This is a genomic window from Pseudarthrobacter sp. TE9888 (genome assembly GCF_056279345.1).
Genome location: NZ_JBWBRD010000002.1, coordinates 56,458 through 112,711, shown reverse-complemented (window position 1 = coordinate 112,711; position 56,254 = coordinate 56,458). Strand labels below are relative to the sequence as shown.

At 66.6% G+C, this 56,254-nt stretch carries 52 protein-coding genes and 1 tRNA gene (2 of these 53 running past the window's edge); 34 read left to right on the top strand and 19 right to left on the bottom strand.

Annotated elements, in window-relative coordinates:
• The 3 genes from ACZ9J7_RS01000 to groL all read left to right on the top strand — a co-directional run.
• Positions 1-49, top strand: the 3' portion of a protein-coding gene (locus tag ACZ9J7_RS01000; protein WP_476206310.1) for a hypothetical protein. It extends 332 nt beyond the left edge of the window; only the last 49 of its 381 coding nucleotides appear in the window; its start codon lies beyond the left edge, outside the window; the stop codon is at positions 47-49.
• Positions 50-304: 255 nt separating this feature from the next.
• A complete protein-coding gene (gene groES / locus ACZ9J7_RS00995) occupies positions 305-598 on the top strand; it encodes a co-chaperone GroES (protein ID WP_003805290.1) in 294 nt (97 codons plus the stop codon).
• A gap of 79 nt (positions 599-677) precedes the next feature.
• Complete coding sequence (gene groL / locus ACZ9J7_RS00990) at positions 678-2,288, top strand: chaperonin GroEL (RefSeq protein ID WP_159631423.1); 1,611 nt, start codon at positions 678-680, stop codon at positions 2,286-2,288.
• 144 nt (positions 2,289-2,432) lie between these two features.
• Here the strand turns inward: groL and ACZ9J7_RS00985 are convergent, their stop codons facing one another.
• Positions 2,433-3,035, bottom strand: a complete 603-nt coding sequence (locus tag ACZ9J7_RS00985; RefSeq protein WP_476211786.1) for a dihydrofolate reductase family protein — start codon at positions 3,033-3,035, stop codon at positions 2,433-2,435.
• Between the two features lie 70 nt (positions 3,036-3,105).
• Between ACZ9J7_RS00985 and ACZ9J7_RS00980 the strand changes: the two genes are divergently transcribed.
• Positions 3,106-4,629, top strand: a complete 1,524-nt coding sequence (locus tag ACZ9J7_RS00980; protein WP_476206305.1) for an ATP-dependent DNA ligase — start codon at positions 3,106-3,108, stop codon at positions 4,627-4,629.
• Between the two features lie 15 nt (positions 4,630-4,644).
• On the opposite strand, the gene ACZ9J7_RS00975 is transcribed toward ACZ9J7_RS00980, so the two are convergent.
• Entirely contained in the window at positions 4,645-5,619 is a 975-nt protein-coding gene (locus tag ACZ9J7_RS00975) for a DUF389 domain-containing protein (protein WP_476206304.1), read from the bottom strand.
• Positions 5,620-5,677: 58 nt separating this feature from the next.
• Here ACZ9J7_RS00975 and ACZ9J7_RS00970 point away from each other — a divergent pair, with 58 nt between their 5' ends.
• The 4 genes from ACZ9J7_RS00970 (at position 5,678) to ACZ9J7_RS00955 (ending at position 13,113) form a co-directional block, all read left to right on the top strand.
• On the top strand, positions 5,678-7,810 hold the full coding sequence (locus ACZ9J7_RS00970; protein WP_476211785.1) for an acyltransferase family protein: 2,133 nt from the start codon (positions 5,678-5,680) through the stop codon (positions 7,808-7,810).
• 214 nt (positions 7,811-8,024) lie between these two features.
• The gene (gene guaB / locus ACZ9J7_RS00965) at positions 8,025-9,536 is read left to right on the top strand and encodes an IMP dehydrogenase (RefSeq protein ID WP_141159834.1); all 1,512 of its coding nucleotides are present in this window, start codon (positions 8,025-8,027) and stop codon (positions 9,534-9,536) included.
• Between the two features lie 145 nt (positions 9,537-9,681).
• Positions 9,682-11,223 carry an HNH endonuclease signature motif containing protein gene (locus tag ACZ9J7_RS00960; protein WP_476206303.1) on the top strand — a complete coding sequence of 514 codons (1,542 nt, stop codon included), beginning with the start codon at positions 9,682-9,684 and terminating at the stop codon, positions 11,221-11,223.
• 30 nt (positions 11,224-11,253) lie between these two features.
• A complete protein-coding gene (locus ACZ9J7_RS00955) occupies positions 11,254-13,113 on the top strand; it encodes an ABC transporter ATP-binding protein (RefSeq protein ID WP_476206301.1) in 1,860 nt (619 codons plus the stop codon).
• A 12-nt stretch (positions 13,114-13,125) separates the two neighbouring features.
• Here the strand turns inward: ACZ9J7_RS00955 and ACZ9J7_RS00950 are convergent, their stop codons facing one another.
• Both ACZ9J7_RS00950 and ACZ9J7_RS00945 read right to left on the bottom strand, forming a co-directional pair.
• A complete protein-coding gene (locus tag ACZ9J7_RS00950; protein WP_476206299.1) occupies positions 13,126-13,731 on the bottom strand; it encodes a hypothetical protein in 606 nt (201 codons plus the stop codon).
• Between the two features lie 28 nt (positions 13,732-13,759).
• The gene (locus ACZ9J7_RS00945; protein ID WP_476206297.1) at positions 13,760-14,407 is read right to left on the bottom strand and encodes a hypothetical protein; all 648 of its coding nucleotides are present in this window, start codon (positions 14,405-14,407) and stop codon (positions 13,760-13,762) included.
• 157 nt (positions 14,408-14,564) lie between these two features.
• Between ACZ9J7_RS00945 and ACZ9J7_RS00940 the strand changes: the two genes are divergently transcribed.
• From ACZ9J7_RS00940 to ACZ9J7_RS00910, 7 genes are all read left to right on the top strand, one after another.
• On the top strand, positions 14,565-15,701 hold the full coding sequence (locus tag ACZ9J7_RS00940) for a GuaB3 family IMP dehydrogenase-related protein (RefSeq protein ID WP_476206296.1): 1,137 nt from the start codon (positions 14,565-14,567) through the stop codon (positions 15,699-15,701).
• Between the two features lie 100 nt (positions 15,702-15,801).
• On the top strand, positions 15,802-17,541 hold the full coding sequence (locus ACZ9J7_RS00935; protein WP_476206295.1) for a glycerol-3-phosphate dehydrogenase/oxidase: 1,740 nt from the start codon (positions 15,802-15,804) through the stop codon (positions 17,539-17,541).
• Between the two features lie 38 nt (positions 17,542-17,579).
• Positions 17,580-18,068 (top strand): PTS sugar transporter subunit IIA, encoded by a 489-nt coding sequence (locus tag ACZ9J7_RS00930; RefSeq protein ID WP_387557341.1) that lies wholly within the window; start codon positions 17,580-17,582, stop codon positions 18,066-18,068.
• An 80-nt stretch (positions 18,069-18,148) separates the two neighbouring features.
• Positions 18,149-19,030, top strand: coding sequence for an SURF1 family protein (locus tag ACZ9J7_RS00925; protein WP_476206293.1), 882 nt, complete (start codon positions 18,149-18,151; stop codon positions 19,028-19,030).
• Positions 19,027-19,533 (top strand): DUF3817 domain-containing protein, encoded by a 507-nt coding sequence (locus ACZ9J7_RS00920; protein WP_476206292.1) that lies wholly within the window; start codon positions 19,027-19,029, stop codon positions 19,531-19,533. Before ACZ9J7_RS00925 ends, ACZ9J7_RS00920 begins: the two co-directional genes overlap by 4 nt.
• Positions 19,534-19,637: 104 nt before the next feature.
• Entirely contained in the window at positions 19,638-21,227 is a 1,590-nt protein-coding gene (gene guaA, locus ACZ9J7_RS00915) for a glutamine-hydrolyzing GMP synthase (RefSeq protein WP_476206291.1), read from the top strand.
• A 129-nt stretch (positions 21,228-21,356) separates the two neighbouring features.
• Entirely contained in the window at positions 21,357-25,556 is a 4,200-nt protein-coding gene (locus ACZ9J7_RS00910; RefSeq protein ID WP_476206289.1) for an AAA family ATPase, read from the top strand.
• An 11-nt stretch (positions 25,557-25,567) separates the two neighbouring features.
• Here ACZ9J7_RS00910 and ACZ9J7_RS00905 read toward each other — a convergent pair whose 3' ends face one another.
• The 3 genes from ACZ9J7_RS00905 to ACZ9J7_RS00895 all read right to left on the bottom strand — a co-directional run bounded on the left by ACZ9J7_RS00905 (position 25,568) and on the right by ACZ9J7_RS00895 (position 27,405).
• Complete coding sequence (locus ACZ9J7_RS00905) at positions 25,568-26,290, bottom strand: RcpC/CpaB family pilus assembly protein (RefSeq protein ID WP_476206287.1); 723 nt, start codon at positions 26,288-26,290, stop codon at positions 25,568-25,570.
• Between the two features lie 111 nt (positions 26,291-26,401).
• Complete coding sequence (locus ACZ9J7_RS00900) at positions 26,402-26,674, bottom strand: FmdB family zinc ribbon protein (RefSeq protein WP_476206285.1); 273 nt, start codon at positions 26,672-26,674, stop codon at positions 26,402-26,404.
• A 110-nt stretch (positions 26,675-26,784) separates the two neighbouring features.
• Positions 26,785-27,405 (bottom strand): 5-formyltetrahydrofolate cyclo-ligase, encoded by a 621-nt coding sequence (locus ACZ9J7_RS00895; protein WP_476206283.1) that lies wholly within the window; start codon positions 27,403-27,405, stop codon positions 26,785-26,787.
• Positions 27,406-27,538: 133 nt separating this feature from the next.
• Here ACZ9J7_RS00895 and galU point away from each other — a divergent pair, with 133 nt between their 5' ends.
• The 4 genes from galU to ACZ9J7_RS00875 all read left to right on the top strand — a co-directional run bounded on the left by galU (position 27,539) and on the right by ACZ9J7_RS00875 (position 30,286).
• Positions 27,539-28,444: a UTP--glucose-1-phosphate uridylyltransferase GalU gene (gene galU / locus ACZ9J7_RS00890; RefSeq protein ID WP_476206281.1), complete on the top strand. Its 906-nt coding sequence runs from the start codon at positions 27,539-27,541 to the stop codon at positions 28,442-28,444.
• A gap of 4 nt (positions 28,445-28,448) precedes the next feature.
• Positions 28,449-29,069 carry a GNAT family N-acetyltransferase gene (locus ACZ9J7_RS00885; protein WP_476206279.1) on the top strand — a complete coding sequence of 207 codons (621 nt, stop codon included), beginning with the start codon at positions 28,449-28,451 and terminating at the stop codon, positions 29,067-29,069.
• Between the two features lie 81 nt (positions 29,070-29,150).
• Complete coding sequence (locus ACZ9J7_RS00880) at positions 29,151-30,092, top strand: hypothetical protein (protein WP_476206278.1); 942 nt, start codon at positions 29,151-29,153, stop codon at positions 30,090-30,092.
• A 121-nt stretch (positions 30,093-30,213) separates the two neighbouring features.
• A tRNA-Ala gene (locus tag ACZ9J7_RS00875) sits at positions 30,214-30,286 on the top strand.
• 80 nt (positions 30,287-30,366) lie between these two features.
• On the opposite strand, the gene ACZ9J7_RS00870 is transcribed toward ACZ9J7_RS00875, so the two are convergent.
• Positions 30,367-30,759, bottom strand: coding sequence for a nuclear transport factor 2 family protein (locus tag ACZ9J7_RS00870; RefSeq protein ID WP_476206276.1), 393 nt, complete (start codon positions 30,757-30,759; stop codon positions 30,367-30,369).
• A 162-nt stretch (positions 30,760-30,921) separates the two neighbouring features.
• Here ACZ9J7_RS00870 and ACZ9J7_RS00865 point away from each other — a divergent pair, with 162 nt between their 5' ends.
• On the top strand, positions 30,922-31,074 hold the full coding sequence (locus tag ACZ9J7_RS00865) for an LPXTG cell wall anchor domain-containing protein (RefSeq protein WP_141159851.1): 153 nt from the start codon (positions 30,922-30,924) through the stop codon (positions 31,072-31,074).
• Positions 31,075-31,209: 135 nt separating this feature from the next.
• A complete protein-coding gene (locus tag ACZ9J7_RS00860) occupies positions 31,210-31,941 on the top strand; it encodes a Pr6Pr family membrane protein (RefSeq protein ID WP_476206274.1) in 732 nt (243 codons plus the stop codon).
• A gap of 50 nt (positions 31,942-31,991) precedes the next feature.
• Here the strand turns inward: ACZ9J7_RS00860 and corA are convergent, their stop codons facing one another.
• Positions 31,992-32,987, bottom strand: a complete 996-nt coding sequence (gene corA / locus ACZ9J7_RS00855; protein WP_476206272.1) for a magnesium/cobalt transporter CorA — start codon at positions 32,985-32,987, stop codon at positions 31,992-31,994.
• A complete protein-coding gene (locus tag ACZ9J7_RS00850; protein ID WP_476211784.1) occupies positions 32,988-33,479 on the bottom strand; it encodes an Lrp/AsnC family transcriptional regulator in 492 nt (163 codons plus the stop codon).
• 171 nt (positions 33,480-33,650) lie between these two features.
• Here ACZ9J7_RS00850 and ACZ9J7_RS00845 point away from each other — a divergent pair, with 171 nt between their 5' ends.
• Complete coding sequence (locus ACZ9J7_RS00845; RefSeq protein ID WP_476206270.1) at positions 33,651-34,895, top strand: MFS transporter; 1,245 nt, start codon at positions 33,651-33,653, stop codon at positions 34,893-34,895.
• 23 nt (positions 34,896-34,918) lie between these two features.
• On the opposite strand, the gene ACZ9J7_RS00840 is transcribed toward ACZ9J7_RS00845, so the two are convergent.
• On the bottom strand, positions 34,919-35,422 hold the full coding sequence (locus ACZ9J7_RS00840) for an Lrp/AsnC family transcriptional regulator (protein WP_476206268.1): 504 nt from the start codon (positions 35,420-35,422) through the stop codon (positions 34,919-34,921).
• A 139-nt stretch (positions 35,423-35,561) separates the two neighbouring features.
• A complete protein-coding gene (locus tag ACZ9J7_RS00835) occupies positions 35,562-36,797 on the bottom strand; it encodes an MFS transporter (RefSeq protein ID WP_476206266.1) in 1,236 nt (411 codons plus the stop codon).
• A gap of 97 nt (positions 36,798-36,894) precedes the next feature.
• On the opposite strand from ACZ9J7_RS00835, the gene ACZ9J7_RS00830 reads away from it, so the two are divergent.
• Positions 36,895-37,869, top strand: coding sequence for a LysR family transcriptional regulator (locus ACZ9J7_RS00830; protein WP_476206265.1), 975 nt, complete (start codon positions 36,895-36,897; stop codon positions 37,867-37,869).
• Positions 37,870-37,955: 86 nt separating this feature from the next.
• The gene (locus ACZ9J7_RS00825) at positions 37,956-38,906 is read left to right on the top strand and encodes an N-acetylglucosamine kinase (protein WP_476206263.1); all 951 of its coding nucleotides are present in this window, start codon (positions 37,956-37,958) and stop codon (positions 38,904-38,906) included.
• On the opposite strand, the gene ACZ9J7_RS00820 is transcribed toward ACZ9J7_RS00825, so the two are convergent.
• Complete coding sequence (locus ACZ9J7_RS00820; protein ID WP_476206261.1) at positions 38,903-39,922, bottom strand: pirin family protein; 1,020 nt, start codon at positions 39,920-39,922, stop codon at positions 38,903-38,905. The genes ACZ9J7_RS00825 and ACZ9J7_RS00820 overlap by 4 nt on opposite strands.
• Positions 39,923-40,161: 239 nt before the next feature.
• Between ACZ9J7_RS00820 and ACZ9J7_RS00815 the strand changes: the two genes are divergently transcribed.
• The 6 genes from ACZ9J7_RS00815 (at position 40,162) to ACZ9J7_RS00790 (ending at position 45,953) form a co-directional block, all read left to right on the top strand.
• Positions 40,162-41,262: an ABC transporter ATP-binding protein gene (locus tag ACZ9J7_RS00815; RefSeq protein WP_476206259.1), complete on the top strand. Its 1,101-nt coding sequence runs from the start codon at positions 40,162-40,164 to the stop codon at positions 41,260-41,262.
• A complete protein-coding gene (locus tag ACZ9J7_RS00810; RefSeq protein ID WP_476206258.1) occupies positions 41,262-41,981 on the top strand; it encodes an ABC transporter permease in 720 nt (239 codons plus the stop codon). The genes ACZ9J7_RS00815 and ACZ9J7_RS00810 overlap by 1 nt, the downstream gene beginning before the upstream one ends.
• Entirely contained in the window at positions 41,978-42,724 is a 747-nt protein-coding gene (locus ACZ9J7_RS00805; RefSeq protein ID WP_476206257.1) for an ABC transporter permease, read from the top strand. Before ACZ9J7_RS00810 ends, ACZ9J7_RS00805 begins: the two co-directional genes overlap by 4 nt.
• Complete coding sequence (locus tag ACZ9J7_RS00800) at positions 42,721-43,683, top strand: ABC transporter substrate-binding protein (protein ID WP_476206255.1); 963 nt, start codon at positions 42,721-42,723, stop codon at positions 43,681-43,683. The genes ACZ9J7_RS00805 and ACZ9J7_RS00800 overlap by 4 nt, the downstream gene beginning before the upstream one ends.
• Positions 43,684-43,826: 143 nt before the next feature.
• Entirely contained in the window at positions 43,827-45,047 is a 1,221-nt protein-coding gene (locus ACZ9J7_RS00795) for a pyridoxal phosphate-dependent aminotransferase (protein ID WP_476206254.1), read from the top strand.
• 51 nt (positions 45,048-45,098) lie between these two features.
• Positions 45,099-45,953, top strand: coding sequence for a PPK2 family polyphosphate kinase (locus ACZ9J7_RS00790; RefSeq protein ID WP_476206252.1), 855 nt, complete (start codon positions 45,099-45,101; stop codon positions 45,951-45,953).
• Positions 45,954-45,999: 46 nt separating this feature from the next.
• On the opposite strand, the gene ACZ9J7_RS00785 is transcribed toward ACZ9J7_RS00790, so the two are convergent.
• Positions 46,000-46,218 (bottom strand): exodeoxyribonuclease VII small subunit, encoded by a 219-nt coding sequence (locus tag ACZ9J7_RS00785; protein WP_476206251.1) that lies wholly within the window; start codon positions 46,216-46,218, stop codon positions 46,000-46,002.
• Positions 46,215-47,567, bottom strand: coding sequence for an exodeoxyribonuclease VII large subunit (xseA, locus tag ACZ9J7_RS00780; RefSeq protein WP_476206249.1), 1,353 nt, complete (start codon positions 47,565-47,567; stop codon positions 46,215-46,217). Before xseA ends, ACZ9J7_RS00785 begins: the two co-directional genes overlap by 4 nt.
• Before the next feature lie 162 nt (positions 47,568-47,729).
• Here xseA and ACZ9J7_RS00775 point away from each other — a divergent pair, with 162 nt between their 5' ends.
• Positions 47,730-48,590 carry a hypothetical protein gene (locus tag ACZ9J7_RS00775; protein WP_476206248.1) on the top strand — a complete coding sequence of 287 codons (861 nt, stop codon included), beginning with the start codon at positions 47,730-47,732 and terminating at the stop codon, positions 48,588-48,590.
• A complete protein-coding gene (locus ACZ9J7_RS00770) occupies positions 48,587-49,666 on the top strand; it encodes a 4-hydroxy-3-methylbut-2-enyl diphosphate reductase (RefSeq protein WP_476206247.1) in 1,080 nt (359 codons plus the stop codon). The genes ACZ9J7_RS00775 and ACZ9J7_RS00770 overlap by 4 nt, the downstream gene beginning before the upstream one ends.
• A gap of 78 nt (positions 49,667-49,744) precedes the next feature.
• Here the strand turns inward: ACZ9J7_RS00770 and ACZ9J7_RS00765 are convergent, their stop codons facing one another.
• Positions 49,745-50,971, bottom strand: a complete 1,227-nt coding sequence (locus ACZ9J7_RS00765; protein ID WP_476206246.1) for a DNA recombination protein RmuC — start codon at positions 50,969-50,971, stop codon at positions 49,745-49,747.
• Positions 50,972-51,061: 90 nt separating this feature from the next.
• Between ACZ9J7_RS00765 and ychF the strand changes: the two genes are divergently transcribed.
• Positions 51,062-52,147, top strand: coding sequence for a redox-regulated ATPase YchF (gene ychF, locus ACZ9J7_RS00760; RefSeq protein WP_476206244.1), 1,086 nt, complete (start codon positions 51,062-51,064; stop codon positions 52,145-52,147).
• A 94-nt stretch (positions 52,148-52,241) separates the two neighbouring features.
• Here the strand turns inward: ychF and ACZ9J7_RS00755 are convergent, their stop codons facing one another.
• From ACZ9J7_RS00755 to ACZ9J7_RS00745, 3 genes are all read right to left on the bottom strand, one after another.
• Positions 52,242-52,832: a TetR/AcrR family transcriptional regulator gene (locus tag ACZ9J7_RS00755; RefSeq protein ID WP_476206243.1), complete on the bottom strand. Its 591-nt coding sequence runs from the start codon at positions 52,830-52,832 to the stop codon at positions 52,242-52,244.
• 100 nt (positions 52,833-52,932) lie between these two features.
• Positions 52,933-53,664 (bottom strand): ABC transporter ATP-binding protein, encoded by a 732-nt coding sequence (locus ACZ9J7_RS00750; protein ID WP_476206242.1) that lies wholly within the window; start codon positions 53,662-53,664, stop codon positions 52,933-52,935.
• Entirely contained in the window at positions 53,661-54,803 is a 1,143-nt protein-coding gene (locus ACZ9J7_RS00745; protein WP_476206240.1) for an ABC transporter permease, read from the bottom strand. Before ACZ9J7_RS00745 ends, ACZ9J7_RS00750 begins: the two co-directional genes overlap by 4 nt.
• 137 nt (positions 54,804-54,940) lie before the next feature.
• Between ACZ9J7_RS00745 and ACZ9J7_RS00740 the strand changes: the two genes are divergently transcribed.
• Positions 54,941-56,254, top strand: partial view of a cryptochrome/photolyase family protein gene (locus ACZ9J7_RS00740; RefSeq protein ID WP_476206238.1) — the 5' portion only. 345 nt of this gene lie beyond the right edge of the window; 1,314 of the gene's 1,659 nt are visible here — the first part of the coding sequence; it begins with the start codon at positions 54,941-54,943; its stop codon lies beyond the right edge, outside the window.

Here is a 56,254-nt window from a genome sequence, read left to right as displayed (position 1 = left end):
CGACACGGACGGCGGCGAGGACGTGGACTTCGACGACCTGGGCCGCTAGGTACAGGGCGCCATTTCGCGTCCCCGGCCACCCGCCGTCGTCCGCCCCGGGCTGTACGCCCACGACGAAACGTTGGCACTCACCTTGACCGAGTGCTAACTCATACATAGAGTCTTCATTAGCACTCTCCCTAGGAGGGTGCTAACACATGAAGAGCTGCCAGCCAGGCTGCTGCCGGCACCGCGACGACGGTTTGCCAGCTACGGCGGAAAGCTTTCCAGTCCACGAATTTGCTGACGAAAAGGAGAGGTCCGAGTGTCGGTCTCTATTAAGCCTCTTGAGGATCGTATTGTTGTCCGCCCGCTCGAAGCCGAGCAGACCACGGCTTCCGGCCTGGTCATCCCGGACTCCGCACAGGAGAAGCCGCAGGAAGGCGAAGTTGTCGCAGTAGGCCCCGGCCGCTTCGAAGATGGCAACCGCGTTCCCGTTGACGTAGCCGTTGGCGACGTCGTCATCTACTCCAAGTACGGCGGAACCGAAGTCAAGACCGGCGGCACCGAGTACCTCGTGCTGTCCGCCCGCGACGTCCTGGCAATCGTCGTCAAGTAACTCTTCCGGATCCCCGTGCTGCCGGCCATGCTCACGCTGGCCGGCGGTGCGGGGTTTCTGTCTTTGAAAGGACAAAACCATGGCAAAGCAGCTTGCGTTTAACGACGCTGCCCGCCGGTCCCTTGAGGCCGGCATCGACAAGCTCGCGAACACCGTCAAGGTGACGCTCGGCCCCCGCGGCCGCAACGTCGTCCTGGACAAGAAGTGGGGTGCCCCCACCATCACGAACGACGGCGTCACCATCGCCCGTGAAGTCGAGCTGGACGACCCCTACGAGAACCTTGGCGCACAGCTGGCCAAGGAAGTAGCCACCAAGACCAACGATGTTGCCGGCGACGGCACCACCACCGCCACGGTCCTGGCACAGGCACTGGTCAAGGAAGGCCTGCGCAACGTTGCAGCCGGCGCTGCCCCCGGCCAGATCAAGCGCGGCATCGAGGTTGCGGTTGAGGCCGTGGCTGCCCGCCTGCTGGAAAACGCCCGCCCGGTCGAAGGCACCCAGGTGGCCAACGTTGCCGCCATCTCGGCGCAGAGCGACGAAATCGGCGAGCTCCTCGCCGAGGCGTTCGGCAAGGTGGGCAAGGATGGCGTCATCACCATCGAAGAGTCCTCCACCACCCAGACCGAACTGGTCCTCACCGAGGGCATGCAGTTCGACAAGGGCTACCTGTCCCCGTACTTCGTCACCGACGCGGAGCGCCAGGAAGCAGTCCTCGAGGACGCACTCATCCTGATCAACCAGGGCAAAATCTCCTCGATCCAGGAATTCCTGCCCCTGCTGGAAAAGGCGCTGCAGAGCTCCAAGCCGCTGTTCATCATCGCCGAGGACGTTGAGGGCGAGGCCCTGTCCACGCTGATCGTCAACCGCATCCGCGGCACCCTGAACGTCGTGGCCGTCAAGGCTCCCGGCTTCGGCGACCGCCGCAAGGCCATGCTGCAGGACATCGCCACCCTCACCGGTGCGCAGGTTGTCTCCCCGGAACTGGGCCTCAGCCTGGACTCCGTGGGCCTGGAGGTGCTGGGTACCGCCCGCCGCATCACCGTCACCAAGGACAACACCACCATCGTGGACGGCGCCGGTTCGGCCGAGGACGTAGCTGCACGCGTAGCCCAGCTGCGCGCCGAGCTGACCCGCACCGATTCCGACTGGGACCGCGAGAAGCTCCAGGAACGCCTGGCCAAGCTGGCCGGCGGTATCGGCGTCATCAAGGTCGGCGCTGCCACCGAGGTTGAGCTGAAGGAAAAGAAGCACCGCATCGAGGACGCCGTGTCCTCCACCCGCGCTGCCCTCGAAGAAGGCATCGTTGCCGGCGGCGGCTCCGCCCTGATCCACGCCCTCAAGGCACTGGATGAGGACGCTTCCGTCAAGGCCCTCGAAGGCGACGCCGCCGCAGCCGTGGGCATCGTCCGCCGCGCACTGGTGCAGCCGCTGCGCTGGATTGCCCAGAACGCCGGCTTCGATGGCTACGTTGTCACCTCCAAGGTTGCCGACCTTGAGACCAACAACGGCTTCAACGCCAAGTCCGGCGAGTACGAGGACCTGATCGCCGCGGGCGTCATCGACCCGGTCAAGGTCACCCGTGCAGCCCTCCGCAACGCGGCCTCCATCGCCGCCCTGGTTCTCACCACCGAGACCCTGGTCGTGGAGAAGCCTGCCGAAGAGGACGAGCACGCAGGCCACAGCCACTAACGCTGCGCCCTGGCGGCTTACCGCTGAAAAGGCTGGTCCGGCATCTGCCGGGCCAGCCTTTTGCGTTGTTGTCCTGGACGGTGGCTGGGCCCACGCCGCCAAGGTTCCCTGGCCGAGCGAAGCGAGGTTAGGGGGCGGTGGGGACTAGCCGGCGTCCATCTCCCGCGTCTCAACTTCTCCGGCACGCTCGTACACCAGAGACACCGCACCCTTGGGGAAGCTGCGGGCCTGCTCGCCCAGCGTGAAAGTGGAGGGAACCGTTTCGGCGTCGAAAAGGCGCTTTCCCTGGCCCAGGACCACGGGGTACAGCCAGAGGTGCAGGCGGTCCAGCACATTGGCAGCCAGGAGGGACCGGATCAGGACGCCGCTGCCGAACATATGGGTTTCCCGGTGCTCCTCCCGGAGCCGGGCCGCCGCCGCGGCATCCGGCAGGACAGTGGTGCCGGCCCAGTCCGGGTCCGCCAGCGTGGCGGAGACAACGTACTTGGGCACGCGGTTCAGGGCATCGGCGATGTCACCGGACTGGTGCGGCCAGTAGGACGCAAAGATTTCATAGGTCCTCCGGCCGAGCAGCAGGGCATCAATCCGGCCGATCTCGGCTGCTATCGAGGCACCGGATTCGTCGTCGGACACAGGTGCCTGCCAGCCGCCGAAGGAGAATTCGCCTTCGGGGTCTTCTTCACGGCCGCCGGGCGCCTGGTAGACGCCGTCGAGGGTGATGAACAGGTTCGCCACGATGATCCCCACGCGCACATTGTGGACCCGCGCCCGCACGCTGTCCAGTGTCCCGGTCCAGTGCCCGTGGCAGGATGGTGCCATGCTGCTCCTCGAGCTTGTGGACACCACTAAGGCCGTCGCATCAACCCGTTCCCGGCTGGCAAAGGTGGATGCCCTGGCCCACCTGCTGCGCCGGCTGGAACCGGCGGAGGTCCCGACGGCGGTGGGCTTGCTCAGTGCCAAGCCCCGCCAGGGCCGGGTGGGGGTGGGTTGGAGCGCGGTGGCGGCGGCCAAGGAAGAACCGGCAGCGGAGCCACGCCTCACCGTGTCGGACTTCGATGCCGCCCTGGACCGGCTCCTGGCTACAGCGGGCAGCGGGTCGGGTGCGGAACGGGCGGCCATCCTCGGGACGCTCATGGCGGCCGCCACCGAACCGGAACAGTCGTTCATCGCCGGCGTCCTGCTTGGGGAATTGCGCACCGGTGCCCTGGAAGGAGTGCTGACGGACGCCGTCGCCCGCGCCTCCGACCGGCCCCTCGACGCCGTGCGGCGTGCGGCCATGCTGTCCGGCGACCTCGGCGGGACGGCGCTCCTTGCGCTGACCGGCACCCCGGCCGAGCTTGACGCCGTCGGCCTGGTGGTGGGCCGCCCGGTGCAGCCCATGCTCGCGGCCACCGCCGGCAGCGCGGCTGCCGCCCTGGAAGCGACGGGGGAGGCCTCGGTGGAATTCAAGCTCGACGGCGCCCGCATCCAGGTGCACCGGTCCGGCAGCGAGGTACGGATCTTCACCCGCAACCTTGCGGAGGTCACGCACCGCCTGCCCGAGGTGGTGGACCTGGTCCGCGGGCTGCCGGTGCAGGACGTGATCCTCGATGGCGAAACCCTCGCCCTGGATGAGGAGGGTGCGCCGCGGCCCTTCCAGGAAACCATGTCCCGCTTTGGTGCCGACGCAGTCAGGGAAACCTTGCTGCACCCCTGGTTCTTCGACGTGCTGCACATCGACGGCCGTGACCTGCTGGACGAACCTCTGGCCACCCGCATCGACATCCTGGAGCGGGTGGCCCCCGCACACCGGATCCCGGGGGAGGTCACCGCCGACCCCGAGGTCGCTGAGCGGGTTTCGCAGGATGCCCTGGCCGCGGGCCACGAGGGCGTGGTGGTGAAAGCCATCGGCTCGGCTTATGCTGCCGGCCGGCGCGGATCCAACTGGGTGAAGGTGAAACCGGTCCACACCTATGACCTGGTGGTGCTTGCCTGCGAATGGGGCTCTGGACGCCGGACAGGGATGCTGTCCAACCTGCACCTTGGTGCCCTTGACCCTGCCGGGGAGTTCGGCGAACCGGGCGGCTACGTGATGGTGGGCAAGACGTTCAAAGGCCTCACCGATGAACTGCTGCGCTGGCAGACCGGACGGTTCCAGGAGCTTGAGGTGCGGCGCACCGCCGGCACCGTATGGGTTGAGCCGGTCACCGTCGTCGAAATAGCCATCGACGGGGTGCAGCAGTCACCGCGCTACCCCGGCGGGATCGCCCTGAGGTTTGCCCGGGTCAAGCGCTACCGGGAGGACAAGGCCCCGGCTGAAGCGGACACCATCCAGACACTGCGGGCTTTGCTGCGGCCATAGCGAAAGACTCGCGGATCAGGCCCGGCGCCGGGACCCGTTGCGCTGGCGTTTCAGGCTGCGTGCCACGCCGTCCGGCAGCCGCCGGGTGATTCTCCGGTAGAAGAGGAGGACCGCGACGGCGGCCACAACGATGCCCACGAGGTTGAGCAGCAGTTGCAGCGCGGAGCCTGCGGCCTTCTGGTATTCACCCAGCACCAGGGCCACCGCCACGTAGCCGGCAGCCGGCACAGTGGTCACGGAGATGAAGACGCCGATCAGTGCGGCCGAGCGGCGTCCGATGATGGACAGCATGCCGGCGATCCCCGCCAGCACGGCCACGATCAATGAATACGGCCCGGGGTGGTAGATGAACTCCACTGCCGAGCCTTTGTCCAGGGCGTCGCGCGGGAAGAGACCGAGGGGAACCGAAAGCCATGCCGTGAGTGCCGCCAGCAGCATGGCCACGGGGAAACCGACAGCAAGGGCGACGGCGGCGCGGCGCCCCAGTTTCCACTGCCTGGTGGCCAGCGAGACGGCAAGGGCGGCCAGTGGTCCGAACTCGGGCCCCACCGCCATGGCACCGACAATGGCTATGGGGGAGTCCGTCACGATGCCGATGCCGGCCAGTTGGGTTGCCAGCACCAGGAAGGCAAGGAAGTTCCAGGTCAGGCGTGAATCTTCACCGGTTTGCCGGGTGACGTCATCCCAAATCACTGCGTCTGCGCCGTCCCCGGGAGCGGCGCGCTCAGCCCGGTCAGCGCTTTTGGACAGCACGAGTTCAGGGGTGGCCATGGAAATCGAACCCACGTCCTGGATCTTCAGGACTTCGAGCTTTTCGAGCAGTTCCTCCACGGACTCCCGGGCAACCAGCACCTCGATGACATCGCCATCCGGTACTACGGCCGCACCCTGGAGCAGCGCTACTTCCGCCGTTCCCCGGTGGTCGCGGCAGGTCTGCACGGTGACGGCGGACAGCTCCCCGGGCACGCAGATCCGCAGCTGGACAACCACACCTGCTCCCTTCGCCGTTTGGGGCCAGCTTAGCCGGAACACCAGCGTTGATTCGCCGATGTGGGCGCCGTTGGCTAGGCTTGATGCTTTGGCTGGCGGGTGTTGTGAGGGGTTTCTAGTGTCGGTATCGGAAGCCCCGAAGGCACCTGAATCCGGCCCGGCTGTCCGCCGACGGAAGCCCACCTTCCGGCCCGAAGTCCAGGGGCTCCGGGCGCTGGCTGTCCTAATGGTCGTGGCCTACCACGTCTGGCTGGGCCGTGTGTCCGGCGGCGTAGACATCTTCCTGCTCATCTCGGCCTTCCTGCTCACGTTGTCGTTCGTCCGGAAAGCCGAGTCAGGCAAACCCTTCCAGCTGCTGGCGCACTGGCTGCACCTGTTCAAGCGGCTGCTGCCCGCCGCCACCGTGGTGATCCTCGGGGTGCTGGCCGGCACCTGGCTGATCCTGCCGCAGGGCCGTTGGCCGCAGGTACTGGACCAGGCCTGGGCGTCCCTGCTGTACAACCAGAACTGGCTCCTTGCGGAGTTGTCGGTGGACTATTACGCGCAGGACCATGCCGGTGCCAGCCCGCTGCAGCACTTCTGGTCCCTGTCTATCCAGGGGCAGGTCTTCATCCTGTGGCCGCTGGTCTTTGCCGCCGCCGCTTCCGTGCTGGCAGGGCTCCGCCGCGTTCCCCGCCTGAACTGGGTGACGTACCGCGGCCTGCTGGCAGTAGTTTTCGGGGCCGTGTTCGCGGTGTCACTGGCCTACTCGGTTGACCAGACAGCCACCAACCAGGCCTACGCCTATTTCGACACCCGAGCCCGGCTCTGGGAATTTGCGCTGGGCTCCCTGCTTGCGCTGGCGCTGCCGTACCTGCGGCCCGGACGCGTGGTGCGCATTGCCCTGGGCTGGGCGGGACTGGCCGCGATGATTTCCTGCGGGCTGGTCCTGACCGTTGACCGGTCCTTCCCTGGGTACGTGGCACTGTGGCCCACGCTGGCTGCCGCCGCGATCATCGTTGCTGGGCAGACCGGCAGCCGGTTCGGCGTTGACCGACTCCTCAGCAGCAGGGCCGCCGTGGCCCTGGGCGACAACTCCTACGCCCTGTATCTGTGGCACTGGCCCGTCCTGGTGCTGACGCTCGCGGCCACCGGCGTTGAAGCGCCGAACCTCACGCAGGGCCTCGGCATCGTCGGAGCCGCCATCGTGCTCGCCGTCCTGACCACGCGCTTCGTGGAAAAGCCGCTGCGGGACTGGCACTGGCCCAAGCTCCGGACGTGGCGGACCGCCGTCGTGGTTGTTGCCTGCGGCGCTCTCCTGGCCGGGCCCGTTGCAGTCTGGCAGACCTCACTCACCGCTGAGGAAAGCGCGACGGCGGCACAGCCGAGGGAGCTCACGCCCGGGGCGTTGGCGCTCACCCCGGAGAACGAGAACTCGCCTGCCCCGAAGGCCCGGACCATCCCCGGGCCCACCGCCCTTGACAACGACTGGGCCGGCATCGACTCGCCCTGCACCGGTGCCAACGCCACGGACGACCCCATCCTGGAGGGCTGCAGGCAGGAGCTGCCGGAGGAGCCCGCCACCAAACGCATCGTGGTGCTGGGCGACTCCCACGCCCAGCAGTACCTTGCCGCCCTGGCGCCGGTGGCGGCCGCCCGAGGCTGGGAGATCGTCACGCTGCTGATGCCTGCCTGCCGCTTCGGTGCCGAATCGGAAACCCGGAACGCTGAATGCAACGCCTACAACCGTGCCAGCTCCGCCTACGTCCTGGAACACCTGCCGGATGCCGTGTTCACCGTGGCGTCGCTGACCCACGAGGACGCCCCGTTCGAAACCGAGGTTCCGGGATACATCGATGGCGTGAAGCCGTTCGCGGACCTGGGGATCGAGATTGTGGGCATCAGGGACAATCCGCGGTTCACTTTCAATATGCCGCAGTGCGCCCAGCGGAACGGGGCCGGCGCTCCGGCGTGCAACCCGCCGCTGGCTGAGTCCCTGGTGGAGCCGTCGCCGCTGGAAAACTACCGAGGCAAGCTTCCGGGGCTCCACCTGATGGACATGAGCGACTTCATCTGTGCACGCGGCGTCTGCCCGGCCGTGGTGGGGAATGTGTACGTCTACAAGGACGACAACCACCTCACCAGGACCTACGTCGAGTCCATGATTCCCATGTTCGAGCAGCGGCTGCTGGCCGCCACCGGCTGGAGCTGAGCTCTCCCGGCCGTGGGGTTGCTCACATTGGCGGCGTGGAATAGGGGGATCGGCGCCGAGGTTCTAATATTTACTCAATACTTTCTGCCCCCGGAACGCCGTCCTGCGCGGTGCTCCCGCAGGATCGTCTGCACAGGCCAGTTCCGTAATCACGGGCTGGTCATCGGCTGCAACCCCTACCCGTGACCCAGCAACCAAGGTAAGAGGCGCACTCATGACCGAGCCCGAACACAACCCCTTTGGCTTTATTGGCCTGACCTACGACGACGTCCTGCTCCTGCCGGGGCACACCGACGTCATCCCGTCCGAGGCCGACACATCCTCGCGGATCTCCAAGCGGATCACGGTCCAGACGCCGCTGCTCTCCGCCGCCATGGACACCGTCACCGAATCCCGGATGGCCATCGCCATGGCCCGCCAGGGCGGCCTGGGCGTGGTGCACCGCAACTTGTCCATCGCCGACCAGGCGGACCAGGTGGACCGGGTCAAGCGGAGCGAGTCCGGGATGATCACCAACCCGCTGACCATCCGCCCCGAGGCGACCCTGCGCGAGCTCGATGATCTCTGCGCCCACTACCGTGTGTCGGGCCTGCCTGTGGTGGATGAGGACAACCGCCTGCTGGGCATCGTCACCAACCGCGACACCCGTTTTGTGCCGGAGTCTGATTTCCCGCTGCGGCTGGTCAGCGACGTCATGACCAAGATGCCCCTGGTCACCGGACACGTAGGCATCAGCCGCGAGGAAGCCTCCCACAAGCTGGCTACCAACAAGATCGAAAAGCTGCCGCTCGTGGACGAGCAGGGTCGGCTCAAGGGCCTGATCACCACGAAGGACTTCACCAAGGCCGAGCAGTACCCCCTCGCCACCAAGGACGATGAGGGCCGCCTCCGCGTGGGTGCCGCCATCGGCTTCTTCGGTGACGGCTGGGAGCGGGCCATGACCCTCGTGGACGCCGGCGTGGACGCCCTGTTCGTGGACACCGCCAACGGCCACTCCCAGGGTGTCCTGGACATGATCCGCAGGCTGAAGTCCGATCCCGTCGCCGCGCACGTGGACATCATCGGCGGCCAGGCCGCGACCCGCGAAGGCGCCCAGGCCCTGATCGACGCCGGTGCCGACGGCATCAAGGTAGGCGTTGGTCCCGGGTCCATCTGCACCACCCGCGTGGTGGCCGGCGTCGGCGTCCCGCAGATCACGGCCATCTACGAATCCGCCAAGGCCGCCATTCCGGCCGGCGTTCCGCTGATCGCCGACGGCGGCCTGCAGTACTCCGGCGACATCGGCAAAGCCCTGGTGGCCGGTGCGGACACCGTGATGCTGGGCTCGCTCCTGGCAGGCTGCGACGAGTCCCCGGGCGACCTGATCTTCGTCAACGGCAAGCAGTTCAAGTCCTACCGCGGCATGGGCTCCCTGGGCGCCATGCAGTCGCGCGGCAAGAACACGTCCTACTCCAAGGACCGGTACTTCCAGGCCGACGTCTCCGGTGACGACAAGCTGATCCCGGAAGGCATCGAAGGCCGGGTGGCGTACCGTGGCCCGCTGTCCTCCGTGGCTTACCAGCTGGTGGGCGGCCTGCGCCAGACCATGTTCTACACGGGCGCACCGACCGTCCCCGAGCTGAAAGTCCGGGGCAAGTTCGTACGGATCACCTCCGCCGGGCTGAAGGAATCGCACCCGCACGATATCCAGATGACCGTTGAGGCGCCGAACTACGGCTCACGGTAAAGGTCGAAGGGATTCATTCACGCTGAGGCGGGTCAAAGAGGAGGCGGGATTTTCCCGCCTCCTCTTTTTGTTGGGTTCGGTCTTGTTGTTGGGCTCGGAGGTCGCTGTCGGCCTGAATGTCGGACCCCCGCTGCATGATGTGCTTATGGGAATCGGCGGTGGTGTTGGGGTGGTTTTGGAGGGTGTTCGCGCCTCTGTTGCTGCCCTGGATGCGCTGGAGCGGGAGGACGCTTCCCTGGCTTCCGGCGACGCTGTTGGTGTTGATGTTGATGTGTTGCAGCGTCGGTATGAGATCCGGCTGGAGCGGTTGGAGGTTGCGGCGCGGCTGGAGGCGCAGCTCGCCGCGGTCAAAGCACAGGACGCTGCCGACGCCGCCGGGTTCCAGGAAGCCATGACGCCGCCGGACGCCACCGTCCAGGACCGCAGCTATGCGCAGATGTCCGTGGTGGAGGAGATCGCGGGGGTGCTGACCGTCAGTTCGGCGGCAGCGGAGGCGTTGGTGGAGCAGTCACGCCGGATCTGTTCCCTGCCGCTGGTGTTCCAGGCCCTGGCTGCGGGCGCGATGTCGTGGCAGCACGCACGGATTGTCGCGGACGAGACTGAAGGCCTTACCCCTGAGGGCGCGGCGTCTTTGGTGGCACACTTCTTCGACCCCGACGCACCCCACCCCGCCCGGGGTGCCGCTCCCGGTGAGCTCGTTCCGTCCCGGTTCCGGGCCAAGGTGCGGGGTTGGCGGGAGCGCCATCATCCGGAATCGATCGAGAAACGCCATGCAAAGGGGATCGCTGACCGGCGGATGGAATACACCCCTGACAAGGACGGCATGGCCTGGGTCTCCCTCTACCTCCCCGGCGATACCGCGTGTGCCATCTGGAACCGCACCACCGCCACCGCCCGCGGACTCCAGGGCCCCGACGAACCCCGCACGCTTACCCAGCTCCGCCCCGACATCGCCGCCAGCCTCCTCCTCGGCGCCGTGCAGGTGGCGGGTGAGGGTTCCGCCGACACCGCCCCGGGCACCCAAGGTCTCACAGGGATCGGGAAGGTCCCTGCCCTGCGGGCCGATGTGCTGGTCACCGTGCCGGTGTTCTCACTCCTCGGCCTCACCGACGAACCAGCCGTGCTGGATGGTTTCGGGCCGATCCCGGCATCGATGGCACGCAAACTGGTCACTGACGGGGCTGACTCGTTCTACCGGGTCCTTGTCGACCCGCGGGACGGGGCACCCTTGGAGATCGGCCGGAAAAACTACCGGCTCACCGGGGCCATCAAACACTGGATCCGCATGCGCGACACCAAATGCACCTTCCCCGGCTGCACCAACAAGACCCCCGACAACGAAACAGACCACCTACAAGCGTGGGAACACGGCGGCACCACCAACGTCAACAACCTCGCACAGCTCTGCCCCAAACACCACCGACTCAAACACCACAGCCAATGGACACCCGACCCTGCCACCAACAACGGACCACCCGGGTGGACCTCACCCACCGGACGCCACTACAACCCCGAACGCCAGGACCCCGAACCAACCCACTGGCCAGAATGGGTGGGCCCGGCCCGGATGATCGAGGCGTTTCACAGCGGGCGAGCACGTCGGTTGGCTGGTGGACGAGCGGACTTCCACTACCTGGCACTCTCACCAGGCGAGGATGCGCTGCTGCGATGTCTCCATTCCACATGATGACGGACCGCCCGGCACTAGGCTGATTCCATGTCCCAACCGCGCCACCCGGCGGAACTGACCCCTAAACGCGACCCGCAAAAGCGGCTGGCACTGCGTCCCTATGCCAAGGCCGTGGCCCAGGTTCTCCGGGTGAGTTTCCGTGCATCCCCGGGCGCGGTGGTCATGAAGGTGCTTGGCTCCCTCATCTCGGCTGTGCTGCCGCTCGTGACCACATTCTTTGCGTCCCTGACCACCACGGCATTGGCGGCCGCTTACGCGGGCGACGGCGCGGCGGGGCGCCTTGCGATCGTCTACGTCGTTGTCACTGCCGCGCTGGGTCTCTTCTGGGGCGCCTTCAACAGCATTGACCGATATATCCAGCAGTTGATGAGCTTCAAGGTGGGGGCCATCGTCGGTGACCAGATGTACGAGCGCTTCCTTGCCCTCGAGTTCTGGCGGTACGACGACAAGGAGACAGTGGACCTCTACGACCGTGCCAAACGGTTTTCGGATTCGTACGCCCGGGTTCTGGACCGTATAGCTGCCATCTTCACGCAGCTGGTTTCGGTCATCCTGGCCATCGGCGCCCTGTTGCTTGTCAGCTGGTGGATCGCCGTCATCGTCCTGGTGGCCATCGTTCCCAGCGTGTACCTGCAGTTCAAGCTGTCCCGGGAGCAGATCGCGCACTGGAACACGCAGGTGGACTCACGCCGCCAGCGCCGAATGATCGAGACCAACCTCCTCCGGCCGCAGCACATTGCCGAAATGCGGCTTTATGGCATCGTCAGTTTCCTCATGGACCTTCGTTCGCGCCTTCGCGATGCGGACGAGCGCCGCCGGCTGGACTACCAGCGCCGCTACATTCCACGGCAGCTGGCCGCGGACGCGCTGCAGTACGGTGCCGAGGTGGTATCACTGATTTGGGTCGTGGGGCAGATCATTGCCCGCGCCGCCCCGGTGGGCCAGTTCCTCTACGTGCAGCAGATCGTCAGCCGTGCATTGTCCACGGCCAACAACCTGGTGTCCTCGCTAAGCTCCATCGACGAGGACCTCGCCAACCTGAAGGACTACGAGCTGTTCATGGCGATGCCCATGCACTCCGAACACGCCCCTCCGCTGCTGGAAGCCCCGCGGGAAGTCGAGCTGAAGGACATCCGTTTCACCTACACCGGAAGCGACATCGAGGTCATCCGGGGCATCAGCCTCACCATCCGCCGGGGCCAGCACATAGCCATCGTGGGGGAGAACGGCGCCGGGAAGTCGACGCTGATCCGCATCCTCGCCGGGCTCTACCGGCCCGACTCCGGCCAGGTCCTGCTCGACGGCGTGGACCTCGCCGCCGTCGACGTTACCTCCTGGCACCGGCACCTGGCCGTGCTCAGCCAGGAGTTCCTCAAGTACGAGTTCGCCACGGCGGCGGAGAACATCTACTTCGGGGACGTCGACTCTGCACGGGATGATGAACGCATCCGCAGGGCCGCCTCCGACGCCGAAGCCCTGGAATTCATCAACAAGCTGCCCAACGGCCTGGACAACCACGTCAGCAACTGGATGGAGGACCCACGCGGCCGGAAGGGGAGCGGCCTTTCGGGAGGCCAGTGGCAGCGCCTTGCCATGGCCAGGAACTTCTACCGGGACGCGTCGTTCATGGTGATGGACGAACCCACCTCCGCCATCGATGCCCTCGCTGAGCATCGGATCTTCACGCGTCTCTTCGCGGACCGCAGCAGCACCATCATCGCCATCAGCCACCGGCTCGCCACCATCGAGAAGGCGGACGTCGTGTACATGCTGGAGGACGGACAAGTGGTGGAGCAGGGCACGCACAAGGAGTTAGTGGCCCTGCGCGGCCGCTACTTCAGGATGTTCGAATCGCAACTGACGGTTGATGAAGCTGAAGAAGTGTGAATCGGCCGCCCATCACGCGTCCACCACGGTGGTGCGCACGCGGGCGATGCCCGGGCGGGGAGGGACGCTGCTGAAGCCGAACGTGACGGCGGGCCGGATGGGGGCCAGCGCTCCGGCATCGGCACCATTCCAGCGGACGACGGCGGACGTCACGTGGTGCAGGTCCGTCACCCCATAGAACTCAGTCCTTCCGCTGCCCGCAGTACCGTAGGTGCGGGCGCCAGGTGCCGCAAGGGCGGCGAACGGATTGACCGCGGCGAGCCAGCGGGGATGGACGGCAAGGCGCCGGGGTACTGCCCGCAGCGCTGTTCCCAGCAGGGTCCTCGCACCGGTGACGGCCCGAACTTCCAGCGGGCCGGCGTCGACCGTCAACGTGTGATCGGCGAGCGAGGCAGCAACGTCCAGTACCCGCACTTCATCAAAGGTGTAGGTGGCGGCAATGAAGCCGGCCACCTCGGGTGTCGGGGCCAGCAGCAGCCGGTGTCCCGAAGGCTGTTGCACCATGACGTCGGCGAACGACCCAAAGGGGGAGTCCTGCCAGATCCCGACGACGGCGCGCAGACCGGAAGTAGTCCCAATCCCGGCGATGTGCCCGTCAAATGTCCAGCGGCTGCCCATCACGCCACTGTAGCGGGAAGGGTGCGCATCACAGAGGCCCGTAGGCCGCGTTGCCGTAGGGATCGCGCCAGACGGCCAGGTCCTCCTCAAGAGCCTCTCGAAGAGCAGGATCGATGCGGATACGCCGCCTGAATGATTCCCTAGCCCGGCCCATGACGGTGGATGGGACAACGATGCATGCGACCAGGAGTGCCAGGAGGAGGACGTAGACGCCCACCAGTGTTGCGGCCGTGGCGCCGCCCTTCGCAGTGGCAGAGGGCAGGGTCGGAAAAATGAACGCGCCGATAATGGCCGCCAGAAACGACACCATGCCGATGCCGCCGCGGGCGGATCCGGGGCCACGGGTGATCAGGACCTTGTCTGTCCGGGGCAGGCCGGATCGGACCCGTTTCCATCCGAAGAGGCCCAACAGCATCAGGACGGCTCCCAGCGGGAGCAGGACGAGCGCTGTCGCGGGGTTTCCCGACATGACGGAGAAGAACGCACCCGCAAGGGCCAGGACCGGTCCGCCGGCGATCGCGCCGCTCCAAGCGGCCGCCAAGGTGCCCTGGACATCCGCCAGTTGGCGCAGCCGGGACGGGGCGTCCGGTGGGCTGACCCGGGCCAGTTCGGGGGAGAGCCAATGGTCGAGCGGATGCACAGGCGTGTCGGCGGGAAAAGGAATGGAGTGCGTCATATCGGAAGGAGGCCCAATCGTGGAGGCTATCGCGGGAGCATCCACCGAAGCCCCCTGCCAAGGCTACGTGTTTGCTCGGCGCAGTCGCCAAGGCCAGTGATGACCTTGAGGTCCGGCCCAGGCCAGGCCAGCGGACCTGCTGGGATAACCTAGAGCAGTGACTTATGAGATCGAGATCGGCCGTGGCAAGCGTGGGCGTCGTGCCTACTCCCTGGATGACATTGCAATCGTCCCCAACCGTCGCACCCGCGACCCCAAGGACGTTTCCGTCTCCTGGCAGATCGACGCCTACCAGTTCGAGATGCCGGTGATCGCCGCGCCGATGGACTCGGCCATGTCCCCGGCCACCGCCATCGCCCTCGGCAAGCTGGGCGGCCTTGGCGTGCTGGACCTGGAAGGCCTCTGGACCCGGTACGAGGATCCGCAGTCCATCCTCGATGAGATTGCGGCGCTGGAGGACGAGACCAACAGCCCCGCCGTGACCGGACGCATGCAGGAGCTGTACCAGGCCCCCATCCAGCCCGAACTCATCACGTCCCGCCTGGCTGAGATCCGCGAGGCCGGCGTCACCGTTGCCGGGTCCCTGACCCCGCAGCGCACCCAGGAACACTACAAGACCGTCCTGGCGGCCGGCGTCGATATCTTCGTTATCCGCGGTACCACCGTCTCCGCCGAGCACGTCTCCAAGGACCACGAGCCGCTGAACCTCAAGCAGTTCATCTACGAACTCGATGTCCCGGTGATCGTGGGCGGCGCAGCGGGCTACACCCCGGCGCTGCACCTCATGCGCACCGGCGCCGCAGGCGTCCTGGTCGGCTTCGGCGGCGGCGCCACCACCACCACCCGCCGCGCCCTGGGCATCCACTCGCCCATGGCCTCTGCCATCTCCGATGTCGCAGCCGCCCGCCGCGACTACATGGACGAGTCCGGCGGCCGCTACGTCCATGTCATTGCCGACGGCGGCATGGGCACCTCGGGTGACATTGTCAAGGCAATCGCCATGGGCGCCGACGCCGTCATGCTGGGCAGTGCCTTGGCCCGGGCAGAAGAAGCGCCGGGCAAGGGATGGCACTGGGGCCAGGAAGCGCACCACACCGAACTGCCCCGCGGAGACCGCGCCAACGTGGGCACCGTTGGCCCCCTTGAGGAGGTCCTCTTTGGGCCCGGCCACCACACCAACGGCACGTCCAACCTCATTGGCGCCCTGCGGCGCTCCATGGCCACCACCGGCTATTCCGACCTGAAGGAATTCCAGCGGGTCGACGTCGTGGTGTCGCCTTACGCCGGGAACTAAGGCACCGGGGCAGGGCGGGCCGCCGGCCCGCCCTGCCCAAGCACGCCACTAGCAAGTAGTGTGGGTTTACTACCGGCACTAGAGGCACTGGAGGCGTTCAATGAAGAGTGTTCCTGTAAACGGCGGGGTCCTTGGCCCCGAAGCCAGGGCAGCATCCATCCAGCGGCTGCGCGCCACCACGGAACCCGGCCAGGAACTGGACATCCTGATTGTGGGCGGCGGCATCGTCGGCACGGGAGCCGCACTTGACGCCGTGACCCGGGGGTTGAGCGTCGGCATCGTCGAGGCAAGCGACTGGGCTGCGGGGACATCCTCCCGGTCTTCAAAACTTATCCACGGTGGTTTGCGCTACCTGGAAATGCTGGATTTTGCCCTGGTTAAGGAGGCCCTGCAGGAACGCGGGCTGCTCCTTTCCGAGATTGCCCCCCACCTGGCCCGGCCGGTGCCGTTCCTGTACCCGCTGACCAAACCCTTCATCGAGCGGCCCTATGTGGGTGCCGGCATCGCCCTCTATGACGCCATGTCAGTCTCCGCCGGCCACAGCCGCGGCGTCCCGTTCCACAAACACCTGAGCAGGCGCGGCACCCTGCGCGCCGCGCCCAGCCTGAAGGACGACGCCTTCGTGGGGTCCATCCGTTACTACGACGGGCAGGTGGATGACGCCAAATACTGCGCCAACCTGGTCCGCACCGCTGCCTACTACGGCGCCCACGCCGTGAACCAGATGAAGGTAGTGGACTTCCTGCGCGAAGGCGAGCGGGTAGTCGGTGCCAAGGTGGAAAACCGCGAAGACGGAACCCAGTTCAGCATCCGCGCCAAGCAGGTCATCAATGCCACCGGCGTATGGACCGACGAAACCCAGGCCATGGTCACCGACCGCGGCCAGCTAAAGGTCCGGGCCTCCAAGGGCATCCACCTGGTGGTGCCCCGCGACCGGTTCCAGTCCACGGTGGGCCTGATCCTGCGCACCGAGAAATCGGTCCTGTTCGTCATCCCGTGGGGACGGCACTGGATCATCGGCACAACTGACACGGACTGGCACCTGGACAAGGCCCACCCTGCCGCTTCCAGCAAGGACATCGACTACGTCCTGGAACACGTCAACCAGGTCCTGAAGCGGCCCCTGACCAGGGAAGACGTCGAAGGAGTCTACGCTGGGCTGCGGCCGCTGCTGGCAGGCGAAAACGACTCCACCGCCAAGCTCTCCCGCGAACACGTCGTGGCGCACCCCGTGCCGGGCCTGGTGGTAGTGGCCGGCGGAAAATGGACCACCTACCGGGTCATGGCCAAAGATGCCGTGGACGAGGCCACCCGCACCATGGATGAGCGGGTTCCCCCGAGCTGCACCGAGACCATCCCGCTGCTGGGCGCCAGCGGTTTCCGGGCGGCCTGGAACCGCCGGAACCGCACGGCAGAGGAATCCGGTGTCCACGTGGCGCGGATCGAGCACCTGCTCAACCGTTACGGCTCCATGACCCCCGAAGTCCTGGCGATTATCGAGCAGAACCCGGAGCTGGCGGAGCCGCTCCCCGGCGCCGACGACTACCTCCAGGCAGAAGCGGTCTACGCCGCAAGCCATGAAGGTGCCCGCCATGTCCAGGACGTCCTCACCCGCCGCACACGGATCTCCATCGAATCCTGGGACCGCGGAGTGTCGGCCGCCCCTGTTGTCGCTAAACTGATGGGTGACGTCCTTGGCTGGAGTGACACGCAGCGTGAAAACGAAGTCCGCCACTACCTTGCCCGCGTGGAGGCCGAACGCCTTAGCCAGCAACAGCCGGACGACGAATCCGCAGACGCCGCCCGCCTGGGCGCGGAAGATATCGTGCCCTTGCGTTGAGGGGCCGTTCGCCCCACTGCTGACCGAAGGGATACGCCTTGGCGGAACCACTGGACCCGTATGACGCCCACCTGACCACCGCTGACATGGTGATCCTGGAAATGGAGGCGAAGGACAAAACCGACGCCACCAACCAACTGGCAGAGCGGCTCTACGCCGCCGGGCGGATCTCGGATCTTGACGGGTTCCTGAAGAACGTCAACGCCCGGGAGCACCAGCTCGCCACGGGGCTCCCGGGCGGCGTGGGCCTGCCGCACGCCCGCAGCGAATTCGTGTCGCAAACCTCCATCGCTGTGGGCATCACCAAGTACGGTCACGCGTTGGACTTCGGAGCCGCCGATGGCCCCGCCACGGTCATCCTGCTGATCGCCACCCCGGCCAGCTCGTTCTCCGACCACCTGGAAGTCCTGGCCACCCTGGCCAGGTCACTCTCCAAGGAATCGTTCCGCGAATCGCTGCGGCGTGCGTACGACGCAGAAGTAATCGCCGAGCTCATCAACTCCAGCCTGGTGTTCTTCGACCACTAGGCGCATCCCCGGGCCACCCTCCGGGCCCGGACGCCCTTGGCGTTTAGTTGTTCTACAGAAGTACGAAGTACGGTTAAGACGTGTGGAAAACAGCCCTTAAGCCCCGATGGATCGCAGGCTTTATCTTCGCGATTGCTCTCTCCGGGGTCTTCGTGCTGCTGAGCCAGTGGCAGTTCGGCCGCTCCACCCAGCCCGAGGTTCCGGTCAACCCCGCCACTGAACAGGTCCAGCCGCTCACCAGCACCCTGCAGCCCGGCGAATTCTTCCACGGCAGCGTAGCCGACCAAATGGTCACGGCACAGGGGACATACAGCCCGGACAAACAGGTCCTGGTTCCCGGCCGGCTCCACGATGGCAAGACCGGATACTGGGTCGTTTCGGCCTTCGCCGTCAAAGATGCCCCGGCCCTGACCGGAGCAGGTGCCTCACCGCAGACCTGGATCCCCGTGGCACGCGGGTGGGTCGCGGAACCCGGGGACGCGGCAGCACCGCCGTCGGGCCTTGTTGAACTGACCGGGCGGCTGCTGCCGTCCGAAGCGCCGGTGGCCGGGAAAGCACCCAAAGCGGGGGAGGCCTCCGCCGTCTCCGTGGCGGAGCTCATCAACTACTGGGAAGTAAGCAGCTATCCCGGCTTCGTCTCCGCCACCGCAGAGGTGGTGGGCGGCCAGGATGTGAGTGCCGCCTCCGTACCCGGGAACCTCCTTCCGCTGGACATCGGCCCCCAGCCACCCGCCCAGCACATCAACTGGCTCAACCTCTTCTACTCCATCGAGTGGGTTGTCTTCGCCGGCTTCGCCCTCTTCATCTGGTGGCGCCTGGTCAAGGACGACTACCACCGGGACCTCGAGGAGGCTTTTGACGACGCCGGCGACGACGACGGGCACGACGAAGAACACCAGCTCCCACAGCAGGACGAACAACACCAGCAGCCTGACCAGCACCAGCAGAAGGTACAGCCATGATTGATCCGAAACCGGCCACCCCCTCGTCGCAGGCATCCGGCAAGACTGCCGGAAAGAAGCGCCGTTTCGGCGGCACCGAGGCCCAGATCCGGTCCGCCCTGAAGTTCTACAAGGTCATGGCCTACCTCACCGGCACCATGCTGCTGCTGCTGTGCGCCGAACTGGTGGCTCGCTACGGCTTTGGCCAGTACCTGTTCGCCGGCGGGACCAACGCGGTGACCGGGCAGCCGTTCGGCTTCGGATTCGCCGACGCCGAGCCGGCGGGTGTGCTCAATGGCATGAACGTCTCCGTCACCGTGCTGATCGTGCACGGCTGGATGTACGTGGTGTACCTGATCTCCAATTTCCGGCTCTGGTCCCTCATGCGCTGGCCGTTCCTGAAGCTGGTCCTGCTGGCACTGGGCGGCGTCGTGCCGTTCCTGTCCTTCATCGTTGAAAAGAAGTTCCACGCCGAGGTGGAGGCCGAGCTGGCCGCCAACCCGCAGGCTCCGCAGCGCTACTGACACGGGCCTTCAGCGCACCGGGCCACCCGCCGTCGGACGTCTGCTCCGTCACAGCCGGGCCGCTCAAGGTGCGCCGGTGCAAGGGCGCAAAGTAGGCTATTACGGTGACTACTCCCACTGCATCCCAGACTTCCCAGAAGCCGGTGCTGGTTGTTGATTACGGTGCCCAGTACGCGCAGCTGATTGCCCGCCGCGTCAGGGAAGCGAACGTGTATTCGGAAGTGGTTCCGCATACCTGGTCCACCGAGCAGCTCCTGGCCAAGAATCCTGCCGCCATCATCCTCTCCGGCGGCCCTTCCAGCGTCTATGCCGACGGCGCGCCCAGCGTGGGCGCGGACCTCTTCGAAGCCGGCGTCCCCGTCTTTGGCATCTGCTACGGCTTCCAGGCCATGGCCAACGCCCTGGGCGGCAAGGTGGACAGGACCGGGCTGCGGGAGTACGGATCCACGGAGACCACCATTCTGGGTGATGGCCGCTCTGTGCTCGAGGGAATGCCCCAGCACCAGAAGACCTGGATGAGCCACGGCGACTCCGTGCACGAAGCACCGGCAGGATTCGACGTCCTGGCCACGACGGCAGGCGCTGAAGTTGCAGCATTTGCCAACGAGGAAAAGGGCCTCTTCGGCGTGCAGTGGCACCCGGAGGTCAAGCACTCCGCCTATGGCCAGCAGGTGCTGGAGAACTTCCTGTTCAAGGGCGCCAAACTGGAGCCCAACTGGACCACCGGCAACATCCTGGAAGAACAGGTGGAGCGCATCCGCGAGCAGGTAGGGGACGCCCGCGTTATCTGCGGCCTCTCCGGCGGCGTGGATTCCGCCGTGGCGGCAGCCCTGGTCCAGCGCGCTGTGGGCGACCAGCTCACCTGCGTGTTCGTGGACCACGGCCTGCTGCGCGAAGGCGAAGCGGAACAGGTTGAACGCGACTTCGTAGCCGCCACCGGCGTCAAGCTGTACGTCGCGAATGAACAGGAACGCTTCCTCTCGGCCCTGGCCGGCGTCAGCGACCCCGAAACCAAGCGCAAGGTCATTGGCCGGGAGTTCATCCGCGCCTTCGAAGAAGCAGAACTGGCCATCATCGCCGAGGCCGCAGCCCACGGCGAGAAGATCAAGTTCCTGGTCCAGGGCACGCTTTACCCGGACGTCGTCGAATCCGGCGGCGGCGAAGGTGCAGCCAACATCAAGAGCCACCACAATGTGGGCGGCCTCCCCGAGGACCTGCAGTTCGAGCTCGTTGAGCCGTTGCGCGCACTGTTCAAGGATGAGGTCCGTGCCGTGGGAGCACAGCTCGGCCTGCCGCAGGAAATCGTCGGCCGCCAGCCGTTCCCCGGCCCAGGCCTCGGCATCCGGATCGTCGGCGACATCACCAAGGAGCGGCTGGACCTGCTCCGCAAGGCCGACGCCATCGCCCGCGCCGAGCTGACCGCCGCAGGCCTGGACAACGAAGTATGGCAGATGCCCGTGGTCCTGCTCGCGGACGTCCGCAGCGTGGGCGTCATGGGCGACGGCCGCACCTACGGCCACCCCATCGTGCTCCGCCCGGTGTCCTCCGAGGACGCGATGACCGCCGACTGGTCACGCCTGCCGTACGACCTGCTGGCACGCATCTCCAACCGGATCACCAACGAGGTTGACGGCGTCAACCGGGTGGTGCTGGACGTCACCAGCAAGCCGCCGGGAACCATCGAGTGGGAATAGCATCCTAGTGGCCGGCCTCCGTCAGCGGGGGCCGGCCACTGCTTTTTCCCAGCGAATTCCTCCGCAATTTCCCGTGCCCCAGTGTTGCGGTCTCTCAAGTCCGGCGCCGGAGCGGCTACTCTCGAATCTATGCCGGTATGGTCCAGGGCGTCACGTGCAAACGCAGAAAAGAAGGCAGAAGTGTCAGTTGGTCAAGGCCACCCGGAAGGCTCGGAAGAGCTTCGTAAATGGCTGTCCGGGCTCAAACCCGTCACCGGCGCGGACACGATGCTGCGCTTCACCAAGACGCCGGAAGGTTCCATCGACCTCACTTCGGCGCACCCCTCAGGCCTCGCCCAGCTCATGGCCGGGCGCCGCACACGCCTGTCCACCCTGATCCGTGACCGCCAGCAGTATGTGGTGGCGGCAAGGGCGTCACGCAACATCCGGTCCAAGATCTTCGAACTCGCCAACGACCGTGGCATCGACGCCGGGTACCTGTCCGCCGGCACCGTGGTGTGGACGTCCGCCGTCGGCGGCAAACCCCAGCGCGTCTCCGCTCCGGTCATGCTGACCGCCATCTCCCTCACGGTCCGGCCGGGAGAGGATGACTTCGAACTGCAGCTCACCGAACAGGCCCAGATCAATCCCGCCCTCGTGCGGCACTTGAAAAACATCCACGGGATCGTGTTCGACGTCAATGCAGTGACCCGCCTGGCCTACAGCACCGCCCGGTTCGACCCCCAGCCCGTCCTGGACCGGCTGGCCACCCTGATCCGGCCCATCCACGGCGCCGAAACCCAGCACAACCTGCTGGTCTCCACCTTTGCCGACCTGTCCGGGAACCTGGACGACCCCTGGATCAACGATTCCAACCCCATCGTCTCCGCTCTGGCCACTGCCGCCGGCGGTGAAGTAGTGGATGTCGTGCAGCCGGATCCGTCCCGCTTCCCGCACCTGGACAACAGGCACCCCAAAGACGAGCTGCTGCTGCTGGACGCCGATACGGACCAGCAGTACGTGGTCGACGCCGCCCGGGCGGGCGACTCCCTGGTAGTCAGCACCCCGCCGGGAACCGGCCAGACCCAGACGGCCATCAACACGATCGGCGCCCTGGTGGATGCCGGCAAGACGGTGCTGGTGGTGGGCGACCGCCGCGCCAGCCTGAACGAGGTTTCCGGGCACCTGGAGACGTTGGGATTGGAGTCAATCCTCTTCCAACTGACCGGGAACGTCACCGCCCAACAGCTGAAGGGCCAGCTGGTCCGGGCAATCGTCCGCAACGAAAAGTCGTTGGAACCGCAGCTTGGGAACCTCCACACCACCCTGACCGAACACCGCCATGCCCTGATGGATCACGTCGCATCGCTGCACAACGTTCGCGAGCGGTGGGGCTGCTCGCCGTACCAGGCCATGCAGTCACTTGCCGAGCTCACCTCCATCCACCCCGCTCCAGCCACCACCGTCCGGCTCAAGCGCAGCGTCCTGGACAGCATCCGGGACCGTGAGGAACTGGCCGGACGACTCCGCCGCGCCGCCGAACTGGGCAGCTTCAGCAAGGCCGCCACCACCAGCCCGTGGCACGGTGCCCGGCTGCTGACCCGCAAGGAGACCGAGGAAGCCCAGGACCTGGTCCGCTCCGTCGCCAAGAGCCTTCCCGCCCTGCGAGACCGCATGGACGCCGTTGCGGAGCATGCCGAAATCCGACTGGGCGAATCCTTCGCCGAGTGGGGCGAACAGCTTGAACTGCTGGTGGCCGTCCGCGGCAGCCTGGACAAGTTCACCCCTGACATCTTCGACCGGCCGGTGACGGACCTCATCTCCGCCACGGCGCCGTCGGCCTGGCGGCGTGAGCGCGGCATCGAGCTGACCGCGATGCAGCGCTCCAGGCTGCGCCGGGTGGCCAAGGAGTACGTGCGTCCGGGCGTCCACATCGCCGACCTGCACTCGTCCCTGGTGCTGGTCCAGGAGCAGCGTGCCCTCTGGGCGGGCTACGCCACCACCCAGCGCCACCCCGCTGTCCCGTCCGGCCTGGCCGAGATGATTGCCATGTACCGGTCCCTTGACCAGGAGCTGGCGCAGCTGGGGGAGGCGCTGCGGCATACGGAGGACGGCGGGGCACTTTCCACCGTTCCCTACGGGCAGCTGATGGAGCGCCTGGAACGCCTGGTAGCGGACACCGACACGCTGAAGACCCTGCCCGAGCGCACGCTCCTCATCGAGAACATGCGCGAACACGGCCTGGGAGAACTCCTGGCCGACCTCGCGGAACGCGAAGTTCCGGAACGATCCGTTGCCGCGGAGCTGGAGCTGGCCTGGTGGCAGTCCGCCCTGGAGGCGATGATCAGCGGCGACGACTACCTGGCCATGTCCGACGGCGACGCACTGCGCCAGCTCGAGGCAGAATACCGGCTGGCAGACAACGCGCACATTGCCAGCGGTGCCGCCCGGTTGCGGTGGGACCTGGCGGAACGGTGGCGCACGGCGATCGCTGCCCAGCCGCGCCAGGCAGACCTCCTGCGCAGCCTGCTCAAGGACGGCCGGGTCTCCCTGCCGTCCCTGACGGCCCAGGCACCGGAGCTGATCGGCACCCTGGTCCCGGTCTGGTCGGTCAGCCCTTACCTGATGACCGGACTGCTGCCGGCTGAACAGCATTTTGACGCCGTCGTCATTCTTGACGCTGAAGCAACTTCCCTGCAGGCTGTCCTGCCGTCCATTGCCCGGGCGCGGCAGGTGATTGCGTTCGGCGATCCCCGCATTGCTACGCCGCGGACGTTCACCGTAGGGGTGGAGCGGCTGGCCGCCGGAGAGTCCGCCCACCACCGCGTCGAGAGCGCCTTCACCGCGCTCTCCGCAGTGCTGCCGGTGTGGCGGCTCAACGTGGTGTACCGCGCAGTGGACGAGGACCTGGTCCTGCAGCTCAGCAAGAACTTTTACGACGGCGGCCTGCGCCGGCTGCCCGAAGGCCAGTCGGCCACGGGCCTGGACCGGTCGCTGCTGGTGGAGTACCTGCCGGACGGTACCGGCCTTCCGAGCGCCGACCACGAGGGCGTGGAGTCCGTGGTGGCGGAGGTCAACAGGGTAGTGGAGCTGGTGTTCGAACATGCCCGCCTGCGCCCGCGGACCTCCCTGGCGGTTGTTACTGCCAGCCTGCGGCACGCCGCCAGGATCGGCGAGTCCATCAGGCTGCAGCTGTCCAACCAGCCGGGGCTTGCCGGGTTCTTCGGCGCGGGCCCGGAATCCTTCCGCGTAGTGGACCTGGAACGCGCCCAGGGCCTGGTCCGCGACCACGTCATCTTCTCGCCCGGATTTGGGCGGACCCCGCACGGACGTGCGCTCCACAACTTCGGGCCGCTGTCCGCTGAAGGTGGCCGGGAGAAGTTCGCCCTGGCCATGACCCGGGCCCGCCGTTCCCTGCACGTGCTGACCTGCTTCCGGCCTGAAGACCTGGACCACACCCGGCTCACCCACGGCGCGGTGGACCTGTACGCGCTCCTGGACCGGGAAATCTCCGGCAACACGGACCTTGGTACCCCGGCATCCCGTGCTGCCGCCAGTGAACAGGCACTTGGCGCGGACCCGTTGGTGGCGGATCTGGGCGACCGCCTGCGTGCGCGTGGCGCCAGGGTCTGGCACCAATACGACGGTGCCATTGACGTGGTTGCAGCCGCGGACCCCCTGAACACGATGGGCCAGGATGATTCGGACATTCCGCGGCCCGTGGCTATCGAGTCCGACGGAACTGCGCAGTACCGCACCATGAGCGTGCGTGAGCGCAGCAGGCTGCGCCCGCAGCTGCTGGAACGCCTCGGCTGGCGGTACATGCCGCTGTGGACCATCGAGGTGTTCACGGACCCCTCGTCCTGCGCGGACCGCATTGCCGGCTACCTGGGCCTGGAAAAGATGGTGCTGCCGGGCCGTGCCAGCCAGTCCGTGGGGTTCCTTGACGATGACGTTGACCAGGCGCTCAATGGAATTGACGCTGCGCCGGCGGCGGGAGTTTCCTATCTGCCCCGGGATTCCGGTGCAGCACGTGACGGCGACGGTGGACGCCAGGAGACGGACCCCATGACTAAGGAACAGAAGCCTGCCGACGGCAGGCCTGAAGACAACGGCCGCGAGGAAGACATGCGCCAGGACGAGAACGTGAACGGACAGCAGGTAACAGCAGCTGATGGAGACGTCCCTGCCGGCCCGGCTGAAGGCACCCCGGTGTCCCGGACGGCTCCGGCCGGTACCGGAGCAGTCCTGCCCACCAAGGCCGCGGAGGACGACGCCCGCAGCTGGGGTGACCGCGATGATGACCACGACGCGTGGCTGAAGGAACAGAAGCCGCCGCACTGGGGCTGACCGCCGCCAGGTCACTGAGGGCCGACCAAAACAAAGAACAGTCTGCCTTGGGTGGAGGCTCCGGCCAGGCGGGATGACTGTTCTGCCGTGGCTGCCACCACGATGAGGCCGTCTGTCTCCGTGGTGCCCAGCCATTGTCCGCTCTGGCCGCCCTTGTTGGAGGTCCACAGCACCGGGACGGCGGACGCCAATACTTCGGAGGGGCCCTGCTGGTCGAACCCGTTGGCTGATGTAAGCACCACGTTGACCAGCTGGCCGGGGGAGACAAGTTGGATGGACGAGGCGTCGGCCATTCGCAGTGGCACCGCGGCAGATCCCGGCGGCGTACCTGCCAGGAGGCCAGGGCCTACCAGTTGGGCATCGGATAAAAGTTGGCCCTTGCGCATCGGGGCGGCCAGCTGCTTGCCCTTGGCGGAGGCCTCATCCTGGAGGAAGCCGTCGGCGACCATGCCCGGCGGCACCTGGACCCGCGCCACGTCCGCTTCGGTCACCGCTGTCCCCGCAGGCAGATCGCGGGCAGCGGCCAGGGCAGTGGCTGTCGCGAGCGGAGCGGGAGTGAGCTGCTGGACGGCGATCGCGGCGGCTGCGGACAGCAGCAGGGCAGCGGCAAGCCTGCGGTTGCGGCTCAGCCAGGCGGCGAGCCGGGCTGCGGGCGGACGTTTCCTGGGGCTGCGGCCGCCGGCGTTCGTGGGATACCTGAGGCCAGCGGGGCCACGGCGGGGAAGGATGGGCATGCGCCCACGCTAACTGGGGGCGTACGCGACAGGGACCCGGGACGGCGGCTATGTGGACAAAAGCGGCCGGCGCTGGAACGCGCCGGCCGCCGTCGTGAAGACTATGTCCGTTTAGCTCGCGGCAGCTGCCGGCGCCGCAGCGGCGGGGGTGGTGGCGGGTGCGGACGGAGCCGCAGCCGGAGCGGGGGAGACGGAGCTGCCCTTGGAATCGCGGGAGTCCGTGCGGTAGAAGCCCGAACCCTTGAAGACCACGCCAACGCTGTTGAACTTCTTGCGCAACGTGCCCTGGCATTCAGGGCAGGACGTCAGGCTGCTGTCCGAGAACGACTGGACGATGTCGAAGGCGTGGCCGCAGTCCTTGCAGGCGTAAGCATATGTTGGCACTGGTGCTCCTCCTCTTGGGCAAACGAGAGGTCCCGTGCTGCCGCGTGGTAAACCATTAGCAGTCGCAGGGCCTGAGTGCTAATTCTATCACTGCGCCGCCAGCCCTGTGCTCAGGCCGCCCCCAACAGGGTCCGGTGCCCGGCAGGCGAAAGAACGGCCGGAACAGGGCGGTCGAACTCCTCTGCCGGAATGGTGCCGGCGGGCAGTAATTCATCGTCGTAAATAACAGCGGACAACGGGATTTCCTTCCCGGCCGTGGCCAGGTGCCCCAGGAATTTGTCGTAGTACCCGCCGCCTTGGCCAATCCTGTTGCCGGCAAGGTCCACGGCTGTGGCCGGAATGAAAAGCACGGACGCTTCCCCCGCGGTTTCGGGTCCGTGGCGTTGCCCGGTGGGCTCCAAAATAGGGGCATACCTGCTGCGTTCGAAGCCGGTGTCCGGCTTCCAGAACACCCAGCTCAGCTCCCGTGCGGGTTCGCATACCGGCAGCAGGACCTTGTGCCCGCTGCGGTGCAGGGCGTTGATCAGCGGCAGGGTGGGTGGCTCCTGGCCGACGCCAAGGTAGACGCACGCGATGCCGGGGCGACCGTCAGTCACCGATCCCGCCCACGCGTCGCCATGGGTGGCCAGTGCCAGGCCCGCCGCTTCAAGCTGCGCCGGCGCAAGGCCTGCCCGCCTGCGGCGATGACTGGCCCGGATCCCGTCCTTGATGGCGTTCGTCTCCTGCAGCATGCTGTCCTTCCTGCGTTGCCCGGTGGTCCGCAGCCTGCAGCCAGGGCAGTCCGGGTGCCGGCCTGTCGCGCCGGTGGTTACTGAAATAGCCGGTGGTTACTTAAATACTTGACGCTGACGTTAGATTAGTCCGGTGAACACCAGTAATCCCAGAGTCCGCAAAGCCGTCATTCCCGCAGCGGGCCTGGGCACCAGGTTCCTGCCTGCCACCAAGGCGATGCCCAAGGAAATGCTTCCCGTCGTGGACAAGCCTGCCATCCAGTACGTCGTGGAGGAAGCCGTCCACGTGGGCCTTAGTGACGTGCTGATGATCACCGGCCGCAACAAACGGGCCCTCGAAGACCACTTCGACAGGGTGCCGTCCCTCGAATCGGCCCTCCAGGACAAGGGCGATACCGAAAAGCTCGCGTCCATCCAGGCAGCCAGCCAGCTCGGTGATATCCACTACGTGCGGCAGGGCGATCCGCACGGACTGGGGCACGCCGTGCTCCGGGCAAAGCAGCATGTAGGCAATGAAGCCTTTGCCGTCCTGCTGGGCGATGACCTCATCGATGCCCGTGACGAACTCCTCAGCACCATGATTGACGTGCAGGCCCAAACGGGCGGCTCCGTCGTCGCCCTCATCGAAGTGGAACCCTCCCAGATCAGCGCCTACGGATGCGCGGACGTCCAGGAGATCGACGGCGAAGACTACGTCCGGGTCAACCGGTTGGTGGAGAAGCCCTCGCCAGAGGAAGCGCCGTCCAACCTTGCGCTGATCGGCCGCTACGTCCTGCACCCTGCGGTGTTCGAGGTCCTTGAGCACACAAAGCCGGGCCGTGGCGGCGAAATCCAGCTGACGGATGCCCTGCAGGAACTGGCTTCCGGTGACGGCGAGGGTCACGGAGTGTACGGCGTGGTGTTCCGCGGACGCCGCTACGACACCGGCGACAAGCTGAGCTACCTCAAGGCCTGCGTCCAGCTGGCCATCGACAGCGAGGACCTGGGCCCGGGCCTGCGGGAATGGCTGCCGGGCTTCACCGCCAGCCTTTCCCGGTAGCGCCGTGCGCACTGGACCCATCTGGCCGGTTACCCTCGAGTGCGGCGACCTGGTCCTGCGGCCCATCCGCTACCGCGACAAGAAAGAGTGGAGCGAAGTGCGGTACCGGAACAGCGAGTGGCTGGCGCCGTGGGAGGCTTCCAACCCGGACCCGGGCGGTGGACTCCCTGACTACCGGCACATGGTCCGGTCCCTCAATATCCAGGCCGCCCAGGCCACCGCGCTTCCCTTCCTCATCACCGAGTGGAGGCCGGGCCTGCGGAACCCGGCCATCGTGGGCCAGCTGACAGTGTCTTCGATCGTCTGGGGTTCAGCCATGATGGCCACGTTGGGGTATTGGGTGGACCACTCCCGGGCGGGACGGGGGATAGCCCCCACATCCGTGGCGCTGGTAACCGACCATTGCTTCCGGGCACTCGGCCTGCACCGGATGGAAATCAATATCCGGCCCGAGAACGGCCCGAGCCTGCGGGTGGTGGAAAAGCTGGGGTTCAGGGACGAGGGCTACCGGCCCCGCTTCCTGCACATCAACGGCAAATGGGCTGACCACCGTTCGTTTGCGCTCACCTCCGAAGAGGTCCCGGAGGGCCTGCTGGGCCCATGGCTGGCATCGCACCGGTCATAAATCCAACGGATTGCCTACGCGGACACGACACACCGTAGCTAATGCGGCCTGAGCAGGCATGATGCTCATACGGTTTTGAGTGTGGACTTCCCCCTTAGCAGCTCAGTGATCCTTGTGGTTGCCGTCGCGCTCTGGATTGTATGGGTTGCCCCTTACGTCCTCCGGAACCGCCGGCACCAGTTCCAGCCCGCCGTCGATTTCCTGGCAGACGCCCCCGCCGATGAGAGGCCGGACCCCCAGTCCGGCCTGGTCCTAAACGTCGCCGCCCAGCAGGAGAAAGCCATGGAACCCAGGAAGAGTGCCGCATCCGGTGCCGGCACTGCAAGCACCCCACCTGCGGCGCCGTTCCGCATCCGCTACGGACGGACTTCCTTGGCCCTGGTGGGGCTGCTGTCACTCGTCACCGCCTTTATCTCCGGCGTGATGCTTCCTTTCGGGTTCGGTTCGCCCGCCCTTCCGCTCACCTGCACCCTGCTGACGGTTGCATCCGTGGCACTGCTGCGTTGGCTCGCCATCCGTGACCGCAAGGCGAAGGTGGACGCCGCCTTCCGCTCCGCGATGAGCGCCCCGGTGCACCGTCCGGACACCGTCGAGGCAATCCCGACGAAGCCCGAAAGTGCCCCCACACGGCGTGACAGCCCGCTTTTCGACGCCGAGGCCGGGGAGCCGAAGGCCAAGCCCCTGACCGCAGTGGAGCTGCGGGAAGCAGCCCTCGCCGTCGCCATCGCGGCCGGCGACACCAGCGCGGCCACATCCGCACCTGCCGCTCCCGTGAGCACCCCGTGGGAGCCCGTAGAGGTCCCCAAGCCTGTCTATGTGGAGGCTCCCAAGGCCGAGCGTCCCGAACCGAAGCCGCTCGAGCTGCCGGAAGCACCAAAGGCAGTGGGCAAGCCCTCGCTGAAACAGGGCGCCACTTCCGCCCCGGCTGCTGAGGCAGCGGCCGCAACGGAAGCGCAGCAGCTGTCCAAAGCCCAAAGCGCCCTCAGCAACCTCGACGACGTCCTGCAGCGCCGCCGCGCATAGGGTTATGGGGTGCCGCCCGGCGCCCCTGCGCGTCAATTGGCGTTGGGCTGCGAAAATTTGTAGCCTAGGGACACCGGTTCCGCACCGGCGGGCAACGAGCCCGTTGGACGCGGATACGCCCGGGGCTATAGCTCAGTTGGTAGAGCGCTTCGTTCGCATCGAAGAGGTCAGGAGTTCGAATCTCCTTAGCTCCACTTTCCTTCAGCGGTCATGGACCGCAGCGGTATCCCGGCCGGCGAAAGCCAGGCCATCGCCGTAACTGCCGTCCAGGGTCTCAGGACCAGAATTCGGATGCCTGGGCCGTGTCCTCCGCGATTTCCAGGGCTTCAGCCACCTTGCCGCCGGAGATGGTGAACACAATGACGGACCGCTGGTCCAGCGACCTGCCATCGCGCTCGGCGTGGTTGGACTGCACTCCGACCGTGTATCTGTCGCCGGCGGCAACATCCTCCAGGGTTAGTTTGAGCGAGCCCTGGGACCGCGAGAACAGCTCACCGAAGTAGGCCAGGATTTCCCCGACGCCCTTCTTGTCTCCGGACAGACCGCCGGTTCCACTGGTATGCCAGGCGGCGTCATCGGTGAACAGCTCCTTGAGCGTTTCCATGTCGCCCGCGATGAATGCTTCATAGCCGCGCCGCACCAATGCGACGTCTTCCTGTGCTCCCATTTCACACACCTCTGTCATTGTTGTGGGAATTTGGCGAGGCCACATTAAGCCCGCGGCTGGACCTTGTCGAGAGGCGAACGGCCCGTGAACGCAGGCAACCTTGTGCACAAAACACGGCGCCTGATGAGGACCGCCGGAAATTTGGCGGCCTAGAGTGGGTCCATGGGAATCATCATCGGCCTTCTGGTCATCTGGCTCATCCTGTCCATCGTCGGCTTCGTCGTCAAGGGCCTCATCTGGCTCGCCATCATCGGCCTGGTCCTGTTCGTCGCCACCGGCGTCTGGGGCTGGCTAAAGCGCAAAACGAACGCCTGACCAACATCCGCCTGCCGGACCAGGAACTTTCGGTCCGGCAGTCGGATGACCCGGACGGCCAAAAGACCCTAGCCCCACGGAGGCAGGTCGCCCCATGCTTTTCCCATGAGCCGCAGAGAGCCAGCAGCCGGTCGTGTGACGGTTCTTCCCCCCGTCCGCAGGAACATTGCCGCCAACCGTGCCCTGCACCCTGACCGCCCCTGGATCCGGGCCGTCCGGATCGCCGTCGGGATTTTCGTGCTCGCAGCGCTGGTCCAGAAGACCTTTGATGCCACCCTTCCCGGGAACGATGTGGATATTGCCCAGCTGTTCTCCGAGTTCACCGTGCAGGGGAACCTTGCCTTAGGGCTCGTTTTGATACTCTCGGCAGTCCGGCCACGGAGCCGGCTGCCCCTGTGGTGGGACCACCTTTTCGGCGCGCTGGTCCTGTACCTGGTGATGACCGGGATTATCTACGTCGTGCTGGTGGCTCCGCCGGGGGAGCCCTGGTGGAGCTGGGATCTTTATTGGCCCCAGATGGTCCACCACCGCCTCGCTCCGCTGGTTACCGCGCTCGACTGGCTCCTGGTGACCAGGACCGTCCGCGGGACGTGGTGGCGGCCCCTCGCGTGGTTGGGCTACCCAGTGGCTTTCCTGGTGTTCTCCTGGATCCGCGGTGGCCTCGACGGGTGGTACGTCTACGATTTCCTGGATCCAACGCTCGACGGCGGCTGGGCCAGGGTGTTTGTTTCCACCGCACAGGTGCTGGTTGCGTTCCTGGTTGTTTCGGCCCTCGTCCACGCGGCGGGCAACGCCCGGGTGGCGCTGGCCGCGGGCAGGCCGGCCCGGTCAAAGAGCGTCCAGGGGGCCTCCGGAGTGGCCGCCTGAGCGGCGCCGGCTAATGCCCGGCCGGTGTTTCCGGCACCGGGACACCCGCCCTAGATCCAGCCCTTCTTCTTGAAGATTCCGTACATGAGGGCCCCGGCCGCAACCATGAGGATCAAGGCGTAGGGATAGCCTGCTGCCCAGTGGAGTTCGGGCATGTTGTCGAAGTTCATTCCGTAGATGCCGGCGACGAAGGACGGCGCGAACAGGATTGCTGCCCAGGATGAGATCTTCTTGACCTGTTCGTTCTGCTCGGCGCTGGCCTCGTTCTGCCGGTTGGCGGTCAGGGTCCCGTCCAGGGTCAGGGCGTTCTGCAGCAGGTCCCGGAATGAGTCGGCCCGGGAGATCACCCGCTCCACGTGGTCCTCCACGTCGCGCAGGTTGTGCCGCAGTTCGGTTTCCACCTGATACTTCTCGAACCCTTTCTTCAGTTGGTCCAGCATCTCCGGCAAAGGGTGGATGGCGCGCTGGAACTGGATCACTTCCCGCGCCAGTTCGTAGATCCGGCGCGATACCGACGAATCGCCGCTGAACAGCTGGTCCTCGATCTCGTCAATGTCATTCTCCAGTCCGGCCACCACCGGAGCGTAGTCATCCACCACACGGTCCAACAGGGCGTACAGAACCGCTTCCGGCCCGTGCTGGAGCAGGTCCGGCCGTGCCTCCAGCCGTTGCCGGACCCGGGCCACGCCTGCCGTTTCCGCGTGCCGGACGGTCACGACGAAGTTCTTCCCGGTGAAGACGTGCAGCTCGCCGAACTCCACCGTCTCATCCACGTCCAGGTACCGGGCGGGCCGCAGGACGGTGAAGAGGTTGTCGTCGTACCGTTCAAGCTTGGGGCGCTGGTGGGCCGAAACTGCGTCCTCCACTGCGAGGGCGTGGAGGCCGAATTCGTTGGCGACGGCGGTCATCTCTTCCGCGGTGGGCCGGTACAGCCCGATCCAGGCCATGCCTCCGTGCCTGGCGAGGGTCTCGAAGGTCTGTTCAAGGCTTTCGGGCTCGGCGTGGCGGACGCCGTTGACGTAGACGGCGTTATCGATGATGGTCATTCAGGAAATCCTAGCCGGGGCGGCGGCGGTGCTGAGACCGCTGATGAGGGGCTCCGTCCGGTATGGGATGTGGGTGTGCAGGGCCAGGACGGTTTCTGTCCGGATGACCCCCTTGATCCTCAGGACCTGCCGCAGGGACGACTGCAGGTTGTGGGTGTCGGTCGCTACCACCCGGCACCAGACGTCCCCGCGGCCGGAAATTTCGTGGACTTCCAGGACCTGCGGAATGAGGCGCAGCGCTGCCACGACGCCGTCGAGCTCGCGGTGTGAGACTTCGATGGTCACGAACGCCACGACGTCGTAACCCACCGCCTCGAGGTCAACCTCGCGGCCGCCTGGCCGCAGCACGCCGGCGCGGAGGAGACGCCGCACGCGCGACTGCGCAGTGTTGCGGGCGATGCCCAGGGAATCGCTGAGCTCTCCGATCTGGATCCGGGGATCCCTGATGAGGGCCAGGAGGATCTTCAGGTCCGTGGGGTCCAACTTGTTCAGGATCGTCACTCTCCATCATGCCGGGATGCCTATGTTGACTATTTTGCTCAATTATCCACCTTGATTTGGAGAATTAAGTCAGCCCTGCCGCACTCTTGAACCAACACAGTTGTATCCGCGCCGGGCTCCCACAAGGACCACCCGCCGCGGCGGACCCCCTAAGGCGGCACAATGACGGTCTTCAGCGAATTGCGCATGCGTCCGGCGACGGCCATGCCCAGCGGATGGAATGCCTCCACCACTGCGCGGCTGGTGATCTCCGGGGCGGTGATCTTCATGCTCCTGGTGGGCGCCAACCTTGCCACTCCGCTGTACCCGCTTCTGCAGGCCAACCTGGGACTGTCCAGCCTGGACGTGACTGCGGCGTTCGCCAGCTATGTCCTGGCGCTGGTGGGAACGCTGCTCCTTGCCGGGCACTGGTCGGACCACATCGGCCGCCGGGCGGCCCTGCTGGTCGCCGTGCTGGCGGGACTGGCGGGCGGCTGGATCTTTGCCGAGGCGCAATCGCTGGCGGGCCTGTGCGCCGGCCGGGCACTTCAGGGCGCGGCGGTTGCGCTTGCCACCGGAGCCAGCGCGGCCGCCCTGCGGGAGCTGCTTCCGTCCCGGCCGGAGTGGGCGTCGCGCTTTACGCTGCTGGCATCGTCCGGGGGAGTGGCGGCAGGCCCGGTGATCGGCGGCCTGCTGTCGCTGCTTCCCGGCGCCACCACGGCTCCCTATGCAGTCCATTCCCTGCTGCTGGCCGGGTTGCTGGTGCCGCTGTACCTGATCCGTGCCCGCCCGGCCATCATGGTTCCCGCGGTGTCCCGGCCGCTGCATGCCCTGGCGCCCCGCCGGCCCTCCGTGTCACGCCAGGCGAGGGGCCCTTTCTGGCTGGCATCCGGCGTCGGCTTCCTCAGCTTTGCCGTGTTCGGCTTTTCGCTCTCACTCGCCCCGGGCTATTTCGCACAGGTCCTGGGCACCGACTCCCGGCCGCTGATCGGCGTCCTCGCCGGCCTGCCGCTCGGTGCGTCGGCCCTCAGCCAGCTGGTGACCGTGCGCGGACGGCGGACTGTACCGGCAGGCCTGGCGGTCCTGGGCGTCTCTGTCATCCTGCTGGGTGCCGCAGGTGCCTGGCACAGTCCACTGATGCTGGTCAGCGCCGCCATCGCCGCCGGGGTGGGGCAGGGACTGGCGTTCCGGACTGTCTTCAACGATGTTGCGGCCAGGGTGGAACCGGCCCGCCACGCGCAGATCATCAGCACCGTCTATGTCATCACCTACCTGGGAAGCGCGGTGCCGGTCCTCGGGCTGGGCTGGGCCAGCGCGGCGTTTGGGATGGCAGCGGCAGTGCAGGGCTTCGTTCTGCTCTGCGGCGCGGCGGCCCTGGTACTTGCCGCCGCGACGCTGGTGCAATCGGCGCGGCGACAGGTTTCCTGAGCGGCACCAACTACTCCGGGCTGCTAGTCCGGAAGCGGTCCGTGGTTGCCCTGGATGTGCTCGAAAACGAGGGTGGTTTCGGTGTGTCCCACCACGGGGTCGGTGGCCAGGTTGTCCAGGACCCAGTCCCGCAGGTCTTCGGTACTCCCGACGGCGATGTGCAGCAGGTAGTCGACCGAACCCGAGGTGTGGAACGTGGAAAGCACTGCCGGCAGGTGCGGCACGCGGGCGGTGAAACGGTCGATCTGGTCCCTGTCGTGGGCGCGGAGCCGCACGGCAACCAGTGCCTGTACGGACCTGCCGATGGCTGACAGGCTCAGCTTCGCCTCGTAGCCCTGGACGATGCCACGCTCCGAGAGGGCCCGGGTCCGCATCAGGGCTGTGGACGGGGCAATGCCCACCATTTCCGCGAGCTGCTTGTTGGAGATCCTGGCGTCGGCCACCAGGGCCGCAAGGAGGCGTTCGTCAATGGCATCCAGCGGCTCCAGGTGCGCCCCTGGCCTGGGGTTCCGGGCATTCGTACTCACAGCGGTTCCTTCCACACGGTTCTGGTTCATCCTAGACCGCAGAATCGCCGCATCCTGCGCGGCGGGCCCACGCCCTGCCGAACATCCTGACACCCTGATGGCTGCTTGGAGCCGGTTAATTCGTCAGCCGGTTAGGGCGTCAGGGTGTGTGTTCTGTCCCGGGATGGACGACGGCGACAGTTGCGGCGGTCAGGCAGGCCAGGACCATGACGGCTCCCGCAAGGGCGCTCCAGCCCCAGGCCTGGAAGAGCAGCCCCCCGGCCCAGCCCAGCAGGCTGGAACCGAGGTAGTAGGCGAGGTTGTACAGTGACGCAGCCTGCGCGCGCCCTGTCCTTGCGATCGCCCCTGTCCAGCCCGAGCCGATGCTGTGGGCGGCAAAGAAGCCTCCGGTGAATACCACCAGCCCGGCCAGGATCAGGACCAGGGACTGGGTGAGGGTCAGTGCCAGTCCGGCCAGGGCAAGGCCAAGTCCTCCCAGCAGCACGTTCCGGCGGCCATACCGGGTGGTCATTCCCGCGGCCCAGCGGGAGGAGAAGGTTCCGGACAGGTAAGCCAGGAAGATCAGGCTGATGACCGTGGCAGGAAGCCCGAACGGCGAACCGGACAACCGGAAGCCCAGGTAGTTGTAGACGGCCACGAATCCGCCCATCATCAGGAACGCCTGGGCGTACAGGGCCAGCAGCCTGACGTTGCGCAAGTGGCCGCCGAGTATCCGGACCGCACTGCGGAAGCCGGCGGCCCGGGCCGGGGCGAACCCCCGGGCCCGGGGCACCAGGACAAGGAACGCGACGGCGGCAACGGTCGCCAGCAGTGAAACGGCCAGCGCCGCTGACCGCCATCCCCAGAGCTCCCCAACCGGCCCCGCGACCAGCCGCCCGGACAGTCCTCCCAGCGTGGTGCCGGCAACGTAGCTTCCCGCCGCAAGGGCCGCGTGGGCTTTGCTGACCTCCTCATTGAGGTAGGCGATGGCGATGGCGGGAATGCCGCCCAGGGCCATCCCCTCCAGCAGCCGCAGGCCCAGCAGCATAGGGAAACTGGTAGCCATCGGTACCAGCAGTCCAAGCACGGTGGCCGCGGTGATGCCCCACATCATGGCCTTGACCCGGCCGATCCTGTCCGCCAGGAAGGACCAGGGGATTACCGTGGCGGCGAGGCCTACGGTGGCGAGGGAGATAGTGAGGGCGGCCTCGGCAGCAGTGATGCGCAGGTCGGCCGCCAGGAGGGGAAGGACCGCCTGGGTGGAGTAGAGCTGGGCGAAGGTGGCCACGCCGGCGCAGGACAGGCCCGCAAGGATCCGCCCGTACGCCCTGGATCCCTTGGCGTGTCCGGTCCAGCTGGAAGGTGCGTCAGTTCCGGCGCTTGCGTTCTGAGGCATCCAGCCAGCGTAGTCCCGGCTGATGAATGCTTCCAATGCATGCTTTATGCCAAAGTGATAGCAATTATGGATTGTTTTCGCGTGGAAGGAACTGCCGATGGAGCCTGACCGGAAACAACTTGCGCAGTTGTTGCCGCTGCTGCCGGTGCTCGCAGAGCTGGGCCGGACGGAGCACGTGACGGAGACGGCGGAACTGCTCGGAGTACCCCAGTCAACGGTGAGCCGGGCGCTGGCGAGGGCCAGTGCCGCCGTCGGCACCGAACTCCTGGTCAGGGACGGCCGCGGAGTCCGCCTGACTCCCGCTGCCCGCACGTTGCTGCCGTACGTCGAGCAAGCGCTCGCAGAGTTCCAGGCCGGACTGGACCTGGTGCGGAACGAGTCCCAGGTGGTCAGGGGCACAGTATCGGTGTCTTTCCAGCACACCTTCGGCGAGGCCACCCTGCCGCTGCTGATCAGTGCCTTCCGGGCACGACATCCCGGGACCGGCTTCCGCCTTAGCCAAGGCGCCCGGGATACCTGCCTGGATGAGTTGTCAGCGGGGGAGGCGGACCTCGCCCTCACGGCACCCGTGGCGCCGCCGGGCAAGAACCTCGACTCGGCGCCGCTGTACCGCGAGCCGCTGCGCCTGGTGGTGCATCACGCCCATCCGCTCGCCCGGCAGCGGATGGCCCGGCTGGCCGACATCCGGACGGAGCCTGTCGTAGTGCTCGGGCCCGGCTATGGGCTGCGCTCCCTCACCGACGCGCTCTTCCGCGAGGCCGGGTACCGTCCGCGGATCGCCTTCGAAAGCCAGGATTCCCACACCGTCCGCGGCCTGGTCTCTGCCGGCCTCGGCGTCAGCATCCTGCCGCCGGGCGGCGACGCTCCCGGCCGGACTCCGCGTCCCGAAACCGGGGACCTGGGGTGGGTGGAGGTTCCGCTGGACTCGGCACTCGCCTTCCGGGAAGTCGGCGTCAGCTGGCGGCGGAGGAAACCGGAAAGCGAGCCGGTTCCGGCCAGGCTTTTCCGCGAGCTGGTGGTGGGGCAGGGGCCCGCGATGCTGGCCGGGCTGGTCACCAGGGCAGGCCGCTGAGCCGGGGAAATGTCCGACGGCGGCGGCTGGCTACCGGTGCCGGGGCGGCGGGGTGCCAAACTCCATGGGGCAAGTACCCTTGTGACGTGACAAACACCCAGAACCCTTCTGCCACTCCTTTTGACCAGGCGGCAGGCTCCCCGGCCAGTCCTTTGCACGGCATCACGATCGGGCTGGATATCGGGGGCACCAAGACCCACGGCATCCGTTTCGAGGACGGCCACCCCGTGGCCGACGAGTCGGCCGGAAGCTCCAACGTCCAGAATGTCAGCCGCGAGCAGGCGGCACGCAACCTTGCGGACCTGTTCGCCAGGATCGGCGGAGGTCACGTGGACCGGGTGTACGCGGGATCCGGCGGAATCGATACCGATGAAGACGCCGCCGCGCTGGCTGCGCTGATCCAGCCCCTGGCTCCCGAAGCACGCGTCACCGTTGTCCATGACTCCCGCCTCCTGCTGGCCGCGGGCCGCGCCGCCACCGGAGTAGCGGTCATCGCGGGCACCGGATCTGCCGCGTGGGGACGCAATACCGACGGCGCTGAGGCCAGGGCCGGCGGATGGGGGTACCTGCTGGGGGATGAAGGCAGCGGCTACTGGCTGGGCAGGGAAGCGGTGCGGCACAGCCTCCGCAGGATGAACCAGGGCCTGCCCGTCGACCAGCTCACGGCGGCCCTCCTGGCATCCTGCGGGCTGGACCATCCCAACAAGCTCATCGCCTTGTTCCACTCACCGGACACCGGGAGGCGCTTCTGGGCGCAGCAGGCCAGGCACGTCGTGGAAGCCGCGGCCGCCGGGCACCGGGACAGCGCAATGTTGCTGGAGCAGGCCGGGCAGGACCTCGCTGCCCTGGCCGGCCAGGTGCTGGGACTTTTGAAAATCGAGGGCCCGGTGATCCTCGGCGGCGGGCTGGGCATGAATGTGGCACCCCTGCAGGAGTCCTTCCGACGGAACCTCGCCGAAACCGGCGTGACCGACGTCAGGGTGCTGGACCAGGAACCGGTGTTCGGCGTGCTGCAGTTGGTGGCGGAACCCGCCTAGCCCACGGAACGCTTCCGCGGCGTCAGCCGGACGCCTGGGAGCGGGGGAGCCGGGATGCGGCCGGCTTCCGCCCCGGCATCCGGACCATGTCCACGGACCAGGCCGTAGCGGGCTGCTGCTGTTTCGGCGTCCGCCAGGCCGGCCTGCGCCTCCCAGTCGTCCCTGGCCTTTTCCACTTCGTCATGGGTGCGGCCCACAAAGTTCCACCACATCAGCAGTTCCTCGGCGAACGGCTCACCGCCGATCAGCAGGAACCTCGTACCGGGGAGAGCCTCCACCCTGAGTTCGCTGCGGCCGGTGCCCAGGTAGCCCAGCGGCCCCGCCGGCAGGGCCTGCCCGTCCACCGCCAGGCCGCCGTCGAGCACCAGGATGCCGTGCTCAAAGCCGGGGTTCAGCGGCAGCACCGCCTCGCCCTCGCAGGAAACGTCCGCGCCGACGATCGGCGAAAACACTGTTGCGGGGGAGGCCACCCCTGCAAGCTCGCCCACCATGACCGTCGCCGTGAAGCCCGGCCCGGCAGCGCGTGGCAGCTCGCGGTGCTGTTCGAATGCCGGTTCCCGGTGCCGGTCCCCGTCGGGAAGGGCCACCCACAGCTGCAGGCCCCGTTGCAGCGGCAACTCCCCGCCGTCGGCGGGAAGCACAGCGAACTCGGAATGCGAGACGCCGTGGCCGGCTGTCATGATGTTCAGCTCCCCGGGGCGCACCACCACGTCGCTGCCCACGCTGTCCCGGTGGCGGATATGCCCCGCCAGCGGCCAGGTGACCGTTTGCAGCCCGATGTGGGGGTGGGGAAGGACGGACATCGCGGTCCGGTCCGGGCCGAAGCTGTCCAGGAAGCACCAGGCCCCGATCGTGGGAAGGCCGCGCTGGGGCAACGTGCGCCTGACGTTCATGGCGCGGACGCCGCCCAGGGGTACTTCACGTTCCGGCCACAGCTGCAGGCAGGGGCCGGACATCCCTCCTTCGGGGGCGGGTGGGCAAACTTCCTGCTGCGGCGAAACTTCCAAGTTGGTCACGCCTCCACTGTAGGCCCGGCCGCGGCGCCCGTGACAGGAGCCGCTGCAGGGCGGGATCCAGGGAATCCCATCCATCCCGGCCGGGGTTCCGAATGGTTACAGTAGGGATTCCTTTGTACGGATTAGGGCCCCAGCTGCTGAAGCCTGACCCGGTTTGGGTTACCGTAACTATCAGCGTGCTTATGGCAGTGTCGCGGTGCTGGGAACAGCCCGTCCAAGAGAACAGGTAAGTCCGCACCATGGACCAGGCGATGATCGAGTTCCAGAGCGTTACGAAGCAGTATCCGGGCGGCCAGCCTGCCGTGGACGGGCTGTCCATGTCCATCGCCAAAGGGTCCGTCACCGTTTTCGTGGGCCCATCGGGCTGCGGCAAAACAACGTCGCTCAGGATGATCAACCGGATGGTGGAGCCCACGTCAGGGACCATCACCGTGGACGGCCGCGATGTCACCTCCGTACCGGCTGCGGAACTTCGCCGGTCGATGGGGTACGTGATGCAGTCCGCCGGATTGCTGCCGCACCGCTCCGTCCTGGACAACATTGCTACCGTCCCGCGGCTCAACGGGGTCTCAAAAGCGGATGCCCGCAAGCGCGCCCGGGAGCTCCTGGACGTGGTGGGCCTGGCGCCGTCGCTGGGTGGGCGCTACCCGTCGCAGCTTTCCGGCGGCCAGCAGCAGCGCGTCGGCGTGGCGCGGGCCCTCGCCGCAGATCCGCCCGTGCTCCTCATGGACGAGCCGTTCAGCGCGGTGGACCCCGTGGTCCGCGACGAACTCCAGCAGGAACTGCTGCGGCTGCAAAAGGACCTGGCCAAGACCATCGTCTTCGTTACGCACGATATTGACGAAGCCACCATCCTGGGCGACAAGGTGGCTGTCTTCGCCACCGGCGGCAAACTGGCCCAGTACGCCTCGCCGGAGGAAATCCTGCGGGCGCCGGCAAACCAGTTCGTGGCGTCCTTCGTGGGGCGCGACCGCGGCTTCCGCCACCTCGGCTTTTCCCCGTCCGACGGTGTGGCCATCCACCCCGTGCCCACGATCATCAGGGCCCCCGGAGGGTATGAGTCGGATTCCAGCGCTGCCGGCGGATGGCAGCTGGTGGTTGACGCTGACAAGCGCCCGCTGGGCTGGTCGGCGCCCGGGACCGAAACCGAACTCGTTCCCGGCGGTTCGCTGTTCCGCCCCGGAGAGAGCCTCCGCCGCGCCCTGGACTCCGCCCTCTCCTCGCCGTCCGGCCTTGGTGTTGCCGTGGATGCCGACGGCGTGGCGCTGGGCGTGGTCCGCGGCGGCGAGGTCCTGGCACTCATCGAAGAAGCACGCCAGGTGCGGCAGGCTGCCCTCTGATGGAATGGTTCCTGGCCAACACCGGCATGATCCTCGAGCGCGGCGGACAGCACCTGGTGCTGGCACTCGTTCCCATGGTCCTGGGGCTGATCATTTCCATCCCGCTTGCGCAGTTGGCGCGGCGGAACAATGCCCTCCGCTCCGTGGTGCTGACGGCGTCCTCCCTGCTGTACACCATTCCGTCACTGGCGCTGTTCATCATCCTTCCCACCATCCTGGGGACCCGGATCCTGGATCCCCTCAACGTGGTGGTGGCACTGACCATCTATGCCGTTGCGCTGCTGGTTCGCGCGGCCCTTGACGCCTTCGACTCCGTGGACGCGGACATCAGCCAGGCCGCGCAGGCCATGGGCTTCAAACCGCTGGCCCGGTTCCTGCAGGTGGACCTCCCGCTCTCGCTGCCCGTCATGTTCGCCGGCCTCCGGGTGGTATCCGTCAGCAACATCTCGCTGGTCAGCGTTGCGGCCCTCCTGGGCGTCGGGAACCTGGGCATGCTCTTCACGGACGGGCTCCAGCGGGACTTCGTCACCGAGGTGGTGGTGGGCATCATCGCCATCCTGGTCCTCGCTCTGCTAATGGACGCCGTCCTGGTCCTCCTGGAACGCATCCTCACACCATGGGAGCGGGCAGGGAAGCCACAGAGCCAGGGGGCACACGGCATCGCCGCCCGAGCACTCGAAGCCGAGGGGGCTGCTTCCACAGTGGGTGAAGCAGCATGAGCAACGTCTTCGCCGATACCTTCGCCTGGCTCGCAGACCCGCTGCACTGGTCCGGGAGCATGGGCATTCCCGCCCGGGTGGGGGAGCACCTCCAGTACACCGGACTCGTCATGCTGATTGCCACCGCCATTGCAGTACCCGTCGGGATGTTCGTCGGCCACACCGGGAAGGGCCGGGTGGCCGTCGTCGCGCTCGCGGGAGCCCTGCGTGCCCTGCCCACCCTGGGCCTGCTGATCCTATTCGTGCTGCTGGCCGGCATCGGACTCACGCCACCCGTCTGGGCCCTGGTGATCCTCACGGTCCCTCCGCTCCTGGCCGGAACCTACGCCGGCATCTCCAGCGTGGACCGGAACGTTGTGGACGCTGCCAGGGCCATGGGCATGACCGAACTGCAGGTCCTGTTCCGCGCCGAACTGCCCAATGCCCTCACCGTCATGTTCGGCGGTTTCCGCACCGGCGTGCTGCAGGTGATCGCCACAGTCTCCGTGGTCGCCTACATCAACCTCGGCGGCTTGGGCCGCTACCTCTTTGACGGACTCGTCCTCAGCGACTTCCCGCAGATGCTGGGAGGGTCACTCCTCATCGCCGTGCTCGCCATCGCCGTCGACCTCGTCCTGTCCCTGTTCCAGAGGCTGTTCCTCACCCGAGGGGCCTCAAAACTGTCCTACCGCAGCCAGGAGGCCGCGGTCGAACTCACAGACCCCGTAGTTGCGGAGACTGTTGTACAAGGAGGTAAGTCATGAAAGATAGCCGTCCCCAGCGCCTCGGCAGGCGGGCGTTCAGCGGCCTGGCCGCCGGGCTTGGCCTGGCCGTGGCGTTGTCCGCCTGCGGCGGTTCGTCGGATCCGTTGAAGAACGCGCCGGCCTCCAGCGCCGGCGCTTCCGGGGGAGCCACCTCCCTGGTGGTGGGTTCCGCCGATTTCCCGGAGAGCCAGATTATCGCCGAGCTGTACGCCGGCGCCTTGAACGCCAACGGAATCACCGCCACCACCAAGCCGAACATCGGCTCCCGGGAGGTCTACTTCAAGGCCGTCCAGGACGGTTCGGTGGATGTGGTGCCGGATTACAGCGGCAACCTGCTGCTCTACGTGAACAAGGAAGCCACGGAAGTCTCCGCCGGTGACATCGCCAAGGCGCTGCCGGGCAAGCTGCCGGATGGCCTTGGCGTCCTGGACGTGTCCAAGGCCGAAGACAAGGACGCCATGGTGGTCACCAAGGCAACGGCCGAGAAGTACCAGCTGAAGTCCATTGAGGACCTGGCCAAGGTCTGCAGCCAGATCGTCGTCGGCGCCCCGGCCACCTTCGCCGAGCGCGCCTACGGCCTGCCCGGGCTGAAGAAGAACTACAACTGCGAACCCAAGAAGCTGGAGCCCTTCAGCGACGGCGGCGGCCCGGTAACGCTCAAGGCCCTCCTGGAAGACCAGGTGCAGGTGGCCGATATCTACACCACCACGCCGTCCATCGCGGACAACGACCTCGTGGTGCTGGAGGATCCGAAGAACAACTTCATCGCCCAGCAGGTCCTGCCGCTGTACAGCAAGGCCAAGATGACGGACAAGGCCAAGCAGGCACTGAACTCGGTGTCCAGCATCCTCACCACCGATGACCTGATCAACCTCAACCGGGCTGTCAGCGGCAGCCAGAAGCAGGACGCCAAGACGGCAGCAGCCGCCTGGCTGAAGGACAAGGGCATCGTCAAGTAGGACCGCGTTTCCTGTCCCGCCGGACAGGAACCGGCGCGTGACAACGACGGCGGCTGCCGGACTTTCGAAGGTCCGGCAGCCGCCGTCGGCCGTGTGGCGGAAGTCTCAACAGCCATTCATCCTTCCTGTGGCATATTTGAGGGATGGCAGAATTCAGGCAGTCCACGAAGCTCAATAACGTCCTTTACGACATCCGTGGACCAATCCTCGAAGCCGCCCAGCAGATGGAGGCGGAGGGCCACCGGATCCTCAAGCTGAACATCGGCAACCCCGCGCCGTTCGGGTTCGAGGCGCCGGACGCCATCCTGGTGGACATGATCCGCCACCTGCCCCACGCCCAGGGCTACAGCGATTCCCGCGGCATCTTTTCTGCCCGCACCGCCGTCTCGCAGTACTACCAGACCCGCGGTATCCAGAACATCCACGTTGACGACATCTATCTGGGCAACGGCGTCAGCGAGCTAATCACCATGTCCCTGATGGCGCTGCTCGATTCAGGCGACGAAGTGCTCATCCCCACGCCGGATTACCCGCTCTGGACGGCATCCGTGGCGCTCGCCGGCGGCAAGCCGGTCCACTACCTCTGCGATGAAGAGTCCGGCTGGCAGCCCGACCTGGAGGATATGGAAGCGAAGATCACGCCCCGGACCAAGGGCATCGTGGTCATCAACCCCAACAACCCCACCGGCGCCGTCTACCCCGAAAAGACCCTGAAGCGCATCGTGGCCCTCGCCGAGAAGCACGGCCTCGTGATCTTCGCCGACGAGATCTACGAAAAGATCCTTTACGAGGACGCTGTCCACGTAAACCTCGCCGGGCTCACCGGCGACCACGTCCTGTGCCTGACTTTTAGCGGGTTGTCCAAGGCCTACCGGGTCTGCGGCTACCGGGCAGGCTGGATGGCCATTTCAGGACCCAAGAAGGACGCCGCCGACTACCTTGAAGGCATCAACCTGCTGGCCAACATGCGCCTATGCGCCAATGTCCCGGCCCAGCACGCCATCCAAACCGCGCTCGGCGGCTACCAGAGCATCAACGACCTCATCCTCCCGGGCGGCCGGCTGCTGGAGCAGCGCAATAAGGCCTACGACATGCTCAATGCCATTCCCGGCGTCAGCACGCAGCAGGCGAAAGGCGCCCTGTACCTCTTCCCCCGGCTGGACCCTGAGGTCTACCACATCCGGGACGATGAGAAGTTTGTCCTCGACCTCCTGAGGGAACAGAAGATCCTGGTATCCCACGGCCGGGCCTTCAACTGGGTGCGCCCGGACCACTTCCGCATGGTGACGCTGCCCAACGTGAAGGACATTGAAGAAGCCATTGGGCGCATGGGGGACTTCCTAAGCAGGTACCAGGGGAACTAGCCTGTGCTCACGGGCCACCGGGCCCGTGTATCCCCTGCGGAGAGGAACCTCATGGCCCGCGTCGTTGGCTTCGACGAGCATCCCACTGACACGCTGCGCGTTGAAAAGGGATTTTCCCTGGCATCGGTGGATCCGGATGCCACCCCGGGCTATAGCGGCAACAAGGCTGACGGCGAAGCCTTGCTGCTTGAGATGGACGGAAAGCTCTCCGGGATGCAGGAACAGCTGTTCGCCGAATCACGGGCCGGCGGAAAGAAACGGATCCTCCTGGTCCTGCAGGCGATGGACACGGCGGGCAAAGGCGGAATCGTCAACCACGTCATGGCCACCATGGACCCCCAGGGCGTCCAGTTCAAGGCCTTCAAGGCTCCCACCGAGCAGGAGAAGTCCTACGACTTCCTGTGGCGCATCGAGAAGGAGGTCCCCGCCGCCGGCATGGTGGGGATTTTCGACCGCTCCCATTACGAGGACGTCCTCATCCACCGCGTGCACAACTGGGCCACCCCGGAAGAAATCAGCCGGCGCTACCGGGCCATCAATGAATTCGAGGCCCGCCAGACCGACGCCGGCACCAAGATCATCAAAGTGATGCTCAACATCAGCAAGGATGAGCAGAAATCCCGGCTGCTGGCCCGCCTGGACAACCCTGCCAAGCACTGGAAATACAGCAGCGGAGACCTGAAGGAACGCGCCTTCTGGGATGACTACATGGCCGCCTACCAGGCCGCCTTCGACGAGACCAGCTCAGGGATTGCCCCGTGGTACGTGGTTCCGGCCAACAAAAAATGGTTCGCCCGCATCGCCGTGCAGCAACTGGTGATGTCGGCGCTGTCCGATTTCCGCCTGGAATGGCCCAAAGCCGAATTCGACGTCGACATTGAAAAGGAACTCGTCGCCCGTTCGTGACCCGGGCCCTGAGGCCGGAACAGTGTGCCCAGGTTCTGCAGCCAGCCTAGAGCGGCTGGTCGCGGGCAGCGGCCAACCGCTTCCTTGCGCCCTCGAGCCACTCCTCGCACCGCGCGGCCAGTGCCTCGCCGCGCTCCCACAGCGCCAGGGATTCCTCCAGGCTTGCTCCGCCCGCTTCAAGCCTGCCCACCACGGCGATGAGCTGCTCCCTGGCGTCCTCGTAGCTCAGCGCTGCGACTTCTGCTTCGGGCTTCTGTTCAGTCATGCGTTCTCTTCCACTTCCTGGTGCTGGTCTGGGTTTCCCGGGTGCAGTGCACCGGTGGGCTGCGCGGGCCCGTCGGAGGTGGCGCCGAAGCGGCCCTCCGCCACGCGGATGGACAGGGGGGTGCCCGCCGGCGCTTCGGCGGGCCTGCGGACCACGGCGTGGCCGGCTTCGGCGATCCGGGCGGCCTGGTCCCCGGCGAGTTCGACGACGGCGTACCCCCGGTCGAGGGTCTTCTGGGGTGAGAGCGCGCGCACCTGGGCTTTCAGGTGCTGGAGCTGGTCTGCTGCCCGCACCACGGTGGAGTTCACGGCGGCGGAGGAACGCCGCAGCAGGCGCTCGATTTCCTCCGCCCGGACGGAGACCATGCCCTCAGGCGCCGCCATGACTGGCCGTGAATGCAGTGCCGCCAGCCGGTCCCGCTCCCGGTCTATCATCCGTTCCATGGAGCGCCGCAGCTGTTCCCGCGCCTGGCGCACGCCGGCGAGCTCCTCGGACACCTCAGGAACGATCCGCTTGGCGGCATCCGTGGGCGTTGAGGCGCGGAGATCGGCAACGTAGTCCAGCAGCGGGCGGTCCGCCTCGTGGCCAATGGCGCTCACCACCGGTGTTTCGGCCGCTGCCACCGCGCGGATGAGGTCCTCGCTGTTGAAGGGCAGGAGGTCTTCGAGTGCCCCGCCTCCGCGCGCGATGACGATGACGTCGACCTCCGGCCGGGCATCCAGTTCCCGCAGGGCGCGGACCACCTGGGCCACGGCAGTGTTGCCCTGCACGGCAACCTCGCGGATCTCGAACTCCACCGCCGGCCACCGCCGCGCCGCGTTGCGGAGGATGTCCTTCTTCGCGTCTGAGTCCCGTCCCGTAATCAGGCCGATGCGGTGTGGCAGCAGGGGCAGCCGCTTCTTGCGGGAGTCCGCGAACAGACCCTCCGCCGCGAGGGCCTGGCGCAGCCGCTCAATCCGGGCCAGCAGGTCACCCAGGCCGACCGGCCGGATGTCCCGGACCTGCATGTTCAACCGGCCGGTTTTCAGCCAGAATTCCGGCTTCAGCAGCGCCACGACCCGCGAACCCCGCTCCAGTGGAAGGTTCTGCCGCTCCAGGACCTTGGTCCAGACCGAAGCGGGAAGGGACACCTCGGCATCCACATCGCGAAGCGTGATGTAGGCGTTGGTGCCGCGCCGGTTCAGCTCAATGACCTGCCCTTCCACCCACGCCGACGGGGTCCGGTCGATGTGGGCTTTCAGCTTCTGCGAGAGGAGCTGCAGCGGCCACGGGTTGTCCGGACTGGTTTCCGCTGCGGTGGCAGGCAGGGTAGTGGGTGCAGTGCCTGGAAGGGAGGCCTGGTCAGACATGCGGACGCCGTTGGGAGGCTGGTGCTGCGGGCATGCGGTCCTTTTATCTGTTGGGGGCGGTCAATCAACCTTATCCATAAGGTGTAGCACCGGGGGCTGACAGGAACAGCGCCGCCACCCTGCCTAGGATGGGTTGAGGCCCCCAACCCCGAAGGACCTGTTGTGCGCACTTTTGTTTCTGCCCTCGCCACCGTGCTGGGCATCCTCCTGGCTGCCGTAGCCGTTCCCGCCATCTGGGTGGACCGCAACATCGTCCAGGAGGATGGATTTGTCCGGCTTGCTGCTCCGCTCGGCAAGGACCCGGAATTCCAACGGAAGCTGGCCGCGGCGGCGGTGGGGACGATCGATACCGGATCTGTTCCCGGTTTCCTCTCGGGACTGGTCGAACCGATGCTCGAGAAAGCGGCGGAATCGCTGGCAGGCCTCCCCGGCTATCCGGCAGCCTGGGAGGAGACCCTTCGCAGGAGCCACCGCCTCAGCTTCGCCGACCCCGCCGCGGCGCAGGACGGCGCCTCGGCCTCGTCGCTGACCCTCGACGTCGCCCCCTTGGTAGCCCTCGGCTCAGAGGAGATCAGCCGAGCCACGCGGCTTCCCCTCAACCCGCCGGAACAGACGCTGATTAACGTGGGCCAACCTGCGCAACGGGAATGGACCGAGCGGCTGGCCACGTATGCGCCCATGGGCTACGTCCTGGCCATCGGCTCGGCGGTGGCATTCCTGCTGGCCCTCGTAGCGGCACGCCGGCGCTGGACCGTGCTGCTGGCCGCAGGGCTCGGCGGCCTGGCGGTCGCAGGGCTGTGGGGGCTTGGCTTGCAGCTGGGCTCGGCCCGTGCCCAGGCCGCCGACACCGGCAACGCGATAGCCAACATGTTCCGCGACGAGTTCCTTGCCGCCGCCGGTGCAGACTTCCAAACATGGATCACGGCGACCGCCGTCGCCGGCGGCGTCCTGGTGGCAGCCGGCATTGTGACGTTGTTCGCATCCCGGAAACGGGTTAGGCCAGCCGGTAGCATGGAGGCATGACCACCTCGGCTGTATCCCTTTCGATGCCATCCATTCCGCGCAGGCGCCGCTCCCCGGAGGAAGTAGCAGCTGCGGCCCCCGTGAACGGCGCCAAGAAGGTACTGCTGGCTGCTCCGCGCGGTTACTGCGCCGGTGTGGACCGTGCCGTGATCGCCGTCGAAAAGGCGCTGGAACACTACGGTCCGCCCGTATACGTCCGCAAGCAAATCGTCCACAACGTCCACGTGGTCAGCTCGCTGGAGGAAAAGGGCGCCATCTTCGTGGACGAAACCGATGAGGTGCCCGAGGGCGCCCTGGTGATCTTCTCGGCCCACGGCGTTTCCCCGGCAGTGGTCGAATCCGCCGAAACCCGGGGCCTGCGCACCATTGATGCCACCTGCCCCCTGGTCACCAAAGTGCACAAGGAAGCCGTCCGCTTCGCCAAGGACGATTTCGATATCCTCCTGATCGGCCACGACGGGCACGAGGAAGTGGAAGGCACCTCAGGGGAAGCACCGGAGCACATCCAGATCATCAACGGCCCGCACGAAGTGGACCAGGTCACTGTCCGGGACCCTGAGAAGGTCATCTGGCTTTCGCAGACCACGCTTAGCGTGGACGAGACCATGGAAACCGTCCGGCTGCTCAAGGAACGGTTCCCAACCCTGCAGGATCCGCCCAGCGACGACATCTGCTACGCCACCACCAACCGCCAAGTGGCCATCAAGAAGATCGCGCCCAAGGCCGACCTGGTGATCGTGGTGGGTTCGGCCAACTCGTCCAACTCCGTCCGGCTGGTGGAGGTCGCACTTGAATACGGCGCTAAGGCGTCCTACCGGGTGGACTTCGCCAACGAGGTTGACGAGGCCTGGTTCGAAGGCGTCGCCACCGTGGGAGTTACCTCCGGGGCATCCGTTCCCGAGGTCCTGGTGCAGGACGTGCTGCGGCTGCTCGCCGACTACGGATACGGCGCCGTGGAGGAAGTAGTCACGGCTGAGGAAGACCTCCTCTTTTCGCTGCCCAAGGAGCTCCGGGCCACCCTCAAGGAAGCCGGAGATGTCAGCCGGGCCCTGGGCGGACGCCGGCCCCGCAGCTAGAACCGGCACCACAATTCCAACGGAATGGGCCGGGCAGCCACCAGGCTGCCCGGCCCATTCCGCATTGTTGCTGCCGTGTCAGGCTGCTTCCCCGTCGCCCTGCAGCTCGGGTGCCACGAGCGCCCGCGGTTGCACCTCCACCAAGGGGGGTGCAACCAAGCCTGTTTCCTCCAGGCTGTTGAGTTTCCGTGCTGTGGGCAGGACCCTGGCTTCCAGCGTTCCCACCATGGCGTTGTAGCGGTCCACGGACGTTTTCAGCGAGGATCCGAGCTTGGTGACGTTCTCTCCCAGCGTGCCCATCCGGTCGTACAGCTGCCGCGCGAGTTCGAAGAGTTCGCGCGCACTGTCCGTCAGGACGTCCTGGCGCCAGGTGAACGCCACGGACTTCAGCACGGCCAGCAGGGTGCTCGGCGAGGCGAGGACGACGTTGCGGGACAACGCGTGGTCCAGGAGCCCGGCGTCAGCTGTGAGCGCGGCCGCCAGGATGGACTCGGCCGGGATAAAGCAGATCACCAGTTCCGGGGAGTTCCCGGGGATGTCCCAGTACTTTTTGGTACCCAGCGCATCCACGTGCGCCCTGAGGGCCTTGGCGTGTGCCGCCAGGAGGGCCTGCCTGTTGCGGCCGTCATTGGCGGACTGCGGTCCGGCGGGGCCCAGGCGGGGGTCCACCGCGCCCAGTTCCTGCGCTTCAAGGTAGGACGACAACGGCACCTTGGCGTCCACCACCAGCTGCTTTTCGCCCGGGAGCTGCACCACCAGGTCCGGCCGCACCGCTGAGTCGTGGCCTGCGCTGTGGACCTGCTCCACGAAGTCGACGTGGCGGAGCATCCCGGCGGCTTCCACCACACGCCGGAGCTGCACCTCGCCCCACTGGCCCCTGGCGCTGTTGGAACGCAGCGCCGATTCCAGGGCATGGGTGGAGCGGATGAGCTGTTCATCGGAAAGCCGGGCCTCCTGGAGCTGCTGGGCCAGTTGGCCGTACTGCTCCACCCGGTCCCGCTCCAGCAACGCGACCTGCTGCTGGACGGCGGACAGCTTCTCCGCCACGGGCGCCAGGGCACGCAGCACACTCCCGTCCTGGGTCCTGGCGTCGCCCAGCTCGCGGTTCTGTGCCGCCAAAAGCCGCCGCTCGGCGTCGGCCGCTGCCAGCTGTGCTGTGACCTCTGAAAGCCGGGACGAGACCTGGTCAAAGTCCGCCTCCAGTGCGTGCGAGTTCCGGCGCAATGAGAAGTAGGTGGCCGCAGCGCCGGCAAGCGCACCCAGCAGCAGCATGAAGAGGGCCAGAATCAAGGCAAAAGCATCCATGGCTTCACTGTTGCACGGGGCTCTGACAATCACGGGCAGTGACATCCCCGGGTACTGGCCCGCGGGGTCCGGCGGGTAGAATCAATGCTCGTGGCTCTTACTATTGGCATCGTCGGACTGCCCAACGTCGGCAAATCAACCCTCTTCAACGCGCTCACCCGCAACCAGGTCCTGGCCGCGAACTACCCGTTCGCCACCATCGAACCCAATGTCGGCGTCGTGAACCTCCCGGACCCCAGGCTGCAGCAGCTCGCCGGGATCTTCGGCTCGCAGCGCGTCCTGCCCGCCGCCGTTTCCTTTGTCGACATCGCCGGCATCGTAAAGGGCGCGTCCGAGGGGGAGGGGCTGGGCAACCAGTTCCTGGCCAACATCCGCGAGGCTGAAGCCATCGCGCAGGTTGTTCGCGTCTTCGACGACCCCGACGTCATCCACGTTGACGGCAAGGTGGATCCCCGCTCCGACATGGAGACCATCAACACCGAGCTGATCCTTGCCGACCTGCAGACCATCGAAAAAGCCATCCCGCGGATCGAAAAAGAAGTCAAGATCAAGAAGCGGGAAGCCGCCGAGCTCGCCGCCATCAAGGCCGCGCAGACCGTCCTCGAGCGTGGTGACACGATTTTTTCCTCGGTCAAGAGCGACAAACTGGAGATGGAGCACCTCAAGGAGCTGGGCCTGCTGACTGCCAAGCCCTTCATCTACGTGTTCAATGCCGACGAAGGCATCCTGGGCAGCCCGGAAAAGCAGGAAGAGCTGCGCGCCATGGTGGCCCCGGCAGACTGCATCTTCCTGGACGCCAAGCTCGAAGCCGACCTCGTGGAGCTGGACGAGGAAGAAGCCCGCGAGATGCTCGAGATGAACGGCCAGGACGAATCAGGCCTGGACCAGCTGGCACGCGTCGGCTTCCACACCCTGGGCCTGCAGACCTACCTCACCGCGGGCCCCAAGGAAGCACGCGCCTGGACCATCCGCCAGGGGGACACGGCTCCGCAGGCAGCCGGCGTCATCCACTCCGACTTCCAGCGCGGCTTCATCAAGGCCGAAGTGGTCTCCTTCGACGACCTTGTGGACGCCGGATCCATGGCTGAGGCGAAATCCCGCGGCAAGGTCCGGATCGAAGGCAAGGAATACGTCATGGCCGACGGCGACGTGGTGGAGTTCCGCTTCAACGTATAGCGCTGCCCATTGACAGTCAGCGATGGCCGCTTGGAACAGATGTTCCGGGCGGCCATCGCTGTTTTGGGGCTCCGCGCCGCCGCAGCGGGGGAGCCTAGCGTCCGGCCGCTTGGCGCTCGGCCACGAACGGCCCGAGCAGCGTCCTGAGATGGGTGTGGACCTCAGCCAGTGTTTGGCCTGATTCGAGCATGCGGGTGCCGGCATGGACCACAGCGTTGATCATCTCCGCGACCGACTCCGGACCGGCAACGCCAAGCGCGGTGAGCGTTTCGATCAGCGGTTCCTGGAGCTGCCGGTGCATCCGGCTGGCCTGCTCGTCGAGTTCGGCGCCGGGGGCCAAGGCGGCCAGCGCCGCCCCCACCGCGTGCGCTCCTTCAGCAACGAGGTCCACATTGGCCGTCGCATAGGCCAGGACCCGGTCCGCCTGGGTTGGGGCATCGGTCATGGCGCCGGTGACCCGCTCGGTCCAGCGCGGAAAAATGTCGCGGACCAATGCCTGGAGCAGGTCCTGCCGCGAGTCGAAGTACTGGTAGACGCTGGGCCTTGAGAGTCCTGCCCGCGAGGCTACCTCTGCCATGGTCGGCGCTTCGGAGGTTTCCTGCAGGAGCTCGTGGGCGGCATCCAGCAGTGCGCGCTCCTGCGCGGCGCGGTGTTCCGCGACGGTGGCGGCCCTGATTCTGGGCATGACGGGATCCTTTGACACTGGCTGGCCTACGCATCAAGGGTACGACGACGGGCGGCCTGGTTTAGCAGGCCGCCCGTCGCCATGCCCGGAATAACCGATGCTAGCGGGCCGGAGCAGGGGCCCCCAGCCGGCCATCCACCATCTCGGCCACGCTGTCGCAATAGCCGAGGACGTCGTGGTCGTGGGTCACCATGATGGTGGCGACACCGTGGTGGTGGCTTTGTCGGGCAAGCAATTCCACCACCTCACGGCTCCTTGCCCGGTCCAGGGAAGCCGTGGGTTCATCCACGAGGAGGAGTTTCGCCCCGGAGACCAACGCCCGCGCGATGCCGATGCGCTGGCGCTCGCCCCCGGAGAGCTGGGCGGGCCGGTTGCCGGCGCGGTGGGCCATGCCGACCGAGTCCAGCAGCTGGACCGGGTCGAACTTTTTCGGCCCGCCTGCGAGGCGGTTGACCAGCCGGAGCTGGTCCGCAGCGGTCAAGGCCGGGATGAGGTTGCCGGACTGGAAAACGAAGCCAATGTTTGCCAGCCGGAACGCAGCAAGTTTGCCTTTGCTTAGTTGGGAAAGGTCCTGTCCCTGGACGCTGACCGTTCCGGAATCCGGTGAGGCGAGGGCGCCTGCAACGGCAAGCAGGGAGGACTTGCCGGAACCGGACGGACCGACGATCGCGAGGAATTCCCCCGGCGCCACATCGAGGCTGACGTCATCCAGGGCTGTCACCTTGGTGTCGCCGTCGCCGAGTTCCATCACCGCATTGCGGATGGACAAGCCGGTGGCTCGGGGCGCGGCGGCGGGGCCGGCTGCGGCACGGGTGAAGCTGGGGTTGGTCATCGCTGTCCTCCAAGGGCGTTGAGCGGGTCGATGCGGGAAATTCGGATCACAGCCACGGCTGCACCGATCAGGCCAAGGCCAATGGTGAGGGCAGTGGCGATGGCGATCGGCGCGGCCTCAAGGGCGAAAGGCATGGCGTCGGGCATTGCTGCGCCCAGTCCCAGGCCCGCGGCTACGCCGAGGACGGTGAATCCCACCAGCAGGACGGCGGCCTGGGCCAGGCCATCCCGAAGCAGGTAACCGGTGGAGGCGCCGATGGCCCGCAGGACCGCGATTTCGTGCTTGCGCTGAATGGTCCACACGGTGAAGAACGCACCGACAACCAGGGCGCAGATTGCGTAGAGGAAGACCTGGATCATGCTCAGGGTCATGGTCTCGGCCTCGTAGCCCGGAGATGCATTGAAGGCGGCGGACAGGGATTTGCTGGAGGTGCCGGCGGCCGTGTCGCCGGCGGCAAGGTCCAGTTTGGTGCCGGGTTTCGCCTCGACGGCGACCACGCTGGCGGTATCAAAGGCCAGTGCGGACAACTGGGCCGCATTCGGACTTCCCGGGGCCGCCTGGCCTGAGGCGATCAGCTGCCAGGTCTTCAGCGGCAGGTAGGCCACGTCGACGTGGCCGAACGTGGACTGTCCTTCGGTGAAGCCAACCACCCTGAGCTTCGTGCCGATCCGGTCCAGCGTCACGACCGTACCGAGGTCGATGCCTTCAGCCTTTGCCGTCGAGGAGACGACAATGCCGTCGGGCTCGCCGAGGCCGATTCCTGCGGAGCGGGAAGGTTCCAGGAACGAGCCCGGCTCGATGCCGAAAAGCGTGAGGTCGACCTGCTTGCCGGAATCGGTGGTGGCATTGGCCATGCCGACACCCATCTTTTCGGCCGCGGCTACGCCCTCTGCACCCCGCCAGGAGTCGAGTTGCCGGTCATCGACCACGGAGCGGGAAAACGCATTGTCGGTTTTGGTGCCCTGGTCGAAGGCGAAGGCCGTCACCGGCATCGATTTGAGGCCGGACACGCCATCGTTGACGAGCCCCGAGGACAGGCCGGAGAGCATCACCATCAGGACGGCGATGAGCGCAATGACACCGCCCATCAGGCTGAAGCGGCCACGCGCGAAGGTCAGTTCGCGGAGTGCAAGAAACATTGGTTTGTCCTAGGTAGGGGAATGATACTGACGCGGCGTCAGCATCTTCCTGACAGAATGTCAGTAAGACGGACAACTTTCAAATCGGCCGCCCCCTCGTCCGGGCCTGCCGGTGGGACCTGCCATAGGGTTGCGGTATGACTGCCGGCCCGCTCGTGCGCCTCGTCCTGCCCCACCAGCTCTTTGAGCAGCAGCGGGCCGGTGCAGACCACGACACGGTCTTTGTGCTCATCGAGCACGACCTCTACTTCCGCCAGTACCGGTTCCATTCGCACAAGCTGGTCCTGCACCGGGCCTCGATGGCTGGTTTTGCCCGCCGCCTGCGTGCCCTCGGGCACGACGTGGTTGTCCTCCACAGCGACCCGGCGAGGACGTCACGTGTCCAGCTGGCTGACGTCATCCGGCAGCGGCGCCCCCGGGTCGTGACCTGGTTTGACGTCGTCGATGACTGGCTTGAAAAGGACCTCGAAGCCGGGCTCGACGATGGCGGCTACAAAATGCGCAGCCAGGACGTGCTTGAGACACCGAACTTCCTCACGTCGCGGGCGCAGCTGGATGACTGGTTCGCCGGCAATCCCGCCCGGATGCACGACTTCTACGTCTGGCAGCGACGGCGGTTGGACATCCTGGTGGACAACGGCGCCCCCATCGGCGGGAAGTGGTCGTTCGACGCGGACAACCGCAGGAAGCTTCCCCGCGGCTACACCCCTCCCGTTGTCGGCAGGTTCCGGGGCCACCCCCTGCTCCAGGAGGAAGGGACGTTCAACCTGGATGCGCTGTCATTGCCGGGCGGCGGGCAGGGAAAAGAGCCCGGCTGCGAGGCCGCGGGCGACGTCGAACCCGCCATCGCCTGGGTCGCCACGGAGTTTCCGGATGCCCCTGGAGACCCCCACCTTTTCGCCTGGCCGACCACCGCGGAAGAGGCTCAAAGGCACCTGCAGGAGGTTGTCGCAGAACGCCTCGCGGGCTTCGGCCCCTACGAGGATGCGATTTCCGCCGCGCATCCATTCGTCAACCACGGACTGCTGACCCCCGGGCTCAACATCGGCCTTCTGAACCCGGGCGATATCCTGCAGGCAGTCCTGGCCGGAGCGGATGGGAATACTCCGCTGGCCTCCCTTGAGGGCTTTGTGCGCCAGGTCATCGGCTGGCGGGAGTACATGCGCGCAACGTATCGGCTGCGCGGGCGCCGGATGCGCACAGCCAACCTGCTCAACCACCGGAACCAGCTGGGATCCGGTTGGTGGGACGCAAGTACGGGGTTGCCGCCTGTGGACCTGGTGATATCCCGCGTACTGGCCACGGGGTATGCGCACCACATCGAACGGCTCATGGTGCTGGGCAACGCCATGTCCCTGCTCCGGATCCATCCTGATGACGTCTATGAGTGGTTCATGGAAATGTTCATCGATGCCTACGACTGGGTGATGGTGCCCAACGTCTACGCCATG

What these genes read in the sequence shown, in the direction of transcription:
- ACZ9J7_RS00935 (WP_476206295.1), top strand. Translation starts at nt 15,802, where the DNA reads ATGAAGAGTGTTCCTGTAAACGGCGGGGTCCTTGGCCCCGAAGCCAGG.
- ACZ9J7_RS00920 (WP_476206292.1), top strand. Translation starts at nt 19,027, where the DNA reads ATGATTGATCCGAAACCGGCCACCCCCTCGTCGCAGGCATCCGGCAAG.
- ACZ9J7_RS00830 (WP_476206265.1), top strand. Translation starts at nt 36,895, where the DNA reads ATGGAGCCTGACCGGAAACAACTTGCGCAGTTGTTGCCGCTGCTGCCG.
- groL (WP_159631423.1), top strand. Translation starts at nt 678, where the DNA reads ATGGCAAAGCAGCTTGCGTTTAACGACGCTGCCCGCCGGTCCCTTGAG.
- ACZ9J7_RS00750 (WP_476206242.1), bottom strand. Translation starts at nt 53,664, where the DNA reads ATGACCAACCCCAGCTTCACCCGTGCCGCAGCCGGCCCCGCCGCCGCG.
- ACZ9J7_RS00970 (WP_476211785.1), top strand. Translation starts at nt 5,678, where the DNA reads ATGTGGGCGCCGTTGGCTAGGCTTGATGCTTTGGCTGGCGGGTGTTGT.
- ACZ9J7_RS00955 (WP_476206301.1), top strand. Translation starts at nt 11,254, where the DNA reads ATGTCCCAACCGCGCCACCCGGCGGAACTGACCCCTAAACGCGACCCG.
- ACZ9J7_RS00745 (WP_476206240.1), bottom strand. Translation starts at nt 54,803, where the DNA reads ATGTTTCTTGCACTCCGCGAACTGACCTTCGCGCGTGGCCGCTTCAGC.
- ACZ9J7_RS00895 (WP_476206283.1), bottom strand. Translation starts at nt 27,405, where the DNA reads ATGCTGCAGGAGACGAACGCCATCAAGGACGGGATCCGGGCCAGTCAT.
- ACZ9J7_RS00755 (WP_476206243.1), bottom strand. Translation starts at nt 52,832, where the DNA reads ATGCCCAGAATCAGGGCCGCCACCGTCGCGGAACACCGCGCCGCGCAG.
- xseA (WP_476206249.1), bottom strand. Translation starts at nt 47,567, where the DNA reads ATGTCTGACCAGGCCTCCCTTCCAGGCACTGCACCCACTACCCTGCCT.
- ACZ9J7_RS00960 (WP_476206303.1), top strand. Translation starts at nt 9,682, where the DNA reads ATGGGAATCGGCGGTGGTGTTGGGGTGGTTTTGGAGGGTGTTCGCGCC.
- ACZ9J7_RS00980 (WP_476206305.1), top strand. Translation starts at nt 3,106, where the DNA reads ATGCTGCTCCTCGAGCTTGTGGACACCACTAAGGCCGTCGCATCAACC.
- ACZ9J7_RS00815 (WP_476206259.1), top strand. Translation starts at nt 40,162, where the DNA reads ATGGACCAGGCGATGATCGAGTTCCAGAGCGTTACGAAGCAGTATCCG.
- ACZ9J7_RS00905 (WP_476206287.1), bottom strand. Translation starts at nt 26,290, where the DNA reads ATGCCCATCCTTCCCCGCCGTGGCCCCGCTGGCCTCAGGTATCCCACG.
- ACZ9J7_RS00910 (WP_476206289.1), top strand. Translation starts at nt 21,357, where the DNA reads ATGCCGGTATGGTCCAGGGCGTCACGTGCAAACGCAGAAAAGAAGGCA.
- ACZ9J7_RS00800 (WP_476206255.1), top strand. Translation starts at nt 42,721, where the DNA reads ATGAAAGATAGCCGTCCCCAGCGCCTCGGCAGGCGGGCGTTCAGCGGC.
- ACZ9J7_RS00835 (WP_476206266.1), bottom strand. Translation starts at nt 36,797, where the DNA reads ATGCCTCAGAACGCAAGCGCCGGAACTGACGCACCTTCCAGCTGGACC.
- ACZ9J7_RS00870 (WP_476206276.1), bottom strand. Translation starts at nt 30,759, where the DNA reads ATGGGAGCACAGGAAGACGTCGCATTGGTGCGGCGCGGCTATGAAGCA.
- ACZ9J7_RS00845 (WP_476206270.1), top strand. Translation starts at nt 33,651, where the DNA reads ATGACGGTCTTCAGCGAATTGCGCATGCGTCCGGCGACGGCCATGCCC.
- ACZ9J7_RS00790 (WP_476206252.1), top strand. Translation starts at nt 45,099, where the DNA reads ATGGCCCGCGTCGTTGGCTTCGACGAGCATCCCACTGACACGCTGCGC.
- guaB (WP_141159834.1), top strand. Translation starts at nt 8,025, where the DNA reads ATGACCGAGCCCGAACACAACCCCTTTGGCTTTATTGGCCTGACCTAC.
- ACZ9J7_RS00865 (WP_141159851.1), top strand. Translation starts at nt 30,922, where the DNA reads ATGGGAATCATCATCGGCCTTCTGGTCATCTGGCTCATCCTGTCCATC.
- ACZ9J7_RS00950 (WP_476206299.1), bottom strand. Translation starts at nt 13,731, where the DNA reads ATGGGCAGCCGCTGGACATTTGACGGGCACATCGCCGGGATTGGGACT.
- ACZ9J7_RS00805 (WP_476206257.1), top strand. Translation starts at nt 41,978, where the DNA reads ATGAGCAACGTCTTCGCCGATACCTTCGCCTGGCTCGCAGACCCGCTG.
- ACZ9J7_RS00785 (WP_476206251.1), bottom strand. Translation starts at nt 46,218, where the DNA reads ATGACTGAACAGAAGCCCGAAGCAGAAGTCGCAGCGCTGAGCTACGAG.
- ACZ9J7_RS00765 (WP_476206246.1), bottom strand. Translation starts at nt 50,971, where the DNA reads ATGGATGCTTTTGCCTTGATTCTGGCCCTCTTCATGCTGCTGCTGGGT.
- ACZ9J7_RS00945 (WP_476206297.1), bottom strand. Translation starts at nt 14,407, where the DNA reads ATGACGCACTCCATTCCTTTTCCCGCCGACACGCCTGTGCATCCGCTC.
- ACZ9J7_RS00810 (WP_476206258.1), top strand. Translation starts at nt 41,262, where the DNA reads ATGGAATGGTTCCTGGCCAACACCGGCATGATCCTCGAGCGCGGCGGA.
- ACZ9J7_RS00795 (WP_476206254.1), top strand. Translation starts at nt 43,827, where the DNA reads ATGGCAGAATTCAGGCAGTCCACGAAGCTCAATAACGTCCTTTACGAC.
- ACZ9J7_RS00770 (WP_476206247.1), top strand. Translation starts at nt 48,587, where the DNA reads ATGACCACCTCGGCTGTATCCCTTTCGATGCCATCCATTCCGCGCAGG.
- corA (WP_476206272.1), bottom strand. Translation starts at nt 32,987, where the DNA reads ATGACCATCATCGATAACGCCGTCTACGTCAACGGCGTCCGCCACGCC.